49 protein-coding genes, 3 tRNA genes and 1 pseudogene (2 of these 53 cut by a window edge) are annotated in these 57,671 nt (G+C 69.9%); 23 read left to right on the top strand and 30 right to left on the bottom strand.

Annotation, left to right across the window (positions count from 1 at the left end):
• The 6 genes from QQX02_RS07710 to QQX02_RS07685 all read right to left on the bottom strand — a co-directional run.
• Positions 1-66, bottom strand: partial view of an FAS1-like dehydratase domain-containing protein gene (locus tag QQX02_RS07710; protein WP_301142266.1) — the 5' end (the start) only. It extends 399 nt beyond the left edge of the window; 66 of the gene's 465 nt are visible here — the first part of the coding sequence; its start codon is at positions 64-66; its stop codon lies beyond the left edge, outside the window.
• 37 nt (positions 67-103) lie between these two features.
• Positions 104-1,558, bottom strand: coding sequence for an NCS2 family permease (locus QQX02_RS07705; protein WP_301142265.1), 1,455 nt, complete (start codon positions 1,556-1,558; stop codon positions 104-106).
• A gap of 189 nt (positions 1,559-1,747) precedes the next feature.
• Positions 1,748-2,734, bottom strand: coding sequence for an endonuclease/exonuclease/phosphatase family protein (locus tag QQX02_RS07700; RefSeq protein WP_301142264.1), 987 nt, complete (start codon positions 2,732-2,734; stop codon positions 1,748-1,750).
• A 153-nt stretch (positions 2,735-2,887) separates the two neighbouring features.
• The gene (rpmG, locus tag QQX02_RS07695) at positions 2,888-3,052 is read right to left on the bottom strand and encodes a 50S ribosomal protein L33 (protein ID WP_062131382.1); all 165 of its coding nucleotides are present in this window, start codon (positions 3,050-3,052) and stop codon (positions 2,888-2,890) included.
• 68 nt (positions 3,053-3,120) lie between these two features.
• A tRNA-Met gene (locus QQX02_RS07690) sits at positions 3,121-3,194 on the bottom strand.
• A gap of 58 nt (positions 3,195-3,252) precedes the next feature.
• A tRNA-Thr gene (locus tag QQX02_RS07685) sits at positions 3,253-3,325 on the bottom strand.
• Between the two features lie 85 nt (positions 3,326-3,410).
• Here QQX02_RS07685 and QQX02_RS07680 point away from each other — a divergent pair.
• Both QQX02_RS07680 and QQX02_RS07675 read left to right on the top strand, forming a co-directional pair.
• Complete coding sequence (locus QQX02_RS07680) at positions 3,411-4,700, top strand: winged helix-turn-helix domain-containing protein (protein ID WP_301142263.1); 1,290 nt, start codon at positions 3,411-3,413, stop codon at positions 4,698-4,700.
• Between the two features lie 102 nt (positions 4,701-4,802).
• Entirely contained in the window at positions 4,803-6,272 is a 1,470-nt protein-coding gene (locus QQX02_RS07675; protein WP_301142262.1) for a sugar porter family MFS transporter, read from the top strand.
• Between the two features lie 190 nt (positions 6,273-6,462).
• Here QQX02_RS07675 and QQX02_RS07670 read toward each other — a convergent pair.
• A tRNA-Tyr gene (locus QQX02_RS07670) sits at positions 6,463-6,544 on the bottom strand.
• 135 nt (positions 6,545-6,679) lie between these two features.
• Between QQX02_RS07670 and QQX02_RS07665 the strand changes: the two genes are divergently transcribed.
• Entirely contained in the window at positions 6,680-7,171 is a 492-nt protein-coding gene (locus tag QQX02_RS07665) for a YajQ family cyclic di-GMP-binding protein (RefSeq protein WP_301142260.1), read from the top strand.
• Positions 7,172-7,246: 75 nt separating this feature from the next.
• Here QQX02_RS07665 and QQX02_RS07660 read toward each other — a convergent pair whose 3' ends face one another.
• The 5 genes from QQX02_RS07660 to QQX02_RS07640 all read right to left on the bottom strand — a co-directional run bounded on the left by QQX02_RS07660 (position 7,247) and on the right by QQX02_RS07640 (position 12,553).
• Positions 7,247-7,858 (bottom strand): DUF4395 domain-containing protein, encoded by a 612-nt coding sequence (locus QQX02_RS07660; RefSeq protein ID WP_301142259.1) that lies wholly within the window; start codon positions 7,856-7,858, stop codon positions 7,247-7,249.
• Positions 7,859-7,923: 65 nt separating this feature from the next.
• Positions 7,924-8,310 carry a nuclear transport factor 2 family protein gene (locus QQX02_RS07655; protein WP_301142258.1) on the bottom strand — a complete coding sequence of 129 codons (387 nt, stop codon included), beginning with the start codon at positions 8,308-8,310 and terminating at the stop codon, positions 7,924-7,926.
• A gap of 5 nt (positions 8,311-8,315) precedes the next feature.
• Entirely contained in the window at positions 8,316-10,046 is a 1,731-nt protein-coding gene (locus tag QQX02_RS07650) for a thiamine pyrophosphate-dependent enzyme (RefSeq protein WP_301142257.1), read from the bottom strand.
• A 97-nt stretch (positions 10,047-10,143) separates the two neighbouring features.
• Positions 10,144-11,007: a zinc metalloprotease HtpX gene (gene htpX, locus QQX02_RS07645; protein ID WP_301142256.1), complete on the bottom strand. Its 864-nt coding sequence runs from the start codon at positions 11,005-11,007 to the stop codon at positions 10,144-10,146.
• Between the two features lie 169 nt (positions 11,008-11,176).
• The gene (locus QQX02_RS07640; RefSeq protein WP_301142255.1) at positions 11,177-12,553 is read right to left on the bottom strand and encodes an FAD-dependent oxidoreductase; all 1,377 of its coding nucleotides are present in this window, start codon (positions 12,551-12,553) and stop codon (positions 11,177-11,179) included.
• Between the two features lie 139 nt (positions 12,554-12,692).
• Here QQX02_RS07640 and QQX02_RS07635 point away from each other — a divergent pair, with 139 nt between their 5' ends.
• The 15 genes from QQX02_RS07635 (at position 12,693) to rarD (ending at position 31,891) form a co-directional block, all read left to right on the top strand.
• Positions 12,693-13,784 (top strand): phospholipase D-like domain-containing protein, encoded by a 1,092-nt coding sequence (locus QQX02_RS07635; protein WP_301142254.1) that lies wholly within the window; start codon positions 12,693-12,695, stop codon positions 13,782-13,784.
• A gap of 292 nt (positions 13,785-14,076) precedes the next feature.
• Positions 14,077-15,768, top strand: coding sequence for a nitrite/sulfite reductase (locus QQX02_RS07630; RefSeq protein ID WP_301143681.1), 1,692 nt, complete (start codon positions 14,077-14,079; stop codon positions 15,766-15,768).
• Positions 15,765-16,499, top strand: coding sequence for a phosphoadenylyl-sulfate reductase (locus QQX02_RS07625; protein WP_301142253.1), 735 nt, complete (start codon positions 15,765-15,767; stop codon positions 16,497-16,499). Before QQX02_RS07630 ends, QQX02_RS07625 begins: the two co-directional genes overlap by 4 nt.
• Positions 16,496-17,410 carry a sulfate adenylyltransferase subunit CysD gene (gene cysD / locus QQX02_RS07620; RefSeq protein WP_301142251.1) on the top strand — a complete coding sequence of 305 codons (915 nt, stop codon included), beginning with the start codon at positions 16,496-16,498 and terminating at the stop codon, positions 17,408-17,410. Before QQX02_RS07625 ends, cysD begins: the two co-directional genes overlap by 4 nt.
• On the top strand, positions 17,410-18,840 hold the full coding sequence (locus QQX02_RS07615) for a sulfate adenylyltransferase subunit 1 (protein ID WP_301142249.1): 1,431 nt from the start codon (positions 17,410-17,412) through the stop codon (positions 18,838-18,840). The genes cysD and QQX02_RS07615 overlap by 1 nt, the downstream gene beginning before the upstream one ends.
• Entirely contained in the window at positions 18,840-19,643 is an 804-nt protein-coding gene (locus QQX02_RS07610) for an ABC transporter ATP-binding protein (protein WP_301142248.1), read from the top strand. Before QQX02_RS07615 ends, QQX02_RS07610 begins: the two co-directional genes overlap by 1 nt.
• Positions 19,630-20,463, top strand: a complete 834-nt coding sequence (locus QQX02_RS07605) for an ABC transporter permease (RefSeq protein ID WP_301142247.1) — start codon at positions 19,630-19,632, stop codon at positions 20,461-20,463. The genes QQX02_RS07610 and QQX02_RS07605 overlap by 14 nt, the downstream gene beginning before the upstream one ends.
• Before the next feature lie 199 nt (positions 20,464-20,662).
• Complete coding sequence (locus QQX02_RS07600) at positions 20,663-22,414, top strand: glycosyltransferase family 2 protein (RefSeq protein WP_301142246.1); 1,752 nt, start codon at positions 20,663-20,665, stop codon at positions 22,412-22,414.
• Positions 22,411-23,136, top strand: a complete 726-nt coding sequence (locus QQX02_RS07595) for an efflux RND transporter periplasmic adaptor subunit (RefSeq protein WP_301142244.1) — start codon at positions 22,411-22,413, stop codon at positions 23,134-23,136. The genes QQX02_RS07600 and QQX02_RS07595 overlap by 4 nt, the downstream gene beginning before the upstream one ends.
• Positions 23,133-25,097, top strand: a complete 1,965-nt coding sequence (locus QQX02_RS07590) for a glycosyl hydrolase (protein ID WP_301142243.1) — start codon at positions 23,133-23,135, stop codon at positions 25,095-25,097. The genes QQX02_RS07595 and QQX02_RS07590 overlap by 4 nt, the downstream gene beginning before the upstream one ends.
• Positions 25,098-25,454: 357 nt before the next feature.
• Positions 25,455-27,164: a glycosyltransferase family 2 protein gene (locus QQX02_RS07585; RefSeq protein WP_301142241.1), complete on the top strand. Its 1,710-nt coding sequence runs from the start codon at positions 25,455-25,457 to the stop codon at positions 27,162-27,164.
• Positions 27,161-28,060 (top strand): HlyD family secretion protein, encoded by a 900-nt coding sequence (locus QQX02_RS07580; RefSeq protein WP_301142239.1) that lies wholly within the window; start codon positions 27,161-27,163, stop codon positions 28,058-28,060. Before QQX02_RS07585 ends, QQX02_RS07580 begins: the two co-directional genes overlap by 4 nt.
• A gap of 1 nt (position 28,061) precedes the next feature.
• Complete coding sequence (locus tag QQX02_RS07575) at positions 28,062-30,131, top strand: glycosyl hydrolase (protein WP_301142237.1); 2,070 nt, start codon at positions 28,062-28,064, stop codon at positions 30,129-30,131.
• A 93-nt stretch (positions 30,132-30,224) separates the two neighbouring features.
• A complete protein-coding gene (locus tag QQX02_RS07570; RefSeq protein WP_301142236.1) occupies positions 30,225-30,839 on the top strand; it encodes a GNAT family N-acetyltransferase in 615 nt (204 codons plus the stop codon).
• A gap of 113 nt (positions 30,840-30,952) precedes the next feature.
• Positions 30,953-31,891: an EamA family transporter RarD gene (rarD, locus tag QQX02_RS07565; protein WP_301142235.1), complete on the top strand. Its 939-nt coding sequence runs from the start codon at positions 30,953-30,955 to the stop codon at positions 31,889-31,891.
• A 181-nt stretch (positions 31,892-32,072) separates the two neighbouring features.
• Here the strand turns inward: rarD and QQX02_RS07560 are convergent, their stop codons facing one another.
• From QQX02_RS07560 to QQX02_RS07485, 16 genes and pseudogenes are all read right to left on the bottom strand, one after another.
• Positions 32,073-33,068, bottom strand: coding sequence for a polyprenyl synthetase family protein (locus QQX02_RS07560; protein ID WP_301142234.1), 996 nt, complete (start codon positions 33,066-33,068; stop codon positions 32,073-32,075).
• A gap of 4 nt (positions 33,069-33,072) precedes the next feature.
• A complete protein-coding gene (gene nuoN / locus QQX02_RS07555; RefSeq protein WP_301142233.1) occupies positions 33,073-34,653 on the bottom strand; it encodes an NADH-quinone oxidoreductase subunit NuoN in 1,581 nt (526 codons plus the stop codon).
• Positions 34,650-36,143, bottom strand: coding sequence for an NADH-quinone oxidoreductase subunit M (locus QQX02_RS07550; protein ID WP_301142232.1), 1,494 nt, complete (start codon positions 36,141-36,143; stop codon positions 34,650-34,652). Before QQX02_RS07550 ends, nuoN begins: the two co-directional genes overlap by 4 nt.
• Positions 36,144-38,024, bottom strand: a complete 1,881-nt coding sequence (gene nuoL, locus QQX02_RS07545; RefSeq protein ID WP_301142231.1) for an NADH-quinone oxidoreductase subunit L — start codon at positions 38,022-38,024, stop codon at positions 36,144-36,146.
• A gap of 3 nt (positions 38,025-38,027) precedes the next feature.
• Positions 38,028-38,327 (bottom strand): NADH-quinone oxidoreductase subunit NuoK, encoded by a 300-nt coding sequence (gene nuoK / locus QQX02_RS07540; protein WP_062131310.1) that lies wholly within the window; start codon positions 38,325-38,327, stop codon positions 38,028-38,030.
• Positions 38,324-39,139, bottom strand: a complete 816-nt coding sequence (locus tag QQX02_RS07535; protein ID WP_301142229.1) for an NADH-quinone oxidoreductase subunit J — start codon at positions 39,137-39,139, stop codon at positions 38,324-38,326. Before QQX02_RS07535 ends, nuoK begins: the two co-directional genes overlap by 4 nt.
• Positions 39,132-39,842, bottom strand: a complete 711-nt coding sequence (gene nuoI / locus QQX02_RS07530; RefSeq protein ID WP_301142228.1) for an NADH-quinone oxidoreductase subunit NuoI — start codon at positions 39,840-39,842, stop codon at positions 39,132-39,134. Before nuoI ends, QQX02_RS07535 begins: the two co-directional genes overlap by 8 nt.
• Complete coding sequence (gene nuoH / locus QQX02_RS07525; protein ID WP_301142226.1) at positions 39,839-41,185, bottom strand: NADH-quinone oxidoreductase subunit NuoH; 1,347 nt, start codon at positions 41,183-41,185, stop codon at positions 39,839-39,841. Before nuoH ends, nuoI begins: the two co-directional genes overlap by 4 nt.
• Positions 41,185-43,695: an NADH-quinone oxidoreductase subunit G gene (locus tag QQX02_RS07520; RefSeq protein WP_301142225.1), complete on the bottom strand. Its 2,511-nt coding sequence runs from the start codon at positions 43,693-43,695 to the stop codon at positions 41,185-41,187. Before QQX02_RS07520 ends, nuoH begins: the two co-directional genes overlap by 1 nt.
• Positions 43,692-45,017, bottom strand: coding sequence for an NADH-quinone oxidoreductase subunit NuoF (gene nuoF, locus QQX02_RS07515; protein WP_301142224.1), 1,326 nt, complete (start codon positions 45,015-45,017; stop codon positions 43,692-43,694). Before nuoF ends, QQX02_RS07520 begins: the two co-directional genes overlap by 4 nt.
• A gap of 11 nt (positions 45,018-45,028) precedes the next feature.
• A pseudogene (gene nuoE / locus QQX02_RS07510) lies at positions 45,029-45,667 on the bottom strand (NADH-quinone oxidoreductase subunit NuoE); the annotation flags it as partial.
• Positions 45,664-47,007 (bottom strand): NADH-quinone oxidoreductase subunit D, encoded by a 1,344-nt coding sequence (locus QQX02_RS07505; protein ID WP_301142223.1) that lies wholly within the window; start codon positions 47,005-47,007, stop codon positions 45,664-45,666. The pseudogene nuoE and the gene QQX02_RS07505, both read right to left, overlap by 4 nt.
• Positions 47,004-47,699 (bottom strand): NADH-quinone oxidoreductase subunit C, encoded by a 696-nt coding sequence (locus QQX02_RS07500; RefSeq protein ID WP_084631091.1) that lies wholly within the window; start codon positions 47,697-47,699, stop codon positions 47,004-47,006. The genes QQX02_RS07505 and QQX02_RS07500 overlap by 4 nt, the downstream gene beginning before the upstream one ends.
• Positions 47,696-48,247, bottom strand: a complete 552-nt coding sequence (locus QQX02_RS07495) for an NADH-quinone oxidoreductase subunit B (RefSeq protein ID WP_301142222.1) — start codon at positions 48,245-48,247, stop codon at positions 47,696-47,698. The genes QQX02_RS07500 and QQX02_RS07495 overlap by 4 nt, the downstream gene beginning before the upstream one ends.
• Positions 48,248-48,253: 6 nt before the next feature.
• Positions 48,254-48,616, bottom strand: coding sequence for an NADH-quinone oxidoreductase subunit A (locus QQX02_RS07490; RefSeq protein WP_084631089.1), 363 nt, complete (start codon positions 48,614-48,616; stop codon positions 48,254-48,256).
• A 45-nt stretch (positions 48,617-48,661) separates the two neighbouring features.
• Complete coding sequence (locus QQX02_RS07485) at positions 48,662-49,945, bottom strand: geranylgeranyl reductase family protein (RefSeq protein ID WP_367304232.1); 1,284 nt, start codon at positions 49,943-49,945, stop codon at positions 48,662-48,664.
• 123 nt (positions 49,946-50,068) lie between these two features.
• Between QQX02_RS07485 and QQX02_RS07480 the strand changes: the two genes are divergently transcribed.
• The 4 genes from QQX02_RS07480 (at position 50,069) to QQX02_RS07465 (ending at position 54,428) form a co-directional block, all read left to right on the top strand.
• A complete protein-coding gene (locus QQX02_RS07480) occupies positions 50,069-51,325 on the top strand; it encodes an FAD-binding protein (protein WP_301142221.1) in 1,257 nt (418 codons plus the stop codon).
• 49 nt (positions 51,326-51,374) lie between these two features.
• Positions 51,375-52,646: an isochorismate synthase gene (locus tag QQX02_RS07475; protein ID WP_301142220.1), complete on the top strand. Its 1,272-nt coding sequence runs from the start codon at positions 51,375-51,377 to the stop codon at positions 52,644-52,646.
• 97 nt (positions 52,647-52,743) lie between these two features.
• Positions 52,744-53,400 carry a class I SAM-dependent methyltransferase gene (locus QQX02_RS07470; RefSeq protein WP_301142219.1) on the top strand — a complete coding sequence of 219 codons (657 nt, stop codon included), beginning with the start codon at positions 52,744-52,746 and terminating at the stop codon, positions 53,398-53,400.
• A 68-nt stretch (positions 53,401-53,468) separates the two neighbouring features.
• Positions 53,469-54,428: a zinc-binding dehydrogenase gene (locus tag QQX02_RS07465; RefSeq protein WP_301142218.1), complete on the top strand. Its 960-nt coding sequence runs from the start codon at positions 53,469-53,471 to the stop codon at positions 54,426-54,428.
• Between the two features lie 18 nt (positions 54,429-54,446).
• Here the strand turns inward: QQX02_RS07465 and menD are convergent, their stop codons facing one another.
• Entirely contained in the window at positions 54,447-56,120 is a 1,674-nt protein-coding gene (gene menD / locus QQX02_RS07460) for a 2-succinyl-5-enolpyruvyl-6-hydroxy-3-cyclohexene-1-carboxylic-acid synthase (protein ID WP_301142217.1), read from the bottom strand.
• Positions 56,121-57,005: an o-succinylbenzoate synthase gene (locus QQX02_RS07455; RefSeq protein WP_301142216.1), complete on the bottom strand. Its 885-nt coding sequence runs from the start codon at positions 57,003-57,005 to the stop codon at positions 56,121-56,123. It lies immediately after the preceding gene.
• A 186-nt stretch (positions 57,006-57,191) separates the two neighbouring features.
• Here QQX02_RS07455 and QQX02_RS07450 point away from each other — a divergent pair, with 186 nt between their 5' ends.
• On the top strand, positions 57,192-57,671 hold the 5' portion of the coding sequence (locus tag QQX02_RS07450; RefSeq protein ID WP_301142214.1) for a 1,4-dihydroxy-2-naphthoyl-CoA synthase. 453 nt of this gene lie beyond the right edge of the window; only the first 480 of its 933 coding nucleotides appear in the window; the start codon lies at positions 57,192-57,194; the stop codon falls past the right edge of the window.

Below are 57,671 nucleotides of genomic sequence, written 5' to 3'. Positions count from 1 at the left end.
CCGAGTCACCTCGTAGGGTTCGAACGGGCCATAGCTGCGGCCCACTGCTTCGCTGTTCACTGACACGGTGCCAGCCTAGCGAACCAGCCGCAGTGGGCCGAGGTCAGCCGAGCAGCGCGGTGATCGGACCCAGCGCGAAGTACAGGACGAACGCCCCCGCGGCGCCCCACATCAGGGGGTGGACCTTGCGCGCGCTGCCCGAGGCCACCTGCAGCAGCACGAACGAGATGAACCCCACGCCGATGCCCACCGAGATCGAGTACCCGAACGGCATCAGGATCATCGTCAGGAAGGCGGGGATCGCGATGCGGTAGTCCTTCCAGTCGATGCCCGCCACCTGCGACACCATCAGGAACCCCACCACCACCAGCACCGGCGTGGCGGCCTCGAAGGGCACCAGGGCGTACAGCGGCGTCAGGAACGTCGACAGCAGGAACGCGATGCCCGTGATCACCGAGGCGAGGCCTGTGCGAGCGCCGTCGCCCACGCCGGCCGCCGACTCGATGTAGGAGGTGTTCGACGAGACCGAGCCGAGGCCACCCGCGGCGGCGCCGACGGAGTCCACCAGCAGGATCTGCTGGCTGCGCGGCGGGGTGCCCTCCTCGTCGTTCAGACCCGCCTCGGCACCGACGGCGGTCATGGTGCCCATGGTGTCGAAGAAGTCGGCGATCAGCAGGGAGAAGATCAGCAGCAGGGCGGTGAGCACCGGGAGCGACGTGAAGCCCCCGAACAGGTCGACCTGGCCGACGAGCGAGAAGTCGGGCATCGACACGGCCGCGTCGGGAAGCGCCGGGACCACCAGCGCCCAGCCGTCGGGGTTGTCCTGGGTGGAGCCCAGGGACATGGTCGCCTCGATGACGACGGCGAGGACGGTCGCGACGGCGATCGAGATCAGCAGCGCGCCGCGCACCTTCTTGACCATCAGCACGATCGCGGTGAACAGGCCCACCACGAACACGACCATGGGCCACGTGGAGATGTAGCCGCCGTCGCCGAACTGCGTGGGGGTGCCGCTGCCGACGCGCACGATGCCGGCGTCGTACAGGCCGATGAACGCGAGGAAGAGGCCGATGCCGACCGCGATCGCCTGCTTGAGGAACGTGGGCACGGCGGCGAAGACGGCCTTGCGGAAGTTCGTCATCACCAGCACGAGGATGACGACGCCCTCGATCACCACGAAGCCCATCGCCTCCGGCCAGGACATGCCGGCGCGCGACGCGATGCCGTACGCGACGAACGCGTTCAGCCCGAGTCCCGCCGCCATCGCGAGCGGGAACCTCGCCCACACGCCCATCATGATCGACAGCAGTCCCGCCACCAGCGCCGTCGCGGCCGCCACCAAGGGAAGGTTGGGCTCGCTGCCTCCACCGAGGAAGGCCCCGTCGCCGTCCGCCACCGTGCCGATGATCAGCGGGTTCAGCACCACGATGTACGCCATCGTGAAGAAGGTCGTGAGCCCGCCCCGGATCTCCTGAGCGAGGGTGGACCCGCGTGCAGTGATCTCGAAGTAGGAGTCGAGGCGTCCGGCGATGCCGGTGCGCTGGGTGGTGGTGGTCACGTGTCCCCTTGTCTGCGCACGAGTGCGCGTGTGTGCGTCATGTGCCGCACCGCCGATCGCGGCGCAGAGCGATCGAACCCCAGCCGCTGCGGTGGGGACCGGCGCCGCACACCCGCGTGCAGCGCGATCGTGGGATCGACAGCGCGGTTCGAACGGGGATACCTTAGCGCCCCCCGCGACACCTTGCGGCTACGGGGTCACGTAGGTGACGACGAGCGCGCGGTGATCGGCGCCGGACACCGCCGCGGTGCTCACCTGCACCGCCGTCAGTGGCGCGTCTCGGACCAGGGCGTGGTCGATGGCGGCGATCGGGAACGGACGCCTGCCCTGCGGGAACGTCGGCGAGAAGCCCGCTCCCGCCTGCGTCGCCGCATCGGCCAGACCGGCGGACTCGAGATCCCGGAACGCCCGGTGATCGCGCGTCATGTTGAGGTCGCCGAGCACGAGCAGCGGGCCGTCGATCCCGGCCACGGACGCCTCGAGCGCGGCGAGGTCTGCGCTCCACGCACTGTGCGCGAAGAGACCGGGGGCGGCCGGATGCGGCGCCAGCACGGTCAGTGGACCGGACTCCGCGTCGACCACCACCTGCACCGTGCGCGAGGTGGTGCCCTCGATCGCACGACCGTCGGAGATCCCCAGCCGCGACCACACGCCGGTTCCCGTGAAGCCAGGCTCGGGATAGGCCCGGCTGTGGGGGAGCTCCGCGTCGAGCCCGGCGCTGCGCAGCGCCACGGCGGCCTCGGGAGTCAGCTCCTGGAGCGCCAGCACGTCGACCTGATGGTCTCGCACCAGCTGGACCACCTCGGTGGCGTCGGCGCCGCCGAACGTCATGCTCACGCTCGCGACCGTGAACTCCTCGCCTGCCGGCGGCGCAGGCGCGCCGACGTACAAGGGCACCATCCAGACGACGCACGACGACGCGACCACGGCCGATGCGGCCAGCAGCCACCACGCACGTGCCAGCGCGGCCAGCACCAGTGGAACGGCCGCGGCGAGCGTCACCCACGGCATGAGAGCCACCAGGATCGCGACCGGGCCGGGCTCCCAGCCGAGCAGCCGGGCCGCGACGGGCACGGCGACGCCCACGAGCGCGATGGCGGCCAGCGCCCGCATCGTGCGTCGGAGGGCGGACGGCCGCGGCGCGGCGTCAAGGGCGAGGCCGCCCGTCGTCGTCATGGTCAGGAGTGTCGCACGCAGGCGCTCGCCGGCGCCGGAGCCGCGCTGTCCCGCGGGCTCAGCCCGCGCATCGGCCGCCGGGAGGAGTCGTCGGGGAACGACGAACGCCCGCCCCCTCGGACGAGGGAACGGGCGTTCGGTGACGAGTTTGTGTCAGCGCGTCTCGCGGTGCGGGGTGTGCTTGCCGCACTTCCGGCAGAACTTGGCGAGCTCCACCCGGTCGGGGGTGTTGCGACGGTTCTTGCGCGTGATGTAGTTCCGGTTCTTGCACTCGGTGCACGCGAGCGTGATCTTCGGACGAACGTCGTTCTTTGCCATGGGGGTGTGCTCCCAGCCTTGTGATGACGCGCCTGGCAGGCGCGGTGACAGGCGATGCGCCTGTCTCGTAGCGAGGGCGGGACTCGAACCCGCGACCCCACGATTATGAGTCGTGTGCTCTAACCACCTGAGCTACCCCGCCGCGAGAATTGCTCGACCATCGCCCCTCGCGAGAGGAGCGACGATCAAGCATTTCTCAGAGCCCCGACAGGGAATCGAACCCTGGACCTTTTCCTTACCATGGAAACGCTCTGCCGACTGAGCTATCGGGGCAAGCCGGTCAAGAATACACGCCACACAGAGTGCTTGTGAAATTGGCCGCGGGCCACCGTCGGAGGCCGCCGATATCGTGACTCACGTGACCCTACAGCTCAGCGCCGCCGAGGCACGCCGGGTGTTCCTCGACGCCCAAGGCCTGGCCCGGCGCACGCCATCGCGGCGCGCCCGTGCCTCCGACTTCGACCGCTACCTGAACCGTCAGGGCGTGCTCCAGCTCGACACCGTCAACGTCCTCGCGCGCGCCCACTACCTGCCGCTGTACTCGCGTCTCGGCGCGTACGCGCCCGCGGATCTCGACGCGTACCTCTGGGGTGACGAGCGCGGGCACTCCGCGCACGCCTTCGAGCACTGGGGTCATGAGGCCTCGGTCATGCCCCGAGACATGCTGCCGCTGCTGCACCATCGCATGGTGGGAGCGTCCAACTGGAAGGTGCGCCGGCGGGACCAGCTCGAAGCCGAGCGGCCCGGCCTGCTGGACGCGGTGCGGGCCGCGGTGGACGCACACGGGCCTGTCGTGGCCAGCGATCTCGAGCACCTGGCGCCCCGGGCCGAGGCGCGGGGCTCGTGGTGGGATCACGGCCATGTGAAGGAGGCGCTGGAGTACCTGTTCATCACCGGCGCTGTCGCGGCCTCGCGAGGCCGCCACTTCACGCGGACCTACGACGCGCCGATGCGCGGCTGGGGGCTCTCCGCGGCCGAGGAGGGCGAGTGGGGAGTGCCAGCCGGTGAGGCGCGCCAAGCGCTGTTCGATCGCGCCCTGTCCGCCACCGGCATCGGCACCGTGAAGGACCTGTGCGATCACTTCCGACTTCCCTACGCGGCTGGGGCCCGAACTCCCGACGTCGCGGGTGGCGCCGTGTGGGCGGCTTCGGCCGTCGAGCGCGGACTCGCGGCGTGGACTCAGGTGGAAGGGTGGGACGCGCCCGCGCTGATCGCGGTCGACGGCTCAGCATCGGCGCCGCCGGGCCATCGGGCCGCGCGCGATCCTGGCCGGGCCACCGGCCGGGCGCTGCTCAGCCCCTTCGATCCGGTGTGCTGGTACCGGCCGCGACTGCTGCGCATGTTCGGCGTGGACTACCGCATCGAGATCTACACTCCCGCCCCCAAGCGCGTGTACGGCTACTACTGTCTGCCGCTGCTGGTGGGCGACCGCATCGTCGGTCGGCTGGACCTCAAGGCCGATCGCCAGGCTGGTGTCCTGCGGGTGCAGGCGGCCTGGCACGAGCCTGGCCGCGCACCCGGTTCACGGGCCCTGTCCCGCGGCGTCGTGGCCGAGGCGGCGGCGGCCGAACTGGACGCGATGGCGGGGTGGCTGGGGCTGGATACCTGGACCGTCACCGGAATGGGAGACCTCGCTCCGGCGTTGTGACCGCCGCGGCCACCGCTCGGCATTGCTCCCGTACCGGGGTTAGTGTGGCGAAAGGTCGCATATGAGACACGTCGCTATCCCCGTCCCGACGAGAGGCCCCCAATGACGAGCACCTCACCCACACCCGCACCGCGCGCCGGCAGTCGGCTCAATCGCCGCGTCGTCGCCATCAGCATCGGCGCCGCACTCGGCGGGTTCCTCTTCGGCTTCGACTCGTCGGTCATCAATGGCGCCGTCGAGTCGATCGAGGGAGAGTTCGACCTGTCCGCCGCGTTCACCGGCTTCGCGGTGGCCTCGGCACTGCTCGGCTGCGCGGTCGGCGCGTGGTTCGCCGGCACCATCGCGAACAAGTACGGCCGCATCCGCGTGATGCTGATCGCCGCCATCTTCTTCTTCGTCTCCGCAGTGGGCTCCGGTCTCGCCATCGGCATCTGGGACCTGATCCTGTGGAGGATCCTCGGCGGTCTGGCCGTCGGCGCCGCGTCGGTCATCGCCCCCGCATACATCGCCGAGGTGTCGCCGTCGAAGTTCCGCGGCCGGCTCGGTTCCCTCCAGCAGCTCGCCATCGTCATGGGCATCTTTGCGGCCCTGCTCACCGGTCAGCTGTTCGCCGACGCGGCCGGCGGCGCGGCGGAGGAGTGGCTGTTCGGCATCGAGGCGTGGCGACTGATGTTCATGGCCGAGGCGATCCCTGCGATCATCTACGGCATCGCGGCGCTGCGCCTGCCTGAGTCCCCCCGATACCTCGTCGGCCAGAGCAAGGACGCCGAGGCTGCGGAAGTGCTCCGCCTGTTCACCGGGGTCGAGGACGTCGACTCCAAGATCAAGGAGATCGAGGACTCGCTGCACCGCGAGGAGAAGCAGACCCTGCGAGACCTGCGCGGCCATGCCCTGGGGCTCAAGCCCATCGTCTGGACCGGCATCCTGCTGTCCGTGTTCCAGCAGTTCGTGGGCATCAACGTGATCTTCTACTACTCGAACACCCTGTGGCGGTCCGTGGGCTTCGAGGAGTCCGAGGCATTCCTGACGTCGACCATCACCTCCGTCACGAACATCGTCGTGACGATCGTCGCGATTCTGCTCGTCGACAAGATCGGCCGTCGCCTGCTGCTGCTGATCGGCTCGACGGGCATGACCGCGTCACTGGGGCTGATGGCCCTCGCGTTCTCGCAGGCCATCACGGACGGCGATGGCGAGGTGACCGACTTCGAAGGGTCGTGGGGCACCGCAGCCGTGATCGGCGCGAACGCCTTCGTGGTGTTCTTCGGCGCCACCTGGGGACCCGTGGTGTGGGTGCTGCTGGGTGAGATGTTCCCGAACCGCATCCGCGCATCGGCGCTCGCCGTGGCCGCCGCCGCGCAGTGGATCGCCAACTGGGCCATCACCGTGTCCTTCCCGTCGTTCGCCTCGATCGGGCTCACGTTCGCGTACGGGTTCTACACGTCGATGGCGCTGCTGTCGTTGGTGTTCGTGTACTTCCGTGTGCCGGAGACCAAGGGCATGGAGCTCGAGGACATGGACGCCGACGTGCACGTCAAGCGCGGCAAGTTCGTGGAGTCGACTCGCAGCTGAGGCACGGCACGGCGCCCAGGTTCTCCTGTCCGGCACTCATTGCCGCCTACGCGCGATCGCGACGTCCTGTCCGGCATCGCGGGGACATGAGTGCCGGACAGCGGCGCGAGACGTCCCAGAGGGGTCAACCAGTGCCGGACAGGACGTGACGGGCGAACACGAAAGGCCCGGCACATGGCCGGGCCTCGCGTGGCAGGTGAGGGATTCGAACCCCCGAAGTCGATGACGGCTGATTTACAGTCAGCTCCCTTTGGCCGCTCGGGCAACCTGCCGCGGCGCCTCGTCCGAAACGAACGCGGCGCGCATGGAAGGATAGCAAGAGAACGGACTGCGGCGCGAACCTGTGCGACGCGGATCGCGACCGAGACGCAACGGCGCCGTGCGCGCCCCGACCCCGAGGAGGATCCATGGCAGGCGACAGCAGCTTCGACGTGGTGAGCAAGATCGACCGCCAGGAGGTCGACAACGCGCTCAACCAGGCGCACAAGGAGATCAACCAGCGCTACGACTTCCGCGGCGTGGGCGCGTCCATCGAGTTCACCGGCGACGCGATCCTCATGAAGGCCAACTCGGTGGAGCGCGTCAAGGCGGTGCTCGACGTGCTGATCGCCAAGCTCGCGAAGCGCGGGATCTCGATGAAGTCGCTCGAGTACGGCGACCCTGTCCCGTCCGGCAAGGAGTTCCGCCTCGTCGCGGACCTCAAGGAGGGCATCACCCAGGAGACTGCCAAGAAGCTCGGCAAGCTGCTTCGCGAGGAAGGCCCCAAGACGGTGAAGTCGCAGATCCAGGGCGACGAGCTGCGCGTGCAGTCGAAGTCGCGGGACGACCTGCAGGTCGCGATCCAGCTGCTCAAGGGCGCCGACGTCGACGTGGACCTGCAGTTCGTCAACTACCGCTAGCGGACGCCGCCGACGACGGACCCTTCCTCACTGGCCGCCATCCGCCTCGCGCCGCGATTGCGGCGATCGCGTGGACTATCGGTCACCGGTCTGGGGGTCGCCGGCCCGGAGGTCGCCGGTCCACCGCTCGCTCAGAACCGAGTGCTGCGTGCCTCGTGGCGGCGGCGTGTAGGCGCAGGTGTCGCCGGCGCACAGCTGCGGCTTCTGGCGCGCGAATCGTTGCGCGAGGAGGCAGCCGACGCAGATCCCGAACGCGGTCTCCACGTAGAGCAGGAGCAGACAGAGCCCGCAGATCACCTGCGCGACGATGGCGGGCAGCCCCAGCCACCCGAGACTGAAGCACCCGGCGAGCGACATGCCCAAGCCGAGTTGCCACGCCAGGCGCTTGGACCGAGCCTCCACCCACTCTGGCCGCTGGGGACGAGTGATCAGCGTCCCGATGACAAGGGTCGGAGTGAGGGCCGTCCCGATGTACAGGCGGAGCATCATCTCCACTGCGAACACGATGCCGAAGAGGCGCATGGGCTGAAGGTCACCGGTGATGACACCCCAGAGCCAGGCTGCGAACCCTCCGATGAACAGAATGCCCGCCGATGCCCTGACGGCACGTTCGTTCGCCACCGGCTCGTCGATGCCTTCCACCCATTGGCCGACGACGAGTGGGTCGTGGTCTGATTGCGTCTGCATCCGATGATGATACCCCTAGGGGTATCTGCTCTCGACGCGGCGAGGGGGAGGGGACCTGCCGTCCGTCAACGACCGCTGAGGACCCTCACTGCCGATGGCGACTGCTGGTGCAGCATCATCTGCCAGCCGTCGCTCGAGCGCACATAGGTGCTCGACAGCATCGCCTCGAAGGGCGGCTCCTCGACCCGGCGCGCCCGGACGCGATACGCGACCACGGCCAGCCCCTCGCCGAGGTCGTGGACGGTGACGTCCTCGAGCTCGTAGTCCTGCCATCGGCGGGACTCCGCCATGCCGTCGATGGCGTCGTCGCGCTCCATCACGCCGAACGGGAACACCATGACTGCCTCGCTCGCGAGCACGTCATCGTAGAACTCCCTGGCATGCCCGCTGGTGAGTGCCTCCCAGCCGTCTCGTTCGAGTGCGACCAGCTCCTGCTCCTCCTGCGTTCTCATGATCCTCATCTCCTGCTCTCGATGCCCTCAGTGAGTTTGGCGACCGCGTATCCCCACGCCTGCGAGACCTTCGGATGGGGCGGGACCGAGATCTCGTCGGGGTTGGTGATGACGTCGAGCAGCACAGGGCCGTCGTGCGAGAAGGCCCATGCGAGCGCAGCGTCCAGATCTCCCGGCTCCTCCACGCGCCTCGACGCGAGACCCATCGCGGTGCCGACCGCGGCGAGGTCCGGATTGTCGAGCTCGGTGCCGAAGGACGGCAGCCCGCCCTGCTGCTGCTCCAGCTGCACCATGCCCAGCGACGCGTTGTCGAACACGACCACGACGACGGGCAGTCGGTGCGTCACCGCGGTGCGCAGGTCGCCCAGCAGCATCATCAGCCCACCGTCGCCGCTCATGGACACCACGCGGCGCGACCGGTCCAGCGCCTGGGCGCCGAGCGACTGCGGCAGCGCGTTGGCCATCGAGCCCAGGTTGAACGAGCCGATGAGCTCCCGGCCAGCACGCATCTCGACGAACCGGGCGAGCCACACCGTCGACATTCCGGTGTCCACGGTGAACACCGCGTCGTCGGGGGCGTGCCGATCCACGGCTGCCGCGAGCGCCTCGGGTCGGATCCGATCATCGGGGTTGTCGAACTTCGCGCGCACCTTGGCCACCACCCCGGACTTCTCGTAGTCGGGGTCCGCGACCGAGCGCTGGCGCTCGCGCCACGAGTCGTACGACTTCACGGCGGCGTCGAGGTGAGAAGAGTCGCGGTCGCCCGCGAGCCTCGGGAGCAGCGCGGTGAGCGCATCGCCCGCATCACCCACCACCGGCACGTCGACCGTGACGCGACGCCCCACGTGGGTGGCCGCGCGGTCGATCTGGACCACCGTCGCATCGGTCGGGTAGAAGTCTCGGTACGGGAAGTCGGTGCCGACCATGAGCAGCGCATCGCAGTCGGCGAGCGCATCGGCCGCTCCGGGATTGCCGAGCAGCCCTGCCTGGCCCACGCCATACGGGTGGTCGCCGTCGAAGCCGCTCTTGCCCTTCAGCGTGACGACCATCGGCGCCTGCAGCCGCTCGGCCACGGCGAGCGTCTGATCGCGCGCATGCTCCGCGCCGCGGCCCACGAGCATGGTCACGCGCTCGGCGCCGTTCAGTGCTGCTGCGGCGGCGGCGAGCGACTCCTCGACCGGTTCGGACTGACGGTGGGGGCGTGCGAAGGACAGTTCGGGAACGTCGGCGTCGAGCTCGAGCTCACCCACGTCGCCAGGGACCGTGAGCACGGCGACGCCGCGCTGCGAATACGCCGCGGTGATCGCCTGGACCAGCATCTGCGGCAGCTGCTCGGGCGAGGTCAGCGTCTGGTTCCACACCGCGACGTCCGCGAACACGCGGTCGTTGTGGACCTCTTGGAAGTAGTCTGTGCCGATCTCGGCCGTGGGAACCTGACCGCAGATCGCGAGCACGGGGGCGTGCGACTTCTTCGCGTCATACAACCCGTTGAGCAGGTGCAGCGAACCGGGCCCCACGGTTCCCATGCAGACGCCGATGCGGTCGGTGAGCTGCGACTGAGCACCAGCGGCGAACGCGGCCGTCTCCTCGTGCCGCACCCCGATCCACTCGAGCCGGTCCTCGTGCCGCATCGCCTCGGTGAAGGGGTTCAGCGCGTCGCCCACCACGCCCCACACCTGCGTCACCCCGTGCTCGGCGAGCGCGTGAACGATGGTTCCTGCGATCGTGCGGGTCATCGGGACTCCTCTCAGTGAGACGGGAGGAGCCACCGGGCTGGCGACCATCCGCGCCCTTCTATGCCAACGCACGGCAAAGGGGGGCGCATTCCACGGCCTAGAGAGGGCGGCCCGCCATCCGTTCGAGCCGAGCCACGCGTTCGTCCATGGGCGGGTGCGTCGCGAACAGTTTCGCCATGCCGGCGCCGGAGAAGGGATTCGCGATCATCATGTGCGACACGTTCTCGAGCGCAGCGTCCTGCGGCAGCGGCTTGGCCTTGGTGCCTCGCTCGAGCTTGCGCAGGGCCGAGGCGAGCGCGAGCGGGTCGCCCGTGAGCGTCGCGCCGTCCTCGTCCGCGTCGTACTCGCGGGTGCGGGAGATCGCCATCCGGATCAGCGCGGCGGCGATGGGCGCGAGGAACAGCATCGCGAGCATGCCGATGGGTCCCAGCGGGTTGTCACGCGAGTTCCCGCCGCCGAAGAAGAACAGCATCTGGGCGATCGCGGTGATGATGCCCGCGAACGCCGCCGCCACCGACCCGATGAGGATGTCGCGGTTGTACACGTGCATGAGCTCGTGGCCCAGGACGCCCCGCAGCTCGCGCTCGTTCAGCAGGCCGAGAATCCCCTCGGTGCAGCACACCGCCGCATTGCTGGGGTTGCGTCCCGTGGCGAAGGCGTTCGGGGCCTGCGTGGGCGACACGTAGAGGCGGGGCATGGGCTGGTTCGCCTCGGCGGAGAGCTCCCGCACGATGCGGTACATGGCTGGCTGCTCCACCTCGGTCACCGGGCGCGCGTGCATCGCCTTGATGGCGAGCTTGTCCGAGTTCCAGTAGCCGTACGCGGTGCCGGCGACGCCGAGAGCCGCGAAGACCCAGATGAACTGCCCACCGCCCACGAAGGAGCCGACGCCGAGCAGCACGGCCCACAGCACGATGAACAGACCTGCGGTCTTCACGCCATTGAAGTACTTGCCTGACACGGTTCTCCTTCCCTCACATCGGTCGCGAAGGGAGAACGGCCGATGCTCGGGCCGGGTTCCCATCGCGACGCAGGGAGTCGCGGGGTCACCAAGGACGTGGCCGCGTCATCTCCCGTCCTCGCAGGAGCTCACGGGGCCGATGCGCGGGTCACCCCGCCATTCGCCTCGCCTACGCGCCGGTGCGGCCCAGCGCGATGTCGGTCATCTCCTCGCGCGGCACCACCTTGACGCGCTCGCGACCGTCGGCCTCGCCGATGGCGCGCTCGTGTGCGTCCAGCAGTTCCCAGTCGTGCCACTGCACCACGTCGACTCCGCGCGACTGGAGCAGTCGCAGCAGGTTGTCGGGGCTGCGCTGCTCGGCGCCGGCCTCGCTCTCCGCGTACAGCCGGGGGGCGTCCTCGACGAGGTTCGCGATGGTCTCCTGCGCATCGGACTTGGTGTGGCCGATGAGCCCCACCGGTCCACGCTTGATCCAGCCCGTGGCGTAGTAACCAGGCACGACGTCGCCGCCGGCCACCACGCGCCCGCCGTCGTTGGCGATGACGCCCTTCGACTGGTCGAACGGGATGCCGTCGATCTCGGTGCCGTAGTAGCCCACGGCGCGGTAGACGGCCTGGACCGGGTAGTCGATGAACTCCCCGGTGCCCTTGACGTTGCCGTCGCCCTGCAGTGCGGTCCGCTCGACGCGGACGCCTGTCACCTTGCCGTCCTCGCCCAGCACCTCATGAGGGGCCTGGAGGAAGTGCAGGTGGATGCGTCGCGAGGCGCCCGTGGGCTCCTTGAGCGTCCAGTCCGTCAGCGTCTTGACGACCTGCTTGGTCTGCTTGTTGTTCTCTGCGGCCTCCATCGAGGCCTCGTCGAAGTCGTAGTCCTCGGGGTACACGATCACGTCGACGTCGGGCACGTGGCCCAGCTCGCGCAGCTCGAGCGGCGAGAACTTCACCTGCGCCGGGCCGCGACGACCGAACACGTGCACGTCGGTGACGGGGGACGACTTCAGCAGCTCCATGACGTTGTCCGGCACCTCGGTGCCCGCGAGGTCCTTGGGGTGCTTCGCGAGGATGCGCGCGACGTCGAGCGCGACGTTGCCGACGCCGAACACCGCGACCTCCTTCGCGTCGAGGGGCCACGTGCGCGGCACGTCGGGATGGCCGTCGAACCAGCTCACGAAGTCCGCGGCGCCGTACGAACCCTCGAGGTCGATGCCCGGGATGTTGAGGTCGGCGTCCTTGAACGCGCCCGTCGCGAAGATCACCGCGTCGTAGTGCTCGCGCAGGTCCTGGAGCGACAGGTCGGTGCCGATGTCGACGTTGGCCAGCAGGCGGATGTCGCCGCGGCCGAGCACGTTGGCGAGAGCGACGACGATCTGCTTGATGCGCGGGTGGTCAGGCGCGACCCCATAGCGGACCAGGCCGAACGGTGCTGGCAGGCGCTCGATGATGTCGATGGATACGTCGAGGTCGCTCTTGGACAGGATGTCGGAGGCGTAGGTGCCGGCGGGGCCGGCACCGATCACGGCGACCCGGAGCGGGCGGTCTGTGGTCACGGTTGTCTCAATCCTCAGGGGCGTGGGCGTGCGCCGAGGGCGGTCTCGGTCGCGTGTCGCCCCGAGTATAGACATGAACGTCACATGGACGTCCCGGCGTTGGCGCGCGCTCGCGCCGTTCCAGTGCCACGCTCGAGTCATGACCTCGGTGATGCCTTCCCCGTCGCCCGATCTCGGCCGGGTGCACGCCGACGCGCCCCCGCGGGGCCTGCCCTCGCCGACGCTGATGCTTCCCGGCGCGTACATCCACGACGCGACGGCACGGGTGCACGCCGCCCAGCGGCGGGTGCGGCTGACCACTCTCACCATCGCCGACGAGCAGCGCACCTATGCGCTCATCGAGGCGCTGGTCGACGCGGCCAGGCGAGGGGTCGACGTGCAGGTGGCGGCCGACGTGTTCACGTACATCGACGCGGCGGGCACGTTCCTTCCCGCCCGGTATCGGACTACGAGGCGGCGAGAGTCGTCGGCCCTCGCCTCGCGGCTGACCGATGCGGGGGCGAAGTTCACGTGGCTCGGGTCGGAACGAGGGCTGATCTGGAGGGGGAGGACCCACACCAAGATGAGCGTGATCGACGACGTGTCGTACGCGTTCGGCGGCGTCAACATCGACGATCGTGGCGCCCGCAACGCCGACTACATGTTCCGCGTGGAGGACCCGCGCCTGGCCGACGAACTCGACGAGGTGTACGAGCGCATCGTGCGCATGAACGCCTCCCAGCTCGGGCATCCATCGCTCACCCTCCGCCATGGTGACGACGCGGTGCTCGTCGACGGCGGCGTGCCCGGCGACTCCGTCATCTACCGTCGTGCGATGACGCTGGCCTCCGAGGCCGTCCACGTGCTGCTCATCTCCCAGTACTGCCCCACAGGTCCGCTCGGCAGGATCATCGCCGAACGGCCGCACGCGCTCTGGTTCAATCCACCGCGCCACGCCTCCCCCGCCAATCGAGTCCTGATCTCCGCGTCGATGGCGGCGACGGGATACCGCACCCAGTACCGCTCGCGGCGGTACCTCCACGCGAAGTGCCTGGTCATGACGATGCCGTCCGGAGAGCGCGTCGCGATCACCGGATCCCACAACTTCGTGCGCGGCGGCGTCGCGCTCGGCACGAGGGAGATCGCGCTCGAGACCCGGTCGGATGCCGTCATCGACCAGATCCTGGCCTTCCACCGCACGCACGTGGTCGGCGGCCGTCAGACGGGGCTGGCACATCCCCCGGCCCTGTGAGACACTCTCCGCTATGGCATTCTCCCCGGACTCCTGCGCACCCATGCTGTGCTGCTGCGTCCGTTGTGCCATGTGTCCCGAGGCCTGAGCCCACGGATACACCCCACCTGTAGCCCTGGGCGCTCGGCCTTTCGAGCGCGGACCAGTCGCGCTCGCACGGCCTCGCTCCCAGAACACGACGAGTCGAGGAGTCTCGGTGACTGACGCCGATGCCACCAGTGCCACCGCGCGCACGCCTGCCCAGATCGCTGAGGCAGCCGAACGCCGACGCCACCGCGAGGAGGCGCGCGAGATGCGCACCCGCGAGGCCTCACAGCGCAAGAACACCGCCTCCAAGGACGGCCAGTGGGCCGCAGGCGACCGCACTCCTCTGAACCCCAACGAGGAGATGAAGTCCACCGGCGACCCGCTGCGGGTGCGCGAGCGCATCGAGTCGATGTACTCGAAGTGGGGCTTCTGGTCGATTCCCCCGGGCGACCTGCGCGGCCGGTTCCGCTGGTGGGGGCTGTACACGCAGCGCCGCCAGGGCATCGACGGCGGCAAGACCGCGATCCTCGAGCCGCACCAGCTCGACGACGAGTACTTCATGCTCCGCATTCGCTCGGACGGCGGCCAGCTGTCGGTGGCGCAGGCGCGCGAGATCGGGCGCATCTCCGAGGAGTTCGGCCGCGACACCGCCGACGTCTCCGACCGACAGAACATCCAGCTGCACTGGATCCGGATCGAGGACGTCCCCGAGATCTTCCGCCGCGTCGAGGCGGTGGGTCTGCTGGTCACGGAGGCCTGCGGGGACGTCCCGCGCGTGATCCTCGGCTCCCCCGTCGCGGGAGTCGCCAAGGACGAGCTGATCGATCCCACGCCTCAGATCAACGAGATCAAGGAGCGCTACATCGGCTCTCCTGAGTTCTCGAACCTGCCGCGGAAGTTCAAGACCGCCTTCACGGGGCAGCCGGTCCCCGACATCCTTCACGAGGTCCAGGACATCGCGTTCTGCGCCGTGGAGCACCCCGAGCTGGGCGTCGGCTACGACCTGTGGGTCGGCGGCGGTCTGTCCGTGAATCCCTTCCTCGGCGTGCGACTCGGCGTCTTCGTCAAGCCGGAGATCGCGCACGAGGTCTGGAAGGGCGTCGTCAGCATCTTCCGTGATCACGGCTATCGCCGACTGCGCACGCGCGCCCGTCTCAAGTTCCTCGTCAAGGCCTGGGGAGCGGAGAAGTTCCTGCAGGTGCTGCAGGACGACTACCTCGGCTACGAGCTCCCCAAGGGACCCGCCCCCCAGGTAGGAGTTCCGGGAGACCGCGGAGACCATGTGGGCATCCACGAGCAGGCCGACGGCCGCTGGTACGTGGGCGTCGCTCCGGTCGCGGGCCGCGTCTCCGGCACCAAGATGCAGTCGATCGCTGACGTCGCGGAGAACGTCGGCTCCGACCGCATCCGCCTCACTCCGCTGCAGAAGATCCTGGTGCTCGACGTCGACCAGGACAAGGTCAGCGACGTCGTCAACGGACTGCGCGCGCTCGAGCTGGACTCCGACCCCGGCGAGTTCCACCGCAACGTCATCGCCTGCACCGGAATCGAGTACTGCAAGCTCGCGATCGTCGAGACCAAGGCGACGGCCCGCGAGGTCGTGAAGGTCCTCGACCAGCAGTTCCCGACGCTCGACAACCCCATCACCGTGCATGTGAACGGCTGCCCCAACTCGTGCGCCCGCGTGCAGATCGCGGACATCGGCTTCAAGGGCCAGCTCGTGCTGGACGAGGAGTCGGGCGAGCAGGTCCCCGGCTTCCAGGTGCACCTGGGCGGCCGGCTGGGACGTGGCGAGGACAACGACTTCGGGCGCAAGATCCGCGGCCACAAGGTCACGCAGACGGGGATGCCCGACTACGTCCAGCGCGTCACGACGCACTACCTCGCAGACCGCACCGGCCCCGAGGAGACGTTCGCGGACTGGGCGTTCCGGGCGGAAGAGGAGCTGATCAAGTGAGCATCCCGTCGCTGTCGGGCGCCGCGGCGCTGACCGCGCTCAACCCTCGCGAGTGGAACGCCGAGACCTGCGCGGCGGTCGCCTCGCGTCTCGAGAACGCCTCGGCCACCCACATCGCCGACTGGGCGGTCGCCACGTTCGGACGGGGGCTCGGAGTCGCCTCGTCGATGCAGGACACGATCCTGCCCCACATGTTCGGCGCGCGGCTCGCGGGCGTGGACGTGCTGTTCCTCGAGACGGGGTACCACTTCCAGGAGACGCTGGACACGCGTGACCGCTCGGCGCGCGAGTTCCCGATCACCATCGTCGACGTCATGCCGAATCTCACGGTCGCGGAGCAGGATGCCGAGTACGGCAAGGACCTGTTCGCCCGCGACCCCAACCTGTGCTGCTTCATGCGCAAGGTCGATCCCCTCGCCCGCGCCCTCGCGGGCTACGACGCGTGGGTCACCGGGGCGCGCCGGGTCGATGCCGTCACGCGGTCGCAGATGCCCGTGGTGAGCTGGGACGAGAAGCACGGGCTGGTCAAGATCAACCCGCTCGCCCGCTGGGACGATGCCGACGTGGAGCGCTACCAGGTGGACCACGACCTGCCCCGCAACCCCCTTACCTCCCAGGGCTACCCCAGCATCGGCTGCGCGCCGTGCACCCGCAAGGTCGCGCCCGGCGAGGACCCGCGCGCGGGCCGCTGGTCGGGACAGGGAAAGACGGAGTGCGGGATTCACACATGAGCGAGGACGACGTGACGACGAGCCTGACCACCCTTGACGCCCTCGAATCCGAGGGCATTCACATCATCCGAGAGGCCGTGGGCACCGCCCGCAAGCCCGTCCTCCTGTTCAGCGGCGGCAAGGACTCCGTGGTGGTGCTGCACCTCGCGACCAAGGCCTTCTGGCCCGGGCGCGTGCCGTTCGAGCTGCTGCACGTGGACACCGGCCACAATTTCGACGAGGTGCTCGAGTTCCGCGACCGCACCGTCGAGCGGCTCGGGCTGCGCCTGCAGGTGGCGAAGGTCCAGGACTACATCGACGACGGTCGCCTGCGCGAGCGCCCGGACGGCACTCGCAATCCGCTGCAGACGGTGCCGCTGCTCGACGCGATCGTGAACCATGGCTACGACGTGGTCTTCGGGGGCGCCCGTCGCGACGAGGAGAAGGCGCGCGCCAAGGAGCGGGTCGTCTCGCTGCGCGACGAGTTCGGACAGTGGGACCCCCGCAACCAGCGGCCCGAGCTGTGGAACCTGTACAACCCCAAGCACCTGCCCGGCCAGCACGTGCGGGTGTTCCCGCTGTCGAACTGGACCGAGCTGGACGTGTGGCGCTACATCCAGCGCGAACAGATCGATCTGCCGGACCTGTACTTCGCACACGAGCGCGACGTGTTCACGCGCGACGGCATGTGGCTCACGCCGCACCCGAGCGTCCGCGTGCGCGACACCGACTGTCCCGCACCCCGGTCGGTGCGCTACCGCACGGTGGGCGATGCGTCCTGCACCGGTGCCGTGGAGTCGACCGCGTCGACGCTCGACGAGATCATCGCGGAGGTTGCGGCCACGCGCATCACCGAGCGCGGCGCGACCCGTGCCGACGATCGCCTCTCGGAGGCCGCCATGGAAGACCGCAAGAAGGAAGGCTACTTCTGATGACAGCCCCCGACACCACCGACGCCGCGGCGGCCATCCCCGACGCCCGGCGCACGTCGCTGCTCCGTTTCGCCACGGCCGGCTCCGTCGATGATGGGAAGTCCACTCTCGTGGGCCGCCTGCTGCACGACACCAAGTCGATCCTGGCCGACGCCTACGAGGCGATGGAGCGCGTCTCGAAGGAGCGCGGCGGCGAGGAGGTCGATCTGGCCCTGCTGACCGACGGGCTGCGGGCCGAGCGCGAACAGGGCATCACCATCGACGTCGCGTACCGCTACTTCTCCACGCCCAAGCGCACCTTCATCCTCGCGGACTGCCCCGGGCACGTGCAGTACACCCGCAACACCGTCACGGGCGCTTCGACGGCCGATGCGCTCGTGGTGCTCATCGACGCCCGCTACGGAGTGGTGGAGCAGACCAAGCGCCACCTCGCCGTCGCCGCGCTGCTCCGTGTGCCCCACGTCATCGTCGCGGTCAACAAGATCGACCTGCTGGACTATGCCCAGGGTCCGTTCCGCTCGATCACCCAGCATGTCCAGACGCACGCGGAATCGCTGGGGCTCACCAACGTGGTGACCGTCCCGGTCAGCGCGCTCAAGGGTGACAACGTCGCGCTGCGATCCGACCTCACGCCCTGGTACGACGGCCCCACCGTGCTCGAGGTGCTCGAGACGGTGCCGAGCATCGACCAGGGCGCGGACGACTTCGCCGCGGCCCACCGCCGCGGAATCGCCCACCCGACCGCCGAACAGGCGCGTGCGACGGAGTCCGGATGGCGCATGCCGGTCCAGTGGGTGCTGCGCCCGCAGGATGCGGCCATCTCGCCCGAGTACCGCGAGTACCGCGGCTATGCGGGCCAGGTCGCCGAGGGCACCATCCGGGTCGGAGACGACGTCGTCGTCCAGCCGTCTGGCCGTCGCACCACGGTCGCCGGCATCGACACCGCCGACGGTCCGCTCGACCACGCGCACACGGGGCTGTCGGTGTCGATCCGCCTGGCGGACGACGTCGACGTGGCGCGCGGCGACCTGCTCTCGAGCGCCGCAGACGCCGTGGCGCCCGAGCGCGCCTTCCACGCCCACGTCGCGTGGCTCACCGACCGGCCTCTGCGCGTGCGGGACCGCGTGCTGATCCAGCACGGATCGGCACGCGTGCAGGCGATGGTGACCGCGATCGACGGGATCCTCGACATCTCCCTGCCGGGCGGCACGCTCGACTCGTCGATCGCGACCGGGCACGAGCTGCTGTTGAACGACATCGGCGTGGTGCGCTTCCAGCTCGCGCAGCCGCTCGCGGTCGAGGACTACGGCCGCCACCGCCGCACCGGCGCGTTCTGCGTCATCGACCCCCAGGACGGCAACACCATCGGCGCGGGAACCGCGCGGGCCTCCGCGCCCGGCACCGGCACCGATGCCCACGTGACCATCTGATGAGCGCGCCGGTCTCGCTGCGAGGGGTCTCGCAGGCCTTCGCCGGCTCTCGCGGCGGCCGGCTCGCGCTCGACGGGGTCGATCTCGAGGTCGCGGCCGGCGAGTTCGTCTGCGTGGTCGGGCCCTCCGGCTGCGGCAAGTCGACCATGCTCGACCTGCTGGCCGGACACACCCGTCCCGCCCGCGGAGACGTCAGCGTCGCGGGCGCCGGGGTGCGCGGCCCAGGACCTGACCGGGTGATGGTCTTCCAGGAGCACGCGCTGTTCCCCTGGCTGTCGGTGCGGGACAACGTGGCCTTCGGGCTCAAGAACGCCGGCGTTCCCCTCGAGGAGCGCGATGCCACCGTCGCGACGTGGCTCCGCAAGGTCGGTCTCGCCGACGCCGCGGACCTCCACCCGCACCAGCTCTCCGGCGGCATGCGCCAGCGTGCGGCTCTCGCCCGCGCCTTCGCCATGCGTCCCCAGGTGCTGCTCATGGATGAGCCCTTCAGCGCGCTCGACGCCCCCTCCCGCGACCGGCTCCACGTCGAGCTCCAGGAGCTGTGGGCGGAGACGGGCGTCACGATCGTGTTCGTCACCCACAACGTCAGGGAGGCCGTCGCGCTCGGCGACCGCGTCATCGTGCTGTCCTCCGGTCCCGGGCGCATCATCGGCGACGTGCCGGTGACGCTGCACCGCCCTCGTGTGGTGGAGTCCGAGCGCGTGGTCGCGCTGTCCGCGACCGTGCGCCGCCTGCTCGACGCGGCCGACCAGCTGGGCATCTCCGCGCCGCGCGAGGGGGGTGACTCGTATGTCACCATCTAGCATCCCCACGCGCGATGGCTCGAGCATCGAGGTGCGCAGCGACGCCCCGTGGTGGCGCCGCACCACGCCGATCGTCGGCACCGGCCTCGTTCTGCTCGCCGCGTGGGCGCTCGCATCGGTCCTCTCGGAGTCCCTGCCCACGCCCGCCGCCACCGCAGGCGAGCTGGCGCGCATGGCAGGCGACGGCGATCTCGCGTCGATCTTCGGACGCATCACGCTGTTCATGACCGGATGCTTCATCGTGGCCGCCATCGGAGGAGTCGCACTCGGCCTCCTGCTCGGCTCCCGCACCTGGCTCGACCGCGGACTGTCGCCGTACCTCGCGGCGCTGCAGGGAATGCCCACCTCGATGTGGATCCCCGTCGCAGCCGTCGTGCTGGGCACCTCCCCGTGGTCGCTCGCCGTCGTCGTGAGCATCGGCGCGATGCCCGCCATCATGCTCGCCACGCGATCGGCCGTGAAGAACGTGCCACCGCTGCTGATCCGCGCCGGCCGCACCTTCGGTGCCGACCGGGGCTCCCTGCTCCGGCACGTGGTGCTGCCCGCCGCTCTTCCCGGCATCATGACCGGGCTCGAGCTCGGCTGGTCGATCGCCTTCCGGTGCCTCGTCGCCGGCGAGATCTTCTCCGGCGCCCTGTCCGGGACCGGCATCGGCGACGTGATCGAGCGCTCTCGCGAGACGGGCGACCTCACCGAGATGATGGCCACCATCATCATCGTGCTGGCCTTCACCCTGGCGGTGGATCGGCTGGTCTTCGCCCGCGTGCAGCACCGCCTGCGGGTGAGCCGCGGGCTCGTGGACTCGGGCCTGCCGCACTGATCCACGCCCCGCCTCGACCCTCTGCTGTGAGGTGCGTCACACAAACGTCACGCAAGGTTTACATGAAAGGCTGGACTTCTCGGCCCCCCGCTCGGACGATGGGTGTGCGGTAGGTCACATCACCGCGCGGCGCCCCACTCGCGCCACCGCCAGCGCTGTCGACATCCCTTTGCATCGACATGCGCCCTGGAGGTGCCGTATGGCCGCCGACCCCGAGACCGCGACGCCCCCGCATACGAGCATCGGCGACGGGCGCGGCCCGTCCCCGGTGATGATCCTGCTCGTGCTCGTCAGCACGCTGGGCATCCTCGTCTACACGGGCTTCCTGCTGGATCCCAGCAACCGTGGCGATCTCATCCCGTACATCATGGTCATCACCGCGGAGTCGATCCTGGTGTTCCACGCCCTGCTCGCGATGTGGACCATCCTGTCCGGCGCGCAGAGCTCCCGCGACTTCGCCTATCACCGCGCCAGGGCCGCGGTCTTCGGCCGCGCGCACGGGAAGGCCCCCGAGGCGTGGCCGCTCCGGCTCGACGGTCGTCGCGTCGAGGTCGACGTGTTCATCACGGTGTACGGCGAGGATCTCGACGTGGTGCGGCGCACCGCCACCGCAGCGCTGGCGATGCATGGCCGCCATCGCACCTGGATCCTCGACGACGGGAGGTCGGACGACGTGCGCGACCTCGCCGGCGAGATCGGGGCGAGGTACGTCCGGCGCCTCAGCTCCGGAGGAGCGAAGGCTGGCAACGTCAACCATGCCCTCACGCTCGCGAAGAGCGAGTTCTTCGCGATCTTCGACGCCGACTTCGTGCCTCACCCCACGTTCCTCGCGGAGACCATTCCCTTCATGGTCGACGAGAAGGTCGCCTTCGTCCAGACACCGCAGGCGTACGGCAACCTGCACACGACTGTCGCGAGGGGCGCCGCCTACATGCAGGCCGTCTTCTACCGGTTCATCCAACCCGGCCGCAACCGCTTCAACGCGGCCTTCTGCGTGGGCACCAACGTGCTGTTCCGGCGCGCGGCGATCGACGATGTCCACGGCATCTGCACCGACTCGAAGTCCGAGGATGTGTGGACCTCGCTCGCGTTGCACGAGCGCGGCTGGCGGTCGGTGTTCATCCCTGAGGTGCTCGCGGTCGGCGAGGCCCCCGACACGATCGAGGCGTACTCGAAGCAGCAGCTGCGCTGGGCCACGGGCGGGTTCGAGATCCTGCTGACGCGCATGCCGCTCGCCAACCGTCGCCTGACGATGGACCAGCGCATCCAGTACTTCGTCACCGCGACGTTCTACCTGACGGGGATCTGCCCGCTGCTGCTGATCCTGGTGCCGCCTCTCGAGATCTACTTCGACCTCAGGCCGATGAACCTCTCGCTGACGGTGCTGACGTGGGCGGTGTACTACTGCGGCTTCTACGCGATGCAGATCGTGCTCGCCTGGTACACCCTCGGATCGTTCAGGTGGGAGACACTGACGCTCGCCACGGTGAGCTTCCCCATCTACGCCAAGGCGTTCATCAACGCCTTCACTGGCAGGGACGTAGGCTGGCAGTCGACCGGCACGGCCCGAGGCCGGTCTCCCTACAACTTCATCATTCCGCAGATCCTGTTCTTCCTGTTCCTCCTGCTCACGAGCGGCGTCGCGATCTGGCGCGACATCGACAACGGCGTCCTCACGCTCGCGACGGCGTGGAACATCACCAACACCGTCATCCTCGGGGCGTTCGTCGGCGCCGCCCGTCGTGAGGCACGGGCGCTGCGCACGGGCCGGCGCGGTTCCCCCCGCCGCGCACCGGGAGCACCGGGACCCGACAGTGCGCCACGAACGGTGGTCGCCCGACCGGCGGGCGTGGACGACACTCCCAAGCGTGGCCAGCAGGAGGCAGATGCGCTCGCCACGCTTGCCGCACCGAGCCGGCGCGAGCGCCGAGAGAAGGAGCTGGTCCGATGACCTGGGGCAACCGATTCAAGCTGGTGATCGGCGTGGTCATGGTGCTGATCATCGTGGCCGCGGCCACGCTCGTGTTCAATCAGCGGCAGAACCAGGTCGCGAGCGCATCGGCGACCATCAAGGCGGCCTCGTACGGCGTCGGCACGGACTACGGCGGCCTGGTCGAGGCGGCGTACGTGGCGGCCGGCGACGTGGTCGTCGAGGGGCAGCGCATGTTCGAGGTCCAGAGCCTTCAACTCGAGCGCGACATCGACACCGGCGCGGTCTCGCCTGCCGAGAATGCTGTTGTCGGCGGCGGCACCCTCGTCATTCGCGCCGGCACCGACGGCACCGTGTCGCACATCGCTCTGAACTCCGGCGCGTACGCAGGCGCTGGCGAGGTGCTCGCGAGCATCGACGCCTCGGGATCGCTCTTCGCGGAGGCGGAGTTCATCCTCACGCCGCGCGACTTCGGCAGGCTCGAGGACGCGGCGGGCGTGGAGCTCCGCCTCCCCGACCAGCGCGAGATCTCCGGAACGGTGTCCGACCTCACGGTCGAGACGGTCGACGGCGTGGCCCACGTGACCGCGCGGATCGACTCGGACGCGCTCGCGGACATCGACGGCGACCCCCTCATGAAGCCCGGCACTCCTCTCGAGGCGACGCTGCACCTCCGCGATGACGGACCGTTCGCAGGCGTCTCCGACATGGTGAGCGATCTGGCCGACAGGGTGGGCCTGTGAGCGTCCGGCGCACTGCCGCACTGACGGTGTGCGCGGCGATGGCGGCCGGAGCGTCGGCCTGCGCCGGAGGTGGTGACGTCGAACCAGCGGCGACCACGACCTCCCCCGTCGCGGTCCACTCTCTGCCCGAGCGCCCACTGCCCGAGGACGTCGTCACGCGCGTGGCGGACGACCTCGCGCCCCCGACCAATCGCTGGTACTCGTCGCTCGCCTTCGGGGCGTCGGGACTGCCGGTCTTCCCCAAGCCACTCGCCGTGACGGCCGCCGACGGGGGGTTCGGGCTGGGGCTCACTGCGCCCGAGGCGAGCGCCGACGTGATTCTTGCACCCGCGCGCACGGACATCGCAGTCTCGATCGCCGGAGCGGAGGGGCCCGGGGTCGTGACCGCCGCCGACCCGGTCGCCGTCACGGTGACGTGGGGCGACGCGAGCATGTCGCTCGCTCAGGGCTGGCCGGCCGTCGGCCTCACGGCGCACTCCGCCCTCGAGTCAGAGGTGAGCGTCGCCTTCGCCCCCGCGGGCGGCAAGGTCTCCACGGCCGCCGTCGACGGACGGGTCTACGGCGTAGTCGTCGACGGCGGCGACATCGACGGGACCACCTTGACCCTGGACGAGGGCGGCACCGCCCAGTTCTTCGCGGTGCCGGACGGCGGCGACGCCACGGCCTTCGCCGACGCGCTCGGCGACGTGGTGACCGCGGTGGCCTGGTCGGGGTGGGCCGGCGAGGACGTGGCGACGACGAGCCTCGACTACGGCACGCCGACGGTCGTCACGATGCCGCAGGCGCGTGCCGACGGAGCAGAGCTGAAGTGCGACCTCGGCACGTACGCCACCATCAATGGCCCCTACGCGGTGTGCCGTGCGCAGGACGTCGCGTGGGACGTCGCTGCCGTCGCACCCCGCGCCGCGCTCGACCTCGACGGGCTCACGGATGCGGAGCGCACGGCGATCCGTAAGGCGCTGGCCGAGGACGTCGCCGCACAGCCCGAGCTGCCGGTCGACACCTACTTTGGCGCGAAGGCCCTCTCCCGCCTCGCGACCCTTCTCACGATCGCCCGTGCGCTCGACGAGGAGGCCCTCGCGGAGGATCTTGCGAGCGTCCTCAGCGAGCAGCTCCGGATGTGGGGCGACCCCGAGCGGTGCGCCACGGAGACGGACCGTTGCTTCGTGTACGACTCGCTCCTCGAGGGAGTGGTGGGGTATGCGACGGCTTTCGGCTCCGAGGAGTTCAACGACCACCACTTCCACTACGGCTACCTGCTCCATGCCGCCGCCGTCCTCGGTAGCGAGTCACCCGAGATCGTTGACGAGATCGGCCCCGTCATGGATCTGCTCGCCGCGGACATCGCCCATGGAGTCGGTGGACCCATGCCCGCGATCCGCGCCTTCGACCCGGTGGAGGGCCACTCATGGGCATCGGGATTCTCGCCCTTCGCCGACGGCAACAACCAGGAGTCCAGCTCCGAGGCAGTGGCCGCGTGGAACGCCGTCGCGCTGTGGGCCCAGGTGCGGGGGGATGCGACGCTCGAGGAGCGCGCGCGCTGGCTGCTGGCATCGGAGGCCGATGCGGCACGCCGGTTGTGGCTCGCTCCTGACCTCACGTCCTTCTCGGGCTTCGACCACACGATCGTCGCCCTGCAATGGGGTGCCAAGCGGGACTACGCGACGTGGTTCTCGCCCGAACCGAACGCGATGCTGGGAATCCAGCTCATCCCGGCGTCCCCCGCGCAAGCCGTCCCGCTGGCGCAGGTGGGGCCCGAGCGCATCGAACAGGCCGTCGCCGAGGCCGCACCCCACGGCTTCGACGTCCAGTTCGGGGACTACCTGCTGATGTACAGGGCTCTCGCCGGCGACAGCCAACGCACGATCGCGTGGGAGCAGGCGCGCAGCCTTCCCGCCACGGCGATCGATGACGGCAACAGCAGGACCGCCATGCTCGCATGGATCGCCGCCGCGCCGTGAGAGCCTCCCGGGTGGAGACCCCGCTGCCCGGCGCCTGACGCATCGGCCGCCCGTAGCGGGGTGCAGACGACGCTGCCGTGCGGCCGCCCCTGCAACGGACGTCTCGAACGCCCAGGTAAGGACGGTACTGGGCGCATCTGAGACATTTCTGAGTGCGCCCCATGCCTACAGTGGTGATCAGGCCGCGCTCCTCACGCCGGCCCCTGACTGAGCAAGGCGTCGCTGAGCGGCGCCATCGCCACCGACGACGAATCGACTTTTCGAAGCCCGGCCCCATAGCGCTGGCCACGGCGACGTCGCCACCCCCTCCTTCCCGTTGCGCAGCATGCCTGCGTCCTCCCGACCCCGGAGAGCGATATGACTGCACCCCGTTCCGCCACCGATCACCCGTCCCCCTCCCTTCCCCCGACGGAGCCAGGCACTGCGCCCAGTCCGATCATGTTCCTGATGGTCGGCGTGGCCGCCCTCGGCACCCTGCTGTACGCGGGGTTCCTGCTCGACCCCGATCACCGGGGCGACCTGCTGCCCTACACGATGGTGATCATCGCTGAGACGGTGCTCGTGGCCCAGGCGTTCTTCGGGATGTGGACCATCCTGTCGGGGGGTCACAATCCGCGGGACTTCGCGTACTTCCACACGAAGGACGGGCTCTACGGATCCGACCCCGCAGTGCAGCGCCAGCCGCCGCATCTGCGTGAGCCGCACCTCCATGGCTCGCCGATCGGCGTCGACATCTTCATCACCACGTACGGCGAGGATCTCGAGGTGATTCGCGGAACCGTCCGCGCGGCCATGAGAGTGCGCGGTCGACACACCACGTGGGTGCTCGACGACGGCCGCAGCGACGAGGTGCGGGACCTCGCGGCCCACGAGGGCGCTCGCTATGTGCGGCGCCTCACCTCTGGCGGCGCCAAGGCGGGCAACATCAACCACGCGCTCACCCTCGCGAAGGGCGAGTTCTTCGCCGTGTTCGACGCCGACTTCGTGCCGCGTCCCGAATTCCTCGAGGAGACGCTGCCGTTCTTCAACGACGAGCGCCTCGCATTCGTGCAGACGCCGCAGAGCTACGGCAATCTGCGCACCACCATTGCGCGCGGAGCCGGGTACATGCAGGCCGTCTTCTACCGCTTCATCCAGCCCGGTCGCAACCGCTTCAACGCGGCGTTCTGCGTGGGCACCAACGTGATCTTCCGCCGCGAGGCCGTCGAAGACGTCGACGGCATCTACACCGACTCCAAGTCCGAGGACGTGTGGACGTCGCTGATGATGCACGAGGCCGGCTGGAAGTCCGTCTTCATCCCCGACGTGCTCGCCGTGGGCGAAGCCCCCGAGACCATCGAGGCGTACTCCAAGCAGCAGCTGCGCTGGGCGACCGGAGGCTTCGAGATCCTGCTCACCCGCAATCCGTTCCGACGGGACGTCCGGTTGAGCCTCGAGCAGCGGGTCCAGTACCTGGTCACCGCGACCTTCTACCTCACCGGAATCGCGCCCCTGATCCTGCTCATGCTGCCGCCCATGGAGATCTTCCTGGATCTGCAGCCCATGACGATCGAGACGTCGGCGATGACCTGGTTCCTGTACTACGCGGGCTTCTACGCCCTGCAGATCCTGTTCGCCTGGTACACGCTCGGGTCCTTCCGGTGGCAGACGCTGACGCTCGCGGCAGTGTCCTTTCCCATCTACGTCAAGGCCCTCGGCAACGCCTTGCGCGGCAAGGACGTCGGCTGGCAGGCGACCGGCACCGCCAAGGGCCGCTCGCCCTTCAACTTCATCGTCCCGCAGGTGCTGATCTTCGTCTTCCTGGCACTGACCTCCGTGGTCGGCATCATCAGGGACCTGGACAACGGGTCCGTGTCGCTCGCCACGGCGTGGAACGTCACCAACACCATCATCCTCGCGACCTTCCTGGTCGCCGCGGCGCGTGAGGGCCGACAGCTCTCCGCGCCCTCCCCCGCCCGCACGCCGGCCGCCAAGCCCACCCGCACCGTGGTGGCGCGCCCGGCCGACACCGCGTTCGCCCCTGTCTGGGGCCGTGGAACCGCCACCCTTGAGAAGGAGACATCATGACCTGGGGCACCCGCTTCAAGATGCTGTTCGGCACGATGGGCGTCTTCATCCTCATCGCCGCACTCACGTACGTCTACACCGAGCGCGAGTCGAGCGCCACCTCCGCAACCGCCGTGGTCTCCGCGAACACGCTGCCCGTCGGCTCCGACTACGGCGGCAAGCTCGTCGAGCAGCACGTCGAGGAGGGCGCCTACGTCTCTGAGGGCGACGCGCTCTTCACGATCGACAGCCTGGGCCGCCAGCGCGACCTCGAGATGGAGGCGCGCGCCGAAGCGCAGGACGAGGCAGCCGAATCAGCCGAGACCACCGACGATTCGTCGCCCGAGCCCTCGGCCTCGGAGGCCTCCTCCGACGCCGAGTCCAGCGACTCCGCATCGAGCGACTCCGCATCGGGCGACTCCGCGCCGGGCGACTCCGCGCCGTCCCGCGACGCGGACACCGAGTCCGCGTCCGATGATGAGGAGTTCAGCCCCCTGTGGACGGTCACCGCGAGCGCCTCCGGCACTGTCGCGGAGGTGCCCACGGGTGTGGGCGGATACATCCCCGCCGGCGGCATCGTCGCCGAGGTCTTCGAGGACGACTCGCTCTACGTGAGCGCCGACTTCCTGCTGACGCCGCGGGACTTCGACCGGCTCCAGATCGGAGCCCCGGTCGAGGTGCGCCTCCCGGACCGCACCACGGTGACCGGCACGGTCGACGAGATCGAGGTCGCCACCGAGGACGGCGCAGCGCGCGCCTTCGTGCGCGTCGCGTCGGAGGACATCGCGCACAGTGATCCGGCAGGATTGACGGCACCCGGCACGCCGGTGCACGCGACCGTCGAGCTCCGAGACGACGGCCCGCTCGCGGGCCTGCGCGACACTGCCACTGACTTCCTAGAAAAGATCGGACTGTGACATGAGACGACACACATGGGCTGCCGCGGCCATCGCGGGTGCCCTCGTGGTCCTGGCGGGCTGCGACGGCGCCGGCGAGAATGGCGACGGACCGAGCACGACCCCGGACGGCGGGTCTGGCGCAAGCGCAGAGACGGGCCCCGGAGCGACCTCGGACCTCTCGGCGCCCGCGAGCGACGCCGTGGCGGGGCCGGACACGACCGACGCGTCGCTGCTGCCGACCCGTGCCGAAGAATCGGCAGTGCCGGCGCGCGTCGCTGACGGCGTGATACCGCCCACGAACCGCTGGTACTCGGGACTGGTCTTCGGCGACCAGCCCTTCGTCGCGTTCCCCGCGCCGCTGTCCTTCAACTCGACCGACGGCGGCTTCGCCTGGGGCGTGCCGCGCGTCGGCGTGGCCGTGGATGGCAACTCGATCGTCAGCCCCGCGTCGAGCGACGTCACCGTCGCCATCGATGGCGCATCGGGCCTGCCCGTCGCGACCGCAGCGGACACCACGAGCGTCACGCTCGCGTACGGCGACGCTTCCGTCAGTCTCGCCGCAGGGTCGCCGATGGTGGGCGTCACCGCGACTGCAGACATGTCGTTCACGGTCTCCCCCGCACCCGTCCCCGCTGGCGACGGCGTCTGGACCATGGAGTCGGGAGAGCGGACGTACGGCATCAGTGCCGCGAACGCCACCGTCGATGGCTCCACGGTCACCCTCTCGTCGGGTGATCACGCGCAGATGTTCGCGGTCCCCGACGGCGGTGACCCCGCCGCGGTGGCCGCTGCGACCGGCGCTCCGATCGACGGGGTCGACGTGACCTACGCCGTGGATGACGAGTCGGCCACCACCTCGCTCGCGTACGCACCCGAGGACGAACCGACGCTCGTGGCGGTGCCACGCGAACGCGCCGAGGGCCTCGACTGCGAGCTCGGAACCTACCCGTCCGTCAATGGCGAGATGGCCGCATGCACCGCCTCGACGGTCGCGTGGTCGGTGCCCACCGTCGAGCCGGACCTCGGGCTGGATCTCGACGGAGTCACGGAGGAGCAGCGTGCGGAGATCGTCGCGGCTCTCGAGTCCGAGGCCCAGGCCGAGCCGACCTTCCCCGCCGACACCTACTTCGGCGCGAAGGCCCTGCACCGTCACGCCATGCTCGTGACGGTTGCGGACGCACTCGGCGAGACGGCGCTGGCCGACGAGTTCGCCGGTGTGCTCTCCGATGAGCTCCTCACCTGGGCCGATCCGGCCGGCTGCGAACGCCGCTCGGAGCGTTGCTTCGAGTACGACGAGCAGCTGCGCGGCGTGGTGGGTCTCGAGGCGGCGTTCGGCTCGGAGGAGTTCAACGACCACCACTTCCACTACGGGTACCTGCTGAACGCAGCGGCGGTCGCACTCGAACGCGATCCGTCACTCGAGGACGGGCTCGCGCCGGTCATGGATCTCGTGGCTGCCGACATCGCCAGCCCTGCTGACGCGGAGTCATTCCCGACGCTGCGTGCCTTCGACCCGTTCGCAGGTCATTCGTGGGCGAGCGGGTTCTCCCCGTTCGGCGACGGCAACAACCAGGAGTCCAGCTCCGAGGCGGTGCTCGCCTGGAATGGCGTCGCAGCCTGGGCTCAGGCCCGCGGAGACGAGTCGCTCACCCACACGGCGCGGTGGACCCTGTCCGCCGAGGCGAATGCCGCCGTCACCCGCTGGCTGCGACCCGACCTTGAGGGCTTCGAGGAGTACCAGCACGACATCGTGGCTCTCCAGTGGGGTGGCAAGCGCGAGTACGCGACGTGGTTCAGCGCGGAGCCGAGCGCGATGCTCGGCATCGAGCTGATTCCGATGGCGCCGGTGCAGCAGCACCTCGCCCCCGAGGACGAGGAGGCCGTCGCGACCGCGCTGCGCTCGATCGAGGCCGCCGCTCCAGGTGGGTACGAGGTGCCGTTCGGCGACTACCTGCTCATGTACCAGGCGCTCGCCGGTCCAGAGCAGGCGGCTGCGGCATGGGACGAGGCCACGGCGCTGCCTGACTCGGGGATCGACGACGGCAACTCCCGCGCCGCCATGCTCGCCTGGATCGCGGCGGCCCAGTGATGAGGCTCGCTGCAGCGGCGTGATGCCGGCCGCACCGCGTCAGTGAGCGGAGCGACCCGTGCCCGTGTCGGAGCGTCGCCCTAGGGTGGTCGCATGAGAGCCGACACGGGCACGGGTGCTGGCACGTTCAGCGTCCTGCCCGCGACCCAGGAACGGTGGCCGGACGTCCGGACCGTGCTGGGCCCCAAGAGCCTGGACACGCCCTCGTGCTGGTGCCTGGCGATGCGCATCAGCGCTGGCGATCCCCACATCAAGGATCAGCCCGCCCGGGCGCGCGCCGATGTGCTGCACGACCTCTGCGGGGAGGACATCGCGCCGGGCGTGCTCGCCTACCGCGATGGCGAGGTGGTGGGCTGGTGCTCGGTCTCGCCCCGCTCCGCGTATCACCGGCTCGTCCACTCCCGCGTGATCCCTCGGCTCGATGACGAGCCCGTGTGGTCAGTGGTGTGCTTCGTCGTCCGTGCCGGCCACCGGCGCCAGGGGCTCGCGGGCGTGCTGCTCGACGGCGCGGTCGACTACGCGCGTTCCCAGGGGGCGACCATCGTCGAGGGCTACCCCGCGGACACCGGCGGTGACCGCATCGATGTCGCCTCCGCCTACGTCGGCACCAGGACGCTGTTCGAGCGGCACGGATTCACGACCGCCTCGGAGACCGCATCCAAGGGCGGCGGCAAGCCGCGGGTGCTGATGAGGCGCACGCTGGCCTGACTCGCAGCCGCGATGGGGCAGCGACGGTGCCACGCGCCTCCCGACTGGCACCGGACGCGCAGGCCGCCCCCGCATCGGCCGTCCGGCAGCCGTCCCAGTGGCACAATCGCGAGGTGAGCGAATCCCTCAGCAGGTCCGGGCTCGCCTTCGGTGCCGGCGCGTACCTGATGTGGGGCGGGTTTCCCCTGCTCATGCACGCGCTCGAACCGGCGGGCGCCGTCGAGATCACCGCGCACCGCGCGCTGTGGTCGGTGCTGGTGTGCGCGGCGATCGTCGCGGTGATGGGGGGCTGGTCGCGGCTGCGCGCCGCCGTGACCCGCCGGCGCACGCTGCTCATCCTGGGCGCGGCTGCAGTGTTCATCGCGATCAACTGGCTCATCTACGTGTACGCCGTCGTCACGGACCACGTGAACTCCGCTGCGCTCGGGTACTACATCAACCCGCTGTTCACGGTGGCGCTCGGCGTGGTCTTCCTGGGAGAGCGCCTGCGCCGGCTGCAGCTCGTGGCCATCGGCATCGCCGTCGTGGCCGTGCTCGTGATCGGGTTCGGACTGGGCGAGTTCCCGTGGATCGCCCTGGCACTGGCCACGTCGTTCGGGCTCTACGGCCTGATCAAGAAGCGCGTGGGCGGCACGGTGGACGCCGTCACCGGCCTGACCGTGGAGACCGCCGTCCTCGTGCCGGTCGCGCTGGCCGCGCTGGTGTGGATCCACCAGTCGGGGCAGGCGACGTTCCTCGCACGCGGTGAGCCAGGACTCGGGGTGGGGCACGACGTCCTGCTGTGGTCGACAGGCGCCTTCACGGCGGGCGCGCTGCTGCTGTTCGCCGCGGGCGCGCGACGGCTCCCGCTGTACGTCACCGGCCTGCTGCAGTACATCGCGCCCACGCTCATGTTCATCCTGGCGGTGTGGCACTTCGGCGAGCCGATGCCCGTGAGTCGGTGGATCGGCTTCATCCTCGTGTGGGTCGCGCTGGTGGTGCTCACGGTCGACGGCTGGCGCGCGCGGCCTCGGCGAGGCGTGGCCCGCGTGGAGCCCGCGGAACCGGTCTAGCCTCCGGTCCGGTTCCCTGGCCGACACTACGAACCACTTCTTGATCCGAAACCCCGCATGCGAGGTCGATTCGGCTCCGGCGCACCGCGCGTCGCGCAGAAAGTGGTGCGTAGTTCTGTGGTCGGGGCGGTGCGGGACGGTGAGGGGCGGGCCAGAGCGGGCGGCCGATGCGGGGGTGGTCTCAGGCGGCGCGCGCAACCAGAGCGTCGGCGAAGGTCAGCAGTGCGTCGCGCACGTCGCCCTCGGGGAGGCCGTCGATGGCGTCCTTCGCACGGCCAGCCCACGCGTGCGCCAACTGGCTCGTCTCTTCCACGACCTGGTGGCCACGCAGCGCCGCGACGGCCTCCGCCAGCGCCTCGTCGCCGCTGAGGTCACCGTCGATCACGTCGAGCAGCGCGGCGTCGGCGGCGGTCGCCCTGCCCTCGGCGACTCTCCGGCGCAGCAGCAGCACCGGCATGGTGGGCACGCCCTCGCGAAGGTCAGTGCCGGGGGTCTTGCCGGTGGTCTCGGCGTCGGAGCGCACGTCGATGACGTCGTCCGCGAGCTGGAACGCGACACCCGCGAGCTCGCCGTAGCGCGTCACGGCGTCGACGGTGCGCACATCGCAGCCCCCGAACTTGGCCCCGAAGAGGGCCGAGGTCGCGATGAGCGATCCGGTCTTGTCGGCGAGCACCTGAAGGTAGTGCTCGACGGGATCCTCGCCGTCGTCGGGTCCCACGGTCTCGTGCAGCTGGCCGAGGCACAGTCGCTCGAAGGTCTCCGCCTGGATGCGCACGGCCTCGGGGCCAAGCCCCGCGACCACGCGCGAGGCGCGCGCGAACAGCAGGTCGCCCGTGAGGATCGCCACCGAGTTGCCCCACACCTCGTGCGCTGCGGGCGCGCCGCGGCGGGTGGGAGCGGAGTCCATCACGTCGTCGTGGTACAGCGTGGCCAGGTGCGTGAGCTCCACGACCACGGCGGCGTCAAGCACCTCGGGACGAGCACCGTCGCCGAGCTGTGCCGTCAGCAGGGAGAGCATCGGCCGCAGCCTCTTGCCCCCCGCATCCACCAGGTGCCGTGAGGTGGCGTGCGCCAGCCGATCGGACTGCGCGACCGCGTCTCGCAGCCGCTCCTCGACGATCGCGAGCCGCGGGGTCAGCGCAGTCTCGAGCGCCTCTGAGCCGAGCGGCAGCGCCATCAGGTCATGCCCCCAGCGAGACCAGCAGCACGGCGGCGTCCTCGAACAGCCCCAGCACGCCGGCCGGCAGGATGCCGAGCAGCACGGTCGCGACCGCGGTGACCCAGATCACCAGGCGAGCGAGCGGGCTGTCCTCGACCGCGATGTCGTCCTCGGCCCCGTCGGGCACGTCCGTAAGGAACATCAGCACGACCAGCCGCACGTAGAAGAATGCGGCGACCGCCGAGGCGATGACCGCGATGAGCACCAGCGGCCAGCCGCCGCCCGCGATCGCAGCAGAGAACGCCTCGAACTTCCCGACGAATCCTGCGGTGAGCGGGATGCCCGCGAACGACAGCAGGAACAGACTCATCGCACCCGCCAGCAGCGGCGAGCGCTTGCCCAGACCGGCCCACTGGCCCAGCCGGACCGCCTCGGCGCCCACGGATCCGTCCTCGGTGCGCTCCCGCACCTGAGTGACCACCGCGAACGCGCCGATCGATGCCAGACCGTAAGCGAGCAGGTAGAACGGCAGCGCGCTGAGCGCCTCTCCCTCGAGGCCGGCGAAGGCCACCAGGATGAATCCGGCGTGCGCCACGGACGAGTAGGCCAGCATGCGCTTGACGTCCGTCTGCACGAGCGCGAGCACGGTGCCGAGCGCCATCGAGGCGATGGCCGCCGCCCAGAACAGCCAGCTCAGTTCCCACTCGAGCGGGTGCAGCGACGTGTACATGATGCGCAAGAGTGCGGCCGTGGCCGCGGCCTTGGTGGCCGCCGCCATGAAGGCGGTGACGGGGGTGGGGGCGCCCTGATACGCGTCGGGCGTCCACGAGTGGAACGGCACGGCGCCGATCTTGAACAGCAGCCCGGCCACGATCAGCACGGCGCCGGTGACGAGGAGAGCGTCGTTGGCCCCGCCGAGCTCCATCGCGTACGCGACCGCGGAGTACGAGGTGTGGGCCGTCGCGCCGTAGACCAGGGCGGCGCCGAACAGGAAGATCGCGGACGAGAACGCCCCGAGCAGGAAGTACTTGAGCGCACCCTCCTGGGAGAGCAGGCGGCGACGGCGCGACAGTGCCACGAGGATGTACAGGGGCAGCGAGAAGACCTCGAGCGCGACGAACAGGAAGATGTAGTCGGTGACCGAGGTGAACAGCATCATGCCGCCCACCGCGAACAGTCCGAGCGGGAACACCTCGGTGAGCTGGAGGCCCTTGCGACGCGCGAGCGTCTCCTCGATCGAGCCTGGTGCGGTCGATCCGAGGGGCGTGAACGCCTCTTCGCCGGCGCGGGTGCGCGCGGCGAACAGGATCATGCCGAGGACGCCGAACACCAGGATCATCGACTGCCACGCGAGCGCCTGCCGGTCGACGGTGATCATGCCGTCCATGACGACGGTTCCGGCGCCCTCGAGGAGCGCCCACTGCACCGCGGCGGTGCCGAGCGCTCCGACGAGTGCGATCAGCGCCACGGCCAGCTGCACGATGCGACGGGTCGCCGGCGTGCGGATGAACGCCTCGATCAGAATGGCGGCCGATGCGGCCACGAGCACGATCAGGATCGGCGCCAGTGGCGCCCATGCGATCTCGGGGGTCACGAAGGTCACGCGCCGGCCTCCTCGATGGTGACCTGGGCGACCGCGTCAGCGGCGGGCGCACTCAGGTAGTCGATGGCGATGCCGGGCAGGAAGCCCAGCAGCAGCATGAGCCCCACCAGCGGCCAGGTGACGAGTCGCTCGCGCAGTGTGAGCTCCCTCGCCTCCCCCAGGTCCGCCCGGACGGGGCCGGTGAACACCGACTTGTATGTCAGCAGGATGTACAGCGCGGCGAGCACCACGGAGACGGCGGACACGATGACCGCGGCGGCCGCCACCGGGTAGGCGCCGATGAACACCATGATCTCGGAGACGAACGGCGAGAGACCCGGGAGCGACAGCGCCGAGAGGCCGACGACCAGGAAGGTGCCCGCGAACACCGGCATCACCTTCTGGAGACCCCCGTAGGCGTCGACATCCGCGGTGCCGTAGCGCGACACCAGGAACCCGACGAGCAGGAACAGCGCCCCCGTGGAGAGACCGTGGTTGAACATGTAGAACGCCGCGCCCTCCATGGACGTCACCTGGAACGCGAAGATGCCGAGCACCATCACGCCGAAGTGGCTCACCGAGGTGAAGGCGACCAGCCGGAACATGTTGCGCTGGCCGATCGCCAGGAGAGCTCCGTAGATCACCGAGATCACCGCGAGCACGATGATCACGGGCGCCGCCCACCGGGCGGCCTCCGGGAACAGCGCGAGGCACAGGGTGATCATGCCGAACGTGCCGATCTTGTCGAGCACGGCCACGAGCAGCGCGGTGGTGCCCGCGCGAGCGGACTCGGCGACGTCGGGCAGCCACGTGTGCAGCGGCACCATCGGCGCCTTGATCGCGAAGGCGAGGAAGAACGCCAGGAACATCAGCCGCTCGGTCGTCACCGGAAGGTCGATCCCCGTGAGGTTGTCCGTGAGGAAGGCCTGCTCGCCGCCCGGGCCCACGAAGTACAGCGCCACGACCGCGACCAGCATGATCAGTCCGCCGGCCAGGGAGTACAGCAGGAACTTCACGGCCGCGTAGCGGCGCTGAACGCCGCCGAACCCGCCGATCATGAAGTACAGCGGGATGAGCATCGCCTCGAACAGGACGTAGAACAGGAACACGTCGCGTGCGGCGAAGATGCCGACCATGAACGCGAGGCTGAGCAGGATCAGCGCCATATAGTGCCGGCGGCGCGACTCGTCCTTGTCCTCACGCCACGCGGCGAGGATCGCCAGCGGCGTGAGGATCACGGACAGCGCGATCATCAGCAGGCCCAGGCCGTTGACGCCGAGCGCCCAGCTGGTGCCGATCTGGGGGATCCACGAGTAGACCTCGGAGAACTGGAAGGCCCCCGCATCGGACTTGTCGAACTGCAGGGCCATGACGGCGAACAGTGCGAGCTCGAGCCCGGTGACCGCCAGGGCGATCTCGCGCGCACGGCCGCGGGCCGATGCGGGCAGGGCCCACAGCAGCGCCGCGCCGACAGCCGGCACGGCGACGAGGATGGTCAGGAACGGGAACACTTACAGACCCCCCACGACGATGATGAGCGCGACGATGACGAGACCCACGAGCATGGTCGCCGCGTAGGAACGGACCTGGCCGTTCTGCAGGCGCCGCGAGGCCTCGCCGAGACCGGCCCAGCCGCGTGCCTGCTTGTTGACGGCGCCGTCCACCACGGTGGCGTCCAGGTAGACCAGGGTGCGCGTCAGGTGCTGGCCTGGCCGCTGGAGGGCGGCGCGGTTCACCGAGTCCTGGAAGAAGTCGTTGCGCGCCGTGATGGCGGCGAGCGACCCGGTCGGAGCCTCCTGCGCCACGTCGCGACGGCCGTACTTGAGCCACGCGAGGACGACGCCGGCGATCACGAGCACCAGGGTGGCGCCGATCAGAACGGGCACGGGCAGCACCGGTTCGTGGTGCTCGACGTGGCCGGTGACGGGCTCGAGCCAGTGGGTGAAGCGATCGCCAGAGGCGAGGATGAGTCCGAGGAACGCCGAGCCGACGGCGAGGATGATCATCGGCACCGTCATCAGCAGCGGGCTCTCGTGCGGGTGCTGGTCGTCCGTCCACCGGGCCTTGCCGTGGAAGGTCATGAAGAACAGTCGCGACATGTAGAACGCGGTGAGGCCAGCGCCGACGAGGGCCGCTCCACCGAGCACCCATGGCTGCCAGCCCTCGCCCACGAAGGCCGCCTCGATGATCTTGTCCTTCGAGTAGAAGCCAGAGAACGGCGGCAGACCGAGGATGGCGAGCCATCCGAGCCCGAAGGTCACCCAGGTGACGACCATGGCTCCGCGCAGCGCGCCGAAGCGACGCATGTTCACCTGGTCGTTCATCGCGTGCATCACCGAGCCTGCGCCCAGGAACATGCCGGCCTTGAAGAAGCCGTGCGTGACCAGGTGGAAGATCGCGAACGCGTAGCCGATGGGGCCCAAGCCCGCGGCGAGCATCATGTAACCGATCTGCGACATGGTGGACGCGGCGAGCGCCTTCTTGAGATCGTCCTTCGCCATACCGATGAGGGCACCCAGGATGAGCGTCACCGCTCCCACGAGGGCCACCACCACCTGAGCGTCGGGCGCCCCGTTGAAGATGGGCGCGGAACGCACGATGAGGTAGACGCCCGCGGTCACCATGGTGGCCGCGTGGATGAGCGCAGAGACCGGCGTGGGTCCCGCCATCGCGTCCCCGAGCCAGGACTGCAGCGGGAACTGGGCGGACTTTCCACACGCGGCCAGCAGCAGCATGAGGCCGATCGCGGTCAGCTGCGCGGCGGTCGCCTCGGGGGCGGCGTCGAACACGGTGGCGAAGTCCACCGCTCCGAAGGCGGAGAACATCAGGCCCATGGCGATGATCAGCCCGATGTCGCCGATGCGGTTGGCGATGAACGCCTTGTTCGCGGCGGTCGCGTACTCGTTTCGCTGGTTCCAGAACCCGATGAGCAGGTAGGACGCGAGACCCACGCCCTCCCAGCCGACGAACAGCAGCAGGAAGGAGTCGGCGAGCACCAGCAGCAGCATCGCGGCGACGAACAGGTTGAGATACGCGAAGAACCGGCGGCGGTCGGGATCGTGCTCCATGTACGCGACGGAGTACACGTGGATGAGCGTGCCCACGAAGGTGATGAGCAAGACGAAGGTCATCGACAGCGGGTCGACGAGCAGACCGGCGTCGAGGTTCAGCTCAGCGCCGGGGATCCACGAGAACAGGTGCACGCTCGTGGCGCGCTCCTCGCCCGGCAGCCCGAGCATCTGCACGAACGCGATCAGCCCCACCACGAAGGCGGCGGCGGAGGCGCCCACGCCGACCCAGTGGCCGTAGGCGTCGGCTCGACGCCCGGCGAGGAGCAGCACGAGGGCGCTCGCCAGGGGCACGGCGATGAGGAGCCAGGTCACAGACAGCATGCGCTACCCCTTCAGCTCTGCGGGTTCGTCGAGCGAGATGGACTGGCGTGCACGGAACACCGCGATGATGATCGCGAGGCCCACCACCACCTCGGCTGCGGCGACGACCATGACGAAGAACGCCATGACCTGCCCGTCGAGCTGGTCATGGATGCGAGCGAACGCCACCAGACTCAGGTTGGCCGCGTTGAGCATGAGCTCGACGCCCATGAACGCCACGATCGCGTTGCGGCGCAGCAGCACCGCCGCGGAGCCTATCGCGAACAGGATGGACGCGAGGATCACATAGTTCATGGGGTTCACTGGGCGCCCTCCTCGTCCCGGCCCTCACGGCGGCCCTTGCGGTCATCGGCGTCGTGCGACGGTGCGCCGGACGGCCGCTGATAGTCCTCGGGGTTGCGCGTGTTCTCGAGCCGTGCGCGGAAGTCGGTGCCTTCGCTCATCTGATCGCGGGCCTCGAGCACGCGGGACACCGAGTGCTCGATGGGACGGCCCTCGGGGTCGAGCGCCGGAGCATCGAGCGCGTTGTGACGCGCGAAGACGCCGGGCATGGGCTTGTTGACGGGGTCCGCCCCGGCGAGCACGCGGGCGGCCTGGAGCTCCGACTGCGTGCGGCGCGGCGTGAGCCTCGGCGTGTGGGTCATCACGAGCGCGCCCACGGCAGCCGTGATCAGCAGCGCGCCGAGCACCTCCATCACCAGCACGTACTCGCCGAAGAGCACCATCGCGATCTCCTCGGGGTTGCCGACGACTCCGCGCGGCGCGGGCTCGATGGTCACGCGTCCCACGACGGAGATCAGCAGCAGGGCGAGACCTCCCGCAGCGAACAGTGCGATCCAGCGCTGTCCGGTGATGGTCTCCCGGAGGTCCTCGCGCCGGTCGACGCCGACCAGCATGAGCACGAACAGGAACATCATCATCACCGCGCCGGTGTAGACCACGATCTGCACGACGCCGAGGAACGGTGCGTCGAGGCCGACGTAGGCAGCGGCGAGGCCCACCATCACGAGCACGATCGACATCGCGATGTGCGCGGCCTTGCGCGCGAACAGCAGCGACAGCGCGGGCGGCACGGTCAGGGCGGCCACCACCCAGAACAGGACCTCGTTAACCACGACGGGCCTCCGCACGGTCGGCGTCGCGGTCGTCGGAGTCACGGTTCTCGGGAAGCGTCGGGTCGTCCGGGCGTCGCTCGCGCACCCACTCGATCTGCGAGTCCACCACCGCGGTCACGTCGCCGCGGTAGTAGTCGTCGTCGACCGTGTCGGGCACCATCGGGTGCGGGGCGGCGAGCATGGCGTCCTGCATCGGCGCGAGCAGGTCCTGCTTCTCGTAGATGAGGCCCTCGCGGGTGGGTCCAGCGAGTTCGTACTCGTTGGTCATCGTGAGGGCGCGCGTGGGGCACGCCTCGATGCACAGCCCGCAGAAGATGCACCGCAGATAGTTGATCTGGTAGACGCGGCCATAGCGCTCGCCAGGCGAGTACTGGGCGTCCTCGGTGTTCGAATCGCCCTCGACGTAGATCGCATCGGCCGGGCATGCCCAGGCGCACAGCTCGCAGCCGATGCACTTCTCGAGCCCGTCCGCGTAGCGGTTGAGCTGGTGACGGCCGTGGTAGCGCGGCATCGCCGGCGTCTTCTTGTCGGGGTACTGCTCGGTCACCGTGGGCCGGAAGAAGTTCCGCAGCGTGACGCCGAACCCGGCGACCGGCGCGAACGCACGGCCCACTGCGCCGTACTCGGGGAAGTTGGACTCGAAGCGCTGGGCCTCGCCGTCCCGCTCTCGATTGACCTTCCAGACGTCGTCGGGCTCACTCATGCGGCGCCTCCTTCGGGGTCGTCGCCACCGGCGCGCGCCTCAACGGTGCGGCCGGAACGGGGCGACGGGGGCAGGGTCTGATGCGGCAGCGGCGGCACGGGGAAGCCCCCCGCGAAGGCGTCGAGCTCTTCGCGTTCGGGCTCTGGCTTCTCGACCGGCTCGCCCTTGATGAAGCTGATCACGGCGATCGTCAGCAGGATCGCAATGAGGCCGGCGACCGCGTCGTACACATTGAGGTCGCGGTCCCATGCGTCGAAGGCCGCGCGGCCCACGGAGAAGAACACGAGCCAGCCGAGGCCGACGGGGATGAGGATCTTCCAGCCCAGCTTCATGAACTGGTCGTAGCGGAATCGCAGCAGCGAGCCGCGGATCCACACGAACACGAACATGAGCAGCCAGATCTTGAGGATCAGCCACAGCGGCGGCATGATGCCGGAGTTCAGGAACTCGGCGCCCGGCCACGACTGCGGCCAGGGTGCCTGCCAGCCGCCCATGAACAGCGTGGCCGCCACGGCGGAGACGTTGATCATGTTCATGTACTCGGCGAGGAAGAACCACGCGAACTTCATCGACGAGTACTCCGTCATGAAGCCGGCGACCAGTTCGCCCTCCGCCTCGGGAAGGTCGAACGGCAGACGGTTGGTCTCGCCCACCATCGAGATCACGTACAGGATGAACGCGGGGAACAGCGGCCAGATCCACCATCGGTCGGCCTGCGCCTCGACGATGCCGCTCGTCGACATGGTGCCGGAGAGCAGGAACACAGTGACGAGCGACAGGCCCATCGCGAGCTCGTAGGAGATCACCTGGGCGGTCGAGCGGATCGAGCCCATGAGCGGGTACGTGGACCCGGAGGCCCATCCACCGAGCACGATGCCGTACACGCCCAGAGCGGCGCACGCGAGGATGAACAGCACGGCCACCGGGAAGTCGGTGAGCTGAAGCGGGGTGACGATGTCGGTGCCGGGGATGCTCGTCACAGGCCCGAACGGGATCACGGCGAAGATCAGCAGCGCGCAGAACACGGAGATCATGGGCGCCACGATGTACAGCACCTTGTCCGCGGCGCGGACGGTGATGTCCTCCTTGAACAGGAGCTTCATGGCGTCCATGACGGACTGCAGCAGACCGAACGGACCGTGGCGATTGGGGCCGGGACGCTCCTGCAGGCGGCCGATGACGCGGCGCTCGAACCACACCGCGAACAGCACGGACGTGAGCAGGAACACCAGGATGATGACGGCCTTGACGATCGACAGCCACAGCGGGTCGTTCGCGAGCGCCTCGGTCACCGTGAGAGACGCGGGATCGACCTCAGCACTCACGCGTGCGAGCGACAGCATCAGATGCCCCCCTTCACGCGCACGAGTGCGCCGGGCTCGACGCCGAGTTCCTGGGCGACCCAGGAGCCGGGCGACTTGGCAGGAACCCACACGACGCCATCGGCCATGTCGGTGAGAGCCACCGGCAGCTCGATGGTGCCACGGCCGCCGGCCGTGAGCGTGACGACGCCGTCCTTGACGCCGATGCGCTCGGCGGTGGCAGGAGACAGCCTCGCCACCGCGGTGCGTCCCGTGCCCGCCAGGTACGGCTCGCCGTCCTGAAGAGCGCCCTCGTCGACCAGCAGGTGCCACGACGCGAGCACGAGCTCGTCACCCGCCGGCTTCGTCGCCTTCTCCACCTTGACCGAGGGGGCGCTCACGCGCTCAGCCTTGGGCGCGGCGCCCAGCTGCGCGAGCTGCTCGTTGACATCGGCGACGGTGCCCACCTTGAGGTCGGCTCCGAGCTCGCGCCCAAGGAAGTCCAGGGCGCGGTGGTCGGAGATGGCGTCGGTGCGGATCGCGGTGGCGAATCCGCGCAGGCGGCCCTCCCAGTTCACGAAGGTGCCGGGCTTCTCCGACGGCGGTGCGACGGGCAGCACCACGTCCGCGTGGCGCGTGACGTCGGTGCGGCGCACCTCGAGAGAGACCACGAAGTCGACCTTCGCAAGCGCGGCCGCCAGGTCGTCGGTGAGGTCGGACGGCGTCACGCCGCCCACCACGAGACCGGACAGCTGGCCCGCCGCGGCGGCGGCGATGATCTCGGAAGCGCTGCGCCCGGGGGCATCGGGAAGGGTCTCCACGCCCCAGCCCTGAGCGATCGCGTCGCGGGCCGATGCGGCAGTCGCGTCGCGGCCGCCCGGCAGGAGGCCGGGGAGTGCGCCTGCCTCGACGGCACCGCGCTCTCCCGCGCGGCGGGGGATCCACGCGAGGCGTGCCCCCGTGCGCTTGGCGAGGCGGAGCGCCTCGGACAACGCGCCGGGAGCACCAGCGAGGCGCTCGCCCACGATGATGACCGAGCCTTCGGCCTTGAGGGACTCGGCCGCATCGGCCGCGCCCTTGATGGCGGCAAGGGCAGCGCCTTCGCCACCGGGGAGCGCCTGGATCAGCGTCGCGTCGAGCTTCTCCGCACCGCGGGACAGGAACGGCGCGACCGTGAGGACGCGCTGAGAGCCGTAGGCCTTGCGCAGGCGCAGGAACACGACGCCGCCCTCGTCCTCAGGCTCGAAGCCGGCGAGCAGGACGGTGGGGGCCTTCTCCAGATCGGCGAACGTCACGCCCATGCCGGAAGCCGCGACTGCCGCACCCAGGAACGCCTGCTCCTCGTCGGACGCGATGCGCGTGCGCACGTCGACGTCGTTGGTGCCCAGGGCCACCCGAGCGAACTTCTGATACGCGTACGCATCCTCCATCGTGATGCGTCCGCCGGGGAGCACGCCGACTCCCTTGGCCTTCTTGTCGGCGGGCGTGCCGGTCAGGCCGGCGGCGGCCTTCAGGCCCTCCGCCGCTCGCGCGATCGCGTCGGGCCAGGAGGCCTCGTGGAGCTCGCCGTCCTCGCCCCGCACCAGGGGGCGCTCAAGACGGTCGGAGAGGTTCTGCCACGAGAAGGCGAACCGGTCCTTGTCGGTGATCCACTCCTCGTTGACGACGGGGTCGTTATCCGACAGGCGGCGCAGGATCGTGCCGCGACGGTGGTCCGTGCGGATGGCCGCTCCGGAGGAGTCGTGCTCCGAGATTCCCGGAGAGCTCACCAGATCGAACGGGCGCGAGCGGAACCGGTACGCGGCGGAGGTGAGCGCGCCCACGGGGCAGATCTGCACGGTGTTGCCCGAGTAGTACGAGGAGAACGCGCGCCCGGACTCGTCCTCGGCGGCGACTCCGATGGGCTCGTAGCCGTCGAAGCCCAGCACGTCCTCGTCGAAGGTGCCGATCTGCTGCATCGCACCGCGGTTCTGCAGGTCGATGAACGCGTCTCCCGCGATCTCCTTCGAGAACCGGGTGCAGCGCTGGCAGAGCACGCAGCGCTCACGGTCGAGCAGGATCTCGGAGCTCAGCGGCAGCGGCTTCTCGAAGACGCGCTTGACGTCGATGAAGCGTGACTCGGAGCGGCCGTGGCTGAGCGCCTGGTTCTGCAGCGGGCATTCGCCACCCTTGTCGCACACGGGGCAGTCGAGCGGGTGGTTGATCAGCAGCAGCTCCATGACGCCCTCCTGGGCGTTCTTGGCCTCGTCCGAGGTGTGCTGGGTGTTGACGATCATCCCGTCCATCGCCTGCATGGTGCAGGAGGCCTGCGGCTTGGGGAACGCGCGAACGTTGCCCTCGCGATCCGGCGCCGCCACGTCGACGAGGCACTGACGGCACGCGCCGGCCGGGGCCAGCAGCGGGTGGTCGCAGAACCTCGGGATGTCGATGCCGACCTGCTCGGCGGCGCGGATGATCAGGGTGCCCTTGGGCACCGTCGTCTCCTTGCCATCGATCGTGAGGGTGACGGTGTCGACGGTCTCGGCCGTGGCCTTGTCCGCGGTCGAGGTCATGCGTGCGCCTCCTCGGGAGCCGGTGCGGAGTCGTAGTCGAACAGAGCCGACGCGGAGTGGTCGAACGGGCATGCGCCCTGCTGGATGTGCTGCTCGTACTCGTCGCGGAACAGCTTCACCGAGCTCGTGATGCAGCTGGTGGCGCCGTCGCCGAGCGCGCAGAACGCGCGGCCCAGGATCGACTCGCAGGTGTCGAGCAGCTGCTGGATGTCGGCATCGGTGCCGTGGCCGTCCTCGATGCGCTCGAGGATCTGTGCGAGCCAGAACGTGCCCTCGCGGCACGGCGTGCACTTGCCGCACGACTCGTGCTTGTAGAACTCGGTCCACCGCGTGACGGCGCGCACCACACAGGTCGTGTCGTCGAACAGCTGCAGCGCACGCGTGCCGAGCATGGAGCCCGCCGCGCCCACCGACTCGTAGTCGAGAGGCGTGTCGAGGTGCTCGTCCGTGAACAGCGGCGTCGAGGACCCTCCGGGAGTCCAGAACTTGAGCGGCCTGCCGTTCCGCATGCCGCCCGCCATCTCGAGCAGCTCGCGCAGGGTGATCCCCAGCGGCGCCTCGTACTGCCCAGGCTTGGTGACGTGGCCGGACAGCGAGAACAGCCCCATGCCCTTGGAACGCTCGGTGCCCATGGCGGTGAACCACTCCACGCCCTTGTCCACGATCGACGGGACGGAGGCGATGGACTCCACGTTGTTGACCACGGTGGGGCGTGCGTACAGGCCCTCGACCGCGGGGAAGGGCGGCTTCAGCCGAGGCTGGCCGCGACGTCCCTCGAGGGAATCGAGCAGCGCCGTCTCCTCGCCGCAGATGTACGCGCCAGCGCCGGCGTGCACGGTGACGTCGAGGTCGAATCCGCTGCCGTGGATGTCCTTGCCGAGGTGCCCGGCCTCGTAGGCCTCGCGCACGGCCTGCATCAGCCGGCGGTACACGTGCACCACCTCGCCGCGCAGGTAGATGAAGGCGTGGTTGCTGCCGATCGCGAACGACGTGATCGCGACGCCCTCGACCAGGAGGTGGGGCGCCGAGAGCATGGTCGGGATGTCCTTGCAGGTGCCTGGCTCGGACTCGTCCGCGTTCACCACGAGGTAGCGCGGCTTGCCGTCGTCGGGGGGCAGGAAGCCCCACTTCATGCCGGTGGGGAACCCGGCGCCGCCGCGTCCGCGCAGGCCGGAGTCCTTGACGGCCGCGATGAGGTCGGCGGGCTCCATGCCCAGCGCCTTCGTCAGCGCGCCGTAGCCGCCGTGGTCCGTGTACGTGGAGAGCTTCCAGGACTGCTCGGCGTCCCAGGTCGCGCTCAGCACGGGGGTCAGGTTCGTCACTTCGACTCCTCCCAGCCCTGCTCGCGCGCGGCCTTGAGTCCCACCACGGTGGGCTCACCGATGCCCTGGTCCTCGTCCGCGCGACCGTCCTCGAAGCCGGCCAGCACGCGCGACATCTCCTTGAACGGAGCGACCTTGGCAGAACCGCGGGTGGGCTTCACATCGCGGCCCTCGAGGATGTCGTCGACGACGCGCAGCGCGCGCTCAGGCGTCATGTTGTCGAAGAACTCCCAGTTGACCATCATCACCGGCGCGTAATCGCACGCGGCATTGCACTCGATGCGCTCGAGCGTGACGCGACCGTCGGCCGTCGTCTCGTCGTGGCCCACGCCGCAGTGCTCCGAGAGCTGGCGCCAGATCTCATCGCCGCCCATGACGGCGCACAGGGTGTTGGTGCACACGCCCACCTGGTACTCACCGTTGGGACGGCGCTTGTACTGGGTGTAGAAGGTCGCGACCGCGCTCACCTCTGCGCTGGTGAGGTCCACCTGGCGCGCGCAGAAGGCGATGCCGTCGGGGCTCACGTATCCGTCCACCGACTGCACGAGGTGCAGCAGCGGCAGCAGCGCGGAGCGGGTCACCGGGTAGCGGCCCAGGATCGAGGCTGCGTCCTTCTCGAGCTGCGCGAGCGTCTCGCCGTCGTAGGTCATCGGTCGACGCCTCCCAGCACCATGTCGATCGAGGCGATGGCCACCACGACGTCGGCCACCTGGCCGCCTTCGCACATGATTCCCAGCGCCTGCAGGTTGTTGAAGCCGGGGTCGCGGAAGTGCGCGCGCCACGGCTTGGTGCCGCCGTCGGACACCAGGTGGACCCCCAGCAGTCCCTTGGGGCCCTCGATGGCCTGATAGACCTGCCCGGCCGGCACGTCGAAGCCCTCGGTCACCAGCTTGAAGTGGTGGATCAGCGCCTCCATCGACTCGCCCATGATGTGGCGGATGTGGTCCGGCGAGTTGCCCTGACCATCCGTGCCGAGCGACAGTTGCGACGGCCATGCGATCTTCTTGTCCGCCACCATCACGGGACCCGCGCCCAGCTGCTCGAGACGGTCGGCGCACTGCTCGACGATCTTGAGCGACTCGTAGCACTCCTCCATGCGCAGGATCAGGCGCGACCAGGCGTCCTGATCCGTCGACGTGGGGACCTGGAAGTCGTAGGTCTCGTAGCCGCAGTACGGCTCGGCCTTGCGCAGGTCGTACGGCAGCCCGGTCGAGCGCAGGATGGGCCCGGTGATCCCGAGGGCCATGCATGCGGACAGGTTCAGCTCGGCGACGCCCTTGAGGCGCCCCTGCAGGATCGGGTTCTTCGCCTGCAGCGCGACGAGCTCGTCGAGCTTGGCGCGGACCTTGGGGATCATCGCGCGGATCTGCTCGACGCCGTCCTCCGGTAGTCCCTGCGAGACGCCCCCGGGGCGGATGTAGTTGTTGTTGGTGCGCAGCCCGGTGATCGCCTCGATCACGCGGAACGTCTCCTCACGGCCCACGAACGAGGTGGTCATGATGGTGGTGGCGCCCAGCTCGTTGCCGCCCGTGCCGATCGCGACGAGGTGGCTGCCGATGCGGGTGAGCTCCATCATCAGCACGCGCAGCACCGAGGCGCGCTCGGGGATGTCGTCGGTGATGCCGAGCAGCTTCTCGATGCCCAGGCAGTACACCAGCTCCTGGCTCATCGAGGCGACGTAGTCCATGCGAGTGCAGAACGTGACGCCCTGCGTCCACGTCCGGTACTCCATGTTCTTCTCGATGCCGGTGTGCAGGTAGCCGATGCCCGCGCGAGTCTCCGTGACCGTCTCGCCCTCGATCTCGAGCATGACGCGCAGCACTCCGTGGGTCGACGGGTGCTGCGGGCCCATGTTGACGACGATGCGCTGCTGGCCGAGGCGCTTGGCCTCGTCGACCACGTCCGACCAGTCGGATCCATAGACCGTGTACTCGGGTGCGTCGGGGTCCTCGACGAATGCGTGGGGCGCGTGCGGGGCCTGCGTGCTCATCGGTACTGCCTCCGCTCGTCCGGCGACGGAATCTCGGCGCCCTTGTACTCGACGGGGATGCCGCCGAGCGGGTAGTCCTTGCGCTGCGGGTGGCCCACCCAGTCGTCCGGCATCTCGATGCGGGCGAGCGATGGGTGGCCTTCGAACACGATGCCGAAGAAGTCCCACGTCTCGCGCTCGTGCCAGTTGTTCATCGGGTACAGCGACACCACGGACGGGATGCGGGCGTCGTCGTCTCCCACGGCCACCTCGAGGCGCAGACGCCTGTTGTGGGTGATGGACTGCAGCGGGTACACGGCGTGGAGCTCGCGCCCCTTGTCCGCCGGGTAGTGCACGCCGGAGACGCCCAGGCACATCTCGAACCGCAGGTCCTGGTCGTCGCGCAGGTGACGGCAGACGTCGACCAGGTGGTCGCGCTGGATGTAGAGCGTGAGCTCGCCGCGGTCGACCACGACGTACTCGATCGCCTCGTCGGCGGCGTCGCCGAGCAGCTCGGTGAGGATGTCGACGGCGCCGTCGAACCACTCGCCGTACGGGCGCTCCGTGGCGCCTGGCATCTGCACGCGCTGCACCAGTCCGTCGTAGCCGGACGTGTCGCCGCGCGCGCCGAACATCCCTTCGCGGACGTTGATCAGCGTCAGGGGCTCACGGCCCTGCGGGGCGAGCGCATCGAGCTGCTTGTCGTCGCTCACCGCAGCAGGCCCTTCTGGTCGGAGGTGGGCGTCGCCTGAAGCGCGGCGGCCTCGGCGGCAGCGGCGATCTCGCGGCGGTTCGCGCCCATGGGCGTGTTGCGGACCTGCTCCTGGAGCTCGAGCAGTGCGTACAGCAGCATCTCGGGCCGCGGCGGACAGCCGGGCAGGTAGATGTCGACCGGGACCACGTGGTCCACTCCCTGCACGATCGCGTAGTTGTTGAACATGCCGCCCGAGGAGGCGCAGACACCCATGGCGATGACCCACTTGGGCTCCGCCATCTGGTCGTACACCTGGCGCACGATCGGCGCCATCTTGTTCGACACGCGGCCGGCGACGATCATCATGTCGGCCTGGCGCGGCGAGCCGCGGAAGACCTCGGAGCCCAGGCGCGAGATGTCGAACCGGGGCGTGCCCGTCGCCATCATCTCGATCGCGCAGCACGCGAGACCGAACGTGGCCGGCCACAGCGAGCCTGCCCGCATGTAGCCCACGAACTTCTCGACCGTGCCGAGCATGAACGGAGGTGCGCTCTCTTCGATACCCATGTCAGATCAGTCCCACTCGAATCCGCCGCGGCGCCACTCGTACACGAAGGGGATCGTGATGAGGGCGAGGAATGTCATGGTCGCGATGAGCCCGAACCAGCCGAGCGCATCGTGCGCCACTGCCCAGGGGTACAAAAACACGACCTCGATGTCAAAAATGATGAAGGTCATCGCGACGAGGTAGTACTTGATGGGGATGCGACCGCCGCCGATGGCACCCGGGGTGGGCTGCAGGCCCGACTCGTACTTGTCCACCTTGGCGGAGTTGTACCGCTGAGGACCGCCCACGAGAGAGCTGACCACGAGGCCTGCCACCGCCAACGCTGCGGCGACGACGATCATCACCACGATCGGCACGTACGGATTCACTCGTCGATTCCCTTCATTGTCAGCTGATCAGCATCCCGCCGTGCCCTAGGCCGCGGGGGCGATCCTGGTCAGTGCGGTCATCAACTTGTCCGCCCAGTCACCGCCACGCGGCTCATAGACATCTGCCAGCAGTTTATGCGTAAACCTCATGACCGTCGGTTGGGGCAGTCCGTAGCGGGTGCACGCCTTCATCACCTGGGGGTGGGCGATCAGGTGCGCGAACACACGCCCTAGAGAGTAGTACCCACCGAGCTGTTCCTTCATCTTCCGCGCGTAGCCGACGAGCGCGGCCTCCTTGGCCGCGTCCCCGGACGCGGCGCGCCACTCGACGAGCGCATCGGTCGCGGTCCTGGCCGCCTGCATCGCGTAGGCGATGCCCTCGCCGTTGAACGGGTTGACCATGCCGCCCGCGTCGCCGATGAGCATCATGCCCGGCACGTAGTGCGGCTGACGGTTGAAGGCCATGGGGATCGCCGCTCCCTGCACCTTGGAGACGGGGGCGTCAGGGTCGAATCCCCAGCCGTCGGTGTTGTGGCGCAGCCAGCCGTCCATGAGCGCGCGGTGGTCGAGCTTGGAGGGGCTGCCGTTCGGGCTGAGGGTGCCGAGGCCGACGTTCGCGGTGCCGTCGCCGAGCGGGAAGATCCACCCGTAGCCGGGAAGCAGGTTGCTGTGACCGGGCTTGCCGTCCCAGATCTCGAGGTGGCCCTCCATCCACTCCTCGTCGTGGCGGGGGGTCTCGAAATAGGTGCGGACCGCGACCCCGATGGGCCGATTGTTCATGCGCTCGATGCCGAGGCCCAGCGCGATGCGGGCGCTCACGCCGTCGGCCGCAATCACCACGGGCGCCGTGTACGTGACCTCGTCGCCCGTCTTGCGGCCGTTCGCATCCGTCTGCCTGGCGGTGACGCCCGTCACCCGGCCGGTGCGCTCGTCACGGGTGGCACCAGTGACGAACCAGCCCTCGCGGACGTCGGCCCCTGCGGAGCGAGCGTGCTCGGCCAGCTTGTGGTCGAAGCTCGCGCGGGGGAGCGACAGCCCGTAGTCGGGGAACGAGTCCTGCTCGTGCCAGGGGAACTCGAGACGGTGCCCGCCGCCGACCATGCGCAGCCCCCAGTTGGGGATCCAGCCCTCGTCGCGGGGAGTGGGCAGCCCGATGAGCTCGAGTTCGCGCACGGCGCGCGGCGTGAGGCCGTCGCCGCACACCTTCTCGCGAGGGAAGTGCGACTTCTCGAGAGCGATGACGTCGAAGCCCTCGCGGGCCAAGTAATGCGCCGCTGCGGAGCCGCCAGGCCCGGCGCCCACGACGATCACATCTGCTTCGGTTCGCACGCCCACCAGGGTACGCGTCGCGGGAGGGTGCAGAGGTACACGAAAAGGGTCGTCTCCCGCACGGAAATGCCAACCTCGGCGTTGCGAAAATGCGGCGTGGGGTGCTCGGCCTAGGCTGGCCGCATGAGCATCGGAGCGACCTGGGCCGGCACCCACACCTTCACGGCACCTGAGCTGGTCGAGGCACGGTCGATCCCGGAGGTGCAAGAGGCCGTCGTCGGCGCCGACGGCCCGGTCCGCGCGCTCGGCACGCGCCACAGCTTCAACGACCTCGCCGACAGCACCGGCAGGCTCGTCACGGTCACCGGCATTCCGGCCGATGCGACCGTGGACGAGGAGGCGCGCACCGTCACCGTGGGCGCGGGCACCAGGTACGGAGAGCTCGCCGTGTGGCTCGAGTCCCACGGCTGGGCGCTTCACAACATGGGCTCGCTCCCCCACATCTCCGTGGGTGGGGCCGTCGCGACGGGCACCCACGGATCGGGGCTCACCAACGGCTGCCTGTCCGATGCAGTCGCCGCGCTGACCTACGTGAATGCGGCCGGCGAGCTCGTCGAGGCGCGGCGCGGCGACGAGGGCTTCGAGGGACTCGTGGTGGGCCTGGGCGCCTACGGCATCGTCGTGCGCGTGACGCTCGACATCCAGCCCACCTACCTGGTGCGCCAGGACGTCTACCGGGGCCTGTCCTGGGAGGCGGCGCTCGGGGACCTGTCCGCGATCATGGGCGCGGGCTACTCCGTCAGCCTGTTCACGTTGTGGGACGAGCCTACGATCCAGCAGGCGTGGCGCAAGACCCGCATCGGCCTGGGCGAGGACCCTCAGGACGGGTGGCAGGGGGCGAGGTTCGAGACCGCCGCCGAGGCCGGCCTGGTCGACGTGCCGCCCGCCAACCTCACCGTCAAGGGCGGCGTGCCAGGCCCGTGGCTCGAGCGCCTGCCGCACTTCCGGCTCGACTCCACGCCGTCGAACGGCGACGAGATCCAGACCGAGTACTTCGTCGCGCTGGCCGACGGAGCCGAGGCGCTGGCGGCGGTCAAGGCGCTCGGCCACGAGATCGCCCCGCACCTGCTCGTCTCGGAGCTGCGGACCGTCGCCGCAGACGGTCTGTGGCTCTCGGGCGCCTACGGACGTGACACCCTCGCGATCCACTTCACCTGGCGCAACGCCCCCGAGGCCGTCGCCGCGCTCACCCCTCGCATCGAAGCGGCGCTCGCGCCCTTCGGCGCCCGCCCGCACTGGGGCAAGGTGCACACCATGACGGCCGATGCGGTCGCCGCCGTCACGCCTCGCCTCGCCGATGCGCGCGCGCAGTTCGAGACTCTCGACCCCGCCGGCAGGTTCGCGAACGCGCACCTGCGGCGCCTGGGCGTGCGTCTCTAGCGCTGGGGGTGCGGCACGTCCGCCCGGACGCCGGACGTAGGCTTGCCAGGTGAGCGTGCTTGCCGCCAGCCCCGTGCCCCTGGTCGTCCGGACCGTCGAGATTCCGGCGCCCGACGATCTCCTCGCGCTGCTTCCTCCGCACGGGATCTCGTGGGTCAGGCGAGGCCAAGGGCTCATCGCGTGGGGCGAGTCCGCCAGGCTGGAGACGGCCGGCGCCCAGCGCATCGACGAGGCCGACGCCTGGTGGCGGCGCGTCACGCGCCACGCCCTCGTCCGCGACGACGTGCGCCAGGCCGGCACCGGACTCGTCGCCTTCGGCTCGTTCTCGTTCGCCGATGCGTCAGCGGCGGGCGGCAGCCTCGTGGTGCCGCGCTTTGTGGTGGGCCTGCGGGACGGCCGCGCCTGGTTCACCGTGATCGACGGTGACGGACTCACGGACCTGCCGAGCCTGGAGGACGCCCTCGGAGACGCCTCCCCTCCGGCACCCCTGCCCCCGATCGCCATCGACGAGGGCGACCGCGACGCGTGGGCGACGGCCGTCGCCTCGGCGATCGAGCGCATCGGCGCCGGGGAGCTCGACAAGGTGGTGCTGGCTCGCGCGGTCCAGGCCACGGGCGACGGACCCGTTGACGTCCGCACCGTGCTCACGGCGCTCGCGGCCGACTACCCGAGCTGCTGGGCCTTCCACGTGGACGGGCTGGTGGGGGCGACCCCCGAGCTGCTGGCGAGGGTGGACCACGGCCTCGTCACGTCTCGTGTGCTGGCGGGCACGATCCGCCCCACGGGTGACGAGACCGCCGACCTCGCACACGCCGCCGCCCTCGCGCGCTCGTCGAAGGATCGCGAGGAGCACGAGTACGCGGTGACGTCGGTGACGAACGTGCTCGCCGCCCACTGCGCCTCGGTCAACGTTCCCGACGAGCCGAGCGTGCTGCACCTCCCCAACGTGATGCACCTCGCGACGGACGTCACGGGAGTCCTCAGCCACAACGCGAGCGCGCTCGAGCTGATCCGCGAGCTGCACCCGAGCGCTGCGGTGTGCGGCACGCCCACGCTGGCGGCCGCCCACGTGATCGACGAACTCGAGGGGATCGATCGCGGCCGCTACGCCGGGCCGGTGGGCTGGATCGACGCGGCCGGTGACGGCGAGTGGTGCATCGGCCTGCGGTCGGCGGAGATCGATGCCACTGACCCGAGCCGCATGCGGCTGTTCGCCGGGTGCGGCATCGTCGCCGCGAGCGAGCCGGAGGCGGAGTGGGCGGAGTCCGAAGCCAAGCTCGAGCCGATGCGCCGGGCGTTGGGCGCGCACATCGACGCCTGAGCAGGCACAATCGGAAGGGAAGCTCGAGCCGATGCGTCGCGCTCGGGACGCGCCTCGCTGACGTCGCCCCGATCGCGGCCGGACCCCGGGAGGCGCCATGAGCACGCAAACCGAGAACCACTCCTCCGGCGAGTCCACGCGTGACGTCGAACGTGACGCGTGGGACGCGCGCTACCGCTCGCGTGAGCGCGTGTGGACCGGACATCCCAACGCTCCGCTGATCGACGAGGTCGAGCACATCGTGACGCCGGGCACCGCTCTCGACGTGGGCTGCGGGGAGGGCGCCGACGCGGTGTGGCTGGCGCGGCAGGGCTGGCTCGTGACGGCGGTCGACCTGTCTCTGACCGCGATCGGCCGGGCGCGCGAGCACGCCGAGACGGCCGGGGTCGGCCACCACGTGACGTTCACCGACGAGGACCTCGAGACGCTGGTCGACACCCGCGGGCCATGGAACCTGGTGACGTCGCTCTACACCCACTCGATGCACGGGGGCCGGTGGCTCGTGGAGACGCTCGCAGGAGCGGTGGCGCCCGGCGGGATGCTCCTGGTCATCGGGCACCACCCCACCGACCCGCACGCGTCCGAGCACCCCGACCTGCGAGACAAGACGTTCGCCGCCGAGGACGTCGCCGCGGTGCTCGACCGATCGCTGTGGGAGGTGTCGGCCACCCTTCGCGAGCGCACCACCCGGGAGCCGGACGGCCGCGAGAGGCTGTGGCGGGACGCCGTCCTGGTCGCACGGCGACACGACTGACCTCCAGCGTCGCACCCCCGGCCCGAGGTCCCGGGTGGCGCCGCTCTCGCATTGCTAGCGTCCGCCCTATGAGCACCGACACCACCTGGGCGTACCGAGTCGCCGCACCGCACCGCTTCGAGCGCGTCGAAGAGTCGCCCCCGCTGTCCATCCAGCCCGGCGAACTGCTGGTGGAGCTCACCGCGGGAGCGGTCTGCGGTTCGGACCTCCCGTTCGCGCGCGGCGCGATGGTGCCGGCCGGAGGGGCGGGACAGGCAGGGCGCCCGATGCACGAGATCGTGGGCGAGGTGCTGTGCTCCGCGCATCCCGACTTCGTGTCGGGCGACCGGGTCGTGGGATGGGCGTCGAACTGGGACGCGCTGCGTCAGGTGTTCATCACCTCGGGCGACCAGGTCTCCAAGGTGCGCATGGACGCACCCGACACGCACGTCACCGTCGCGCAGTCGGTCGCATGCCTCATGACCGTCTTCGACCGCCTGGGTCCCCTCGACGGGCGCAGCGTCGGAATCGTCGGCGTGGGCCCGTTCGGGCTGATGGCGAGCGTCCTCGCCCGTCACCACGGCGCCGGACGCATCGTGGGCGTCGACCCGCTCGACCGCGCGGCCGATGCGATGGGTCTGCCCATCGACGACCTGGTGCGCGACACGTCACGGGGCTGGGCGCGGGGACTCGCCGACGCCGACCGCCCGGACATCGTGCTCGAGATGGTGGGCCACCAGACGTCCACTCTCGCCGACTCGATGGCGGCGGTGGCGCCCGGCGGCTCGGTGGTCGCCTTCGGCGTGCCGGACGACGACTGGTATGCGCTGCCCCTGCGCGACTTCTTCCGCCGCAACGGCACCCTGATCACAGGCGTCACCCGCGAGCACCGCGCCATGCTCGAGCGTGCCCAGGACTACCTCGTGGACCAGCCAGGCGTGGCCGACCACATCGTCACGCACGTGTTCCCCATCGCGCAGGTGCAGCGCGCGTTCGCGGCCGCCATGCACCCCCGCCCCGGCCAGCGCAAGGTCGTGCTGGAGGTCTAGCCGCGCCGCCGTCGTCGATCACGCACGGGGCAGTCGCGCCTCGACCACCTCGAGCGTGACCGGAGGCGCGGCGACCGCCCTCGCCAGCGCATCGGCGTTGCGCACGGCGACGTGAGGGATCCCGTACCCCGCGCAGATCGCACCGATGTCCACCCCATGCGGCGTCGTGAAGACGCGCTCGACGTGCTCCGCAGGCGCGGAGGCGTGCTCGAGGCGCCCGAAGATGGTGCCGCCGCCGTCATTCGCGACCACGATGCGCAGGCGTGGCCGCTTCTCGAGCGGGCCGATCAGCAGCCCGCCGACATCGTGCAGGAACGTCACGTCGCCCATCAGCGCGTGCGTAGGCTGGCCCGTGGCGAGCGCGACCCCCACCGCCGTGGAGACGGTGCCGTCAATGCCGGACAGCCCGCGGTTCGCGATCAGCGTGGGCACCTCTCCAGGCGAGCACACCGGGCCGACCCGGTCGACCGCCCGGATGGGCCCGGACGATCCGATCACCGCGACGTCGCCCTTGCCGAGGGGGGCCATGAAGGCGTCGGCCACAGCATCGCCTCCCCAGACATGAGCGAGATCCTCGAACTCGGAGGCGGCCTCGCGCCACTTCGCGAGCCACGCGGAGTCGCCCAGCTCCAACGTGCCGTCGCTGCGCGTCAGCCACGACGACGGGACTGTGCGCACCACCTGGTCGGCGTGGCGAGGCGCCTCTCGCCAGCGGGCGCCGTGCGCGGCGACGATCAGGGAGGGCGCCCGCGCGATGAGCTGCTGGATGGGCCGCGACAGCGTAGGCCTGCCGATCACCACCACCTGGTGCACCTGTTCGGCAAGGCTGCGTCCCGCGTCGCTCTCCAGCACGCTCACATAGAAACCGATGCACGCGTCACCTGCGCGAGCGCCGGAGGTGGGCTCGGCGAGCAGTGGCCAGCCATGCGCCTCCGCAACCTCGCGTGCGACGTCGCCTGCGCGGTCACCCGCGATCACCAGCCCCCGCTCGACGGCAGGCAACGGCGCAGGCAGGTCAGCCGCGGTGAGCACACGCGTGCCGTACGAGGGGGTGGGATCGATGCGCGGCGGATCCTGCCAGACTCCGCCATCCGCCTCGAGGGGCTCGCGGAACTCGATGTTCAGGTGAACGGGGCCTGGGGTCCCGGTCATGTCATCACGCGCAGGGTCGCCCATCGCGATCGCCACCGCGCGGGCGGCCAGAGTGGCAGCGCGTCCGGGCGTCTCGAGAGACTCGGGTGCGGGCACCTCAGCGCTCCACCGCGCGAAGGTCGCGAAGATCCCGCCTTGATCCGTGGTCTGGTTGGCGCCCACTCCCCGCATCTCGCCCGGGCGATCCGCGGTGATCAGCAGCAGCGGAACGCCGCTGTGATGAGCCTCCATGACGGCCGGCAGCAGGTTGCCGACGGCGGTGCCGGAGGTGGTGATCATCGCAACCGGCCGAGGAACATCGGTCGCGGCTCGCCCGCGCGCGATGCCGAGCGCCACGAAGGCGGCGGAACGCTCGTCCACCCGCACGTGCAGGTCGACGCGGGGAGCACCGAGCGGAGGGTTGCCGCCGCCCGCCTCTGCGAGCGCGTGTGCCAAGGGTCCCGAACGCGACCCGGGGCACAGGACGAAATCCCTCACGCCCAGGTCGTAGAGCGAGGCGACGAGTTCGCGCGCAAAGGCGGCGGACGGGTTGGCATTCACTTAGATGACCTCCAGGGGCTGTGAGCCGATGCGACCGCCGGTCGGCGCGAGCGTCGACGCGACGGTGTCGGTGGCGAGCAGCATTCCCGTGCCGAGTCCACACGCCAGCGGCTCCTCGGGAAGGGCGCACGCGAGCGCGATGCCGGCCGCCAGCCCCACGGAGGACTCCATCGAGCTCGCGATGACCACCGGCCGGGGCGCAATCTCGTCGGCGATCTCGAGCGCGCGCCGCACGCCCCCCAAAGGGGAAGCCTTGAGGATGAAGACGTCTGCCGCATCGGCCGCGAGGACCGCGCTTGCCGTGCCGGGAATGCGGATGGCCTCGTCGGCCGCGATGGGCACGTCCACGCGGCGTCGCAGCGACGCGAGATCGGCGACGGTGTCGCACGGCTGCTCCACGTACTCGAGCCCGTCGACGCCACCCGTGCGGGCGGCGCGGTCGAGCGCCTGGATCGCGCGCACCGCATCGTCGAGTTCCCAACCGCCATTGACGTCGATGCGAATCGCACCCCCCGCGCCCAGCGCATCGGCCACGGCCTCGATACGGGCGATGTCGTCCGCAAGAGTCCCGCCGCCCACCTTGACCTTGGCGGTGCGGGCTCCCCCTGCCGTGGCGTAGGCGCGGGCGCGCTCGGGGTCGACCTCGGGGACGATGCTGTTGACGGCGACCGAGTCACGCACCGGCGCAGGCCACTCGCCGCGAGCAGCCTCCATCGCGGCGCGCCACCACCGGCTCTTGCGCTCGGGCGAATAGTCGGCGAACGGCGAGTACTCGCCCCAATGCTCGTGCCCTTCCGCGTCGATCGCGCGGACGAGCACGCCGGAGCGGCTGGTCAGGCCCCGGAATCGGGTGCGGAGCTCGACGGTGAAGGGCCGGAACTCCATGGCTGACAGCCTAAGCCGCTGGCGCACTCCCGGCTCGCGCATCGGCCGCCGTCGCTCATTGACTACGAACCGTTCTTGCCCGCGACACCCCGCGCCGCGACCCCGACGGAGCGGTCCTACGGGGTGTCGCGGGCGAAAGTGGTTCGCAGTGTTGGGCCGCGGCGGGCGCGACTACGCTTACCTCGCATGAGCGACACCCCGGTGCAGGTCTCCGACACGTTCGACGCGCAGCAGTGGCGCGCGATCGACGGCTTCCCCGACGGCGACATCACCTATCACCGGTGGGTGTCCCGTGAAGACGACGAGGAGCGCGACCTGCCCGCAGTGCGCATCGCGTTCAACCGGCCCGAGGTGCGCAACGCCTTCCGTCCCCAGACGGTGGACGAGCTGTACCGCGCGCTGGACCACGCACGCCAGACCGCCGACGTCGCGGCCGTCATCCTCACCGGCAACGGCCCCGCGCCCAAGGACGGCGTGTGGGCGTTCTGCTCGGGCGGAGACCAGCGCATTCGCGGCAAGGACGGCTACCTCTACGAGGGCACGGCAGCCGATGCGCCCGCGCACGGCGGGCGGCTGCACATCCTCGAGGTGCAGCGGCTCATGCGCACCAGCCCCAAGGTCGTCATCGCCGCGGTGAACGGCTGGGCGGCCGGCGGCGGGCACTCC

This window comes from Demequina muriae, assembly GCF_030418295.1.
GTDB lineage: Bacteria > Actinomycetota > Actinomycetes > Actinomycetales > Demequinaceae > Demequina > Demequina muriae.
This window is presented reverse-complemented; position numbering and strand designations above follow the sequence as displayed.

Excerpts from the sequence above, each read along its gene's own strand:
- QQX02_RS07700 (WP_301142264.1), bottom strand. The coding sequence starts at position 2,734 with ATGACGACGACGGGCGGCCTCGCCCTTGACGCCGCGCCGCGGCCGTCC.
- rpmG (WP_062131382.1), bottom strand. The coding sequence starts at position 3,052 with ATGGCAAAGAACGACGTTCGTCCGAAGATCACGCTCGCGTGCACCGAG.
- QQX02_RS07675 (WP_301142262.1), top strand. The coding sequence starts at position 4,803 with ATGACGAGCACCTCACCCACACCCGCACCGCGCGCCGGCAGTCGGCTC.
- QQX02_RS07665 (WP_301142260.1), top strand. The coding sequence starts at position 6,680 with ATGGCAGGCGACAGCAGCTTCGACGTGGTGAGCAAGATCGACCGCCAG.
- QQX02_RS07660 (WP_301142259.1), bottom strand. The coding sequence starts at position 7,858 with ATGCAGACGCAATCAGACCACGACCCACTCGTCGTCGGCCAATGGGTG.
- QQX02_RS07655 (WP_301142258.1), bottom strand. The coding sequence starts at position 8,310 with ATGAGAACGCAGGAGGAGCAGGAGCTGGTCGCACTCGAACGAGACGGC.
- QQX02_RS07650 (WP_301142257.1), bottom strand. The coding sequence starts at position 10,046 with ATGACCCGCACGATCGCAGGAACCATCGTTCACGCGCTCGCCGAGCAC.
- QQX02_RS07635 (WP_301142254.1), top strand. The coding sequence starts at position 12,693 with ATGACCTCGGTGATGCCTTCCCCGTCGCCCGATCTCGGCCGGGTGCAC.
- QQX02_RS07630 (WP_301143681.1), top strand. The coding sequence starts at position 14,077 with ATGCGCACCCGCGAGGCCTCACAGCGCAAGAACACCGCCTCCAAGGAC.
- cysD (WP_301142251.1), top strand. The coding sequence starts at position 16,496 with ATGAGCGAGGACGACGTGACGACGAGCCTGACCACCCTTGACGCCCTC.
- QQX02_RS07615 (WP_301142249.1), top strand. The coding sequence starts at position 17,410 with ATGACAGCCCCCGACACCACCGACGCCGCGGCGGCCATCCCCGACGCC.
- QQX02_RS07610 (WP_301142248.1), top strand. The coding sequence starts at position 18,840 with ATGAGCGCGCCGGTCTCGCTGCGAGGGGTCTCGCAGGCCTTCGCCGGC.
- QQX02_RS07605 (WP_301142247.1), top strand. The coding sequence starts at position 19,630 with ATGTCACCATCTAGCATCCCCACGCGCGATGGCTCGAGCATCGAGGTG.
- QQX02_RS07600 (WP_301142246.1), top strand. The coding sequence starts at position 20,663 with ATGGCCGCCGACCCCGAGACCGCGACGCCCCCGCATACGAGCATCGGC.
- QQX02_RS07595 (WP_301142244.1), top strand. The coding sequence starts at position 22,411 with ATGACCTGGGGCAACCGATTCAAGCTGGTGATCGGCGTGGTCATGGTG.
- QQX02_RS07585 (WP_301142241.1), top strand. The coding sequence starts at position 25,455 with ATGACTGCACCCCGTTCCGCCACCGATCACCCGTCCCCCTCCCTTCCC.
- QQX02_RS07580 (WP_301142239.1), top strand. The coding sequence starts at position 27,161 with ATGACCTGGGGCACCCGCTTCAAGATGCTGTTCGGCACGATGGGCGTC.
- QQX02_RS07575 (WP_301142237.1), top strand. The coding sequence starts at position 28,062 with ATGAGACGACACACATGGGCTGCCGCGGCCATCGCGGGTGCCCTCGTG.
- QQX02_RS07570 (WP_301142236.1), top strand. The coding sequence starts at position 30,225 with ATGAGAGCCGACACGGGCACGGGTGCTGGCACGTTCAGCGTCCTGCCC.
- QQX02_RS07560 (WP_301142234.1), bottom strand. The coding sequence starts at position 33,068 with ATGGCGCTGCCGCTCGGCTCAGAGGCGCTCGAGACTGCGCTGACCCCG.
- nuoL (WP_301142231.1), bottom strand. The coding sequence starts at position 38,024 with ATGCTGTCTGTGACCTGGCTCCTCATCGCCGTGCCCCTGGCGAGCGCC.
- nuoI (WP_301142228.1), bottom strand. The coding sequence starts at position 39,842 with ATGAGTGAGCCCGACGACGTCTGGAAGGTCAATCGAGAGCGGGACGGC.
- nuoH (WP_301142226.1), bottom strand. The coding sequence starts at position 41,185 with ATGCTGTCGCTCGCACGCGTGAGTGCTGAGGTCGATCCCGCGTCTCTC.
- QQX02_RS07520 (WP_301142225.1), bottom strand. The coding sequence starts at position 43,695 with ATGACCTCGACCGCGGACAAGGCCACGGCCGAGACCGTCGACACCGTC.
- QQX02_RS07505 (WP_301142223.1), bottom strand. The coding sequence starts at position 47,007 with ATGAGCACGCAGGCCCCGCACGCGCCCCACGCATTCGTCGAGGACCCC.
- QQX02_RS07495 (WP_301142222.1), bottom strand. The coding sequence starts at position 48,247 with ATGGGTATCGAAGAGAGCGCACCTCCGTTCATGCTCGGCACGGTCGAG.
- QQX02_RS07480 (WP_301142221.1), top strand. The coding sequence starts at position 50,069 with ATGAGCATCGGAGCGACCTGGGCCGGCACCCACACCTTCACGGCACCT.
- QQX02_RS07470 (WP_301142219.1), top strand. The coding sequence starts at position 52,744 with ATGAGCACGCAAACCGAGAACCACTCCTCCGGCGAGTCCACGCGTGAC.
- QQX02_RS07465 (WP_301142218.1), top strand. The coding sequence starts at position 53,469 with ATGAGCACCGACACCACCTGGGCGTACCGAGTCGCCGCACCGCACCGC.
- QQX02_RS07455 (WP_301142216.1), bottom strand. The coding sequence starts at position 57,005 with ATGGAGTTCCGGCCCTTCACCGTCGAGCTCCGCACCCGATTCCGGGGC.